The sequence below is a fragment of the Hyphomonas sp. UBA4494 genome (assembly GCF_002388935.1).
GTDB lineage: Bacteria > Pseudomonadota > Alphaproteobacteria > Caulobacterales > Hyphomonadaceae > Hyphomonas.
The window spans coordinates 57,672-115,342 of the sequence record NZ_DGNK01000012.1 but is presented as its reverse complement, the minus strand read 5'-3'; the positions used below and the strand labels follow the sequence as shown (position 1 = coordinate 115,342).

48 protein-coding genes and 1 pseudogene (2 of these 49 cut by a window edge) are annotated in these 57,671 nt (G+C 56.3%); 22 read left to right on the top strand and 27 right to left on the bottom strand.

Annotation, left to right across the window (positions count from 1 at the left end; genetic code table 11):
- Positions 1-218: the 5' portion of a hypothetical protein gene (locus B2P82_RS04685; protein WP_290495489.1), read on the bottom strand. The gene continues 169 nt to the left of window position 1, outside the view; 218 of the gene's 387 nt are visible here — the first part of the coding sequence; it begins with the start codon at positions 216-218; the stop codon falls past the left edge of the window.
- A gap of 229 nt (positions 219-447) precedes the next feature.
- Here B2P82_RS04685 and B2P82_RS04680 point away from each other — a divergent pair, with 229 nt between their 5' ends.
- From B2P82_RS04680 to B2P82_RS04665, 4 genes are all read left to right on the top strand, one after another.
- Positions 448-999 carry a heme NO-binding domain-containing protein gene (locus B2P82_RS04680; RefSeq protein WP_290495488.1) on the top strand — a complete coding sequence of 184 codons (552 nt, stop codon included), beginning with the start codon at positions 448-450 and terminating at the stop codon, positions 997-999.
- A gap of 2 nt (positions 1,000-1,001) precedes the next feature.
- Positions 1,002-2,693, top strand: coding sequence for a hybrid sensor histidine kinase/response regulator (locus B2P82_RS04675; protein ID WP_290495486.1), 1,692 nt, complete (start codon positions 1,002-1,004; stop codon positions 2,691-2,693).
- Positions 2,694-2,707: 14 nt separating this feature from the next.
- Positions 2,708-3,313 carry a response regulator transcription factor gene (locus tag B2P82_RS04670; RefSeq protein ID WP_290495484.1) on the top strand — a complete coding sequence of 202 codons (606 nt, stop codon included), beginning with the start codon at positions 2,708-2,710 and terminating at the stop codon, positions 3,311-3,313.
- Between the two features lie 151 nt (positions 3,314-3,464).
- Entirely contained in the window at positions 3,465-4,139 is a 675-nt protein-coding gene (locus B2P82_RS04665) for a Crp/Fnr family transcriptional regulator (protein ID WP_290495482.1), read from the top strand.
- Between the two features lie 161 nt (positions 4,140-4,300).
- Here B2P82_RS04665 and B2P82_RS04660 read toward each other — a convergent pair whose 3' ends face one another.
- Positions 4,301-4,660: a hypothetical protein gene (locus B2P82_RS04660; RefSeq protein WP_290495480.1), complete on the bottom strand. Its 360-nt coding sequence runs from the start codon at positions 4,658-4,660 to the stop codon at positions 4,301-4,303.
- Positions 4,661-4,883: 223 nt separating this feature from the next.
- Between B2P82_RS04660 and B2P82_RS04655 the strand changes: the two genes are divergently transcribed.
- Together B2P82_RS04655 and B2P82_RS04650 are read left to right on the top strand one after the other, a co-directional pair.
- Entirely contained in the window at positions 4,884-5,819 is a 936-nt protein-coding gene (locus tag B2P82_RS04655) for a bifunctional enoyl-CoA hydratase/phosphate acetyltransferase (protein WP_290495479.1), read from the top strand.
- On the top strand, positions 5,816-6,991 hold the full coding sequence (locus tag B2P82_RS04650; RefSeq protein WP_290495477.1) for an acetate/propionate family kinase: 1,176 nt from the start codon (positions 5,816-5,818) through the stop codon (positions 6,989-6,991). Before B2P82_RS04655 ends, B2P82_RS04650 begins: the two co-directional genes overlap by 4 nt.
- On the opposite strand, the gene B2P82_RS04645 is transcribed toward B2P82_RS04650, so the two are convergent.
- The 4 genes from B2P82_RS04645 to B2P82_RS04630 are packed head-to-tail and all read right to left on the bottom strand — an operon-like array spanning position 6,988 to position 12,286.
- Positions 6,988-8,280 carry an efflux RND transporter periplasmic adaptor subunit gene (locus B2P82_RS04645; RefSeq protein ID WP_290495475.1) on the bottom strand — a complete coding sequence of 431 codons (1,293 nt, stop codon included), beginning with the start codon at positions 8,278-8,280 and terminating at the stop codon, positions 6,988-6,990. The two genes, B2P82_RS04650 and B2P82_RS04645, sit on opposite strands and share 4 nt — an antisense overlap.
- Before the next feature lie 4 nt (positions 8,281-8,284).
- Positions 8,285-10,648, bottom strand: coding sequence for an ABC transporter permease (locus B2P82_RS04640; RefSeq protein WP_290495474.1), 2,364 nt, complete (start codon positions 10,646-10,648; stop codon positions 8,285-8,287).
- Positions 10,649-10,653: 5 nt separating this feature from the next.
- Positions 10,654-11,394, bottom strand: coding sequence for an ABC transporter ATP-binding protein (locus tag B2P82_RS04635; RefSeq protein WP_349679728.1), 741 nt, complete (start codon positions 11,392-11,394; stop codon positions 10,654-10,656).
- A gap of 19 nt (positions 11,395-11,413) precedes the next feature.
- Positions 11,414-12,286 (bottom strand): universal stress protein, encoded by an 873-nt coding sequence (locus tag B2P82_RS04630; RefSeq protein WP_290495470.1) that lies wholly within the window; start codon positions 12,284-12,286, stop codon positions 11,414-11,416.
- Between the two features lie 193 nt (positions 12,287-12,479).
- Between B2P82_RS04630 and B2P82_RS04625 the strand changes: the two genes are divergently transcribed.
- The 3 genes from B2P82_RS04625 (at position 12,480) to B2P82_RS04615 (ending at position 16,340) form a co-directional block, all read left to right on the top strand.
- The gene (locus tag B2P82_RS04625) at positions 12,480-15,152 is read left to right on the top strand and encodes a cation-translocating P-type ATPase (RefSeq protein WP_290495468.1); all 2,673 of its coding nucleotides are present in this window, start codon (positions 12,480-12,482) and stop codon (positions 15,150-15,152) included.
- Positions 15,153-15,250: 98 nt separating this feature from the next.
- A complete protein-coding gene (locus B2P82_RS04620; protein ID WP_290495467.1) occupies positions 15,251-15,766 on the top strand; it encodes a CC0125/CC1285 family lipoprotein in 516 nt (171 codons plus the stop codon).
- Between the two features lie 136 nt (positions 15,767-15,902).
- Positions 15,903-16,340 (top strand): baeRF12 domain-containing protein, encoded by a 438-nt coding sequence (locus B2P82_RS04615; RefSeq protein ID WP_290495465.1) that lies wholly within the window; start codon positions 15,903-15,905, stop codon positions 16,338-16,340.
- A gap of 4 nt (positions 16,341-16,344) precedes the next feature.
- Here B2P82_RS04615 and B2P82_RS04610 read toward each other — a convergent pair whose 3' ends face one another.
- Together B2P82_RS04610 and B2P82_RS04605 are read right to left on the bottom strand one after the other, a co-directional pair.
- Complete coding sequence (locus B2P82_RS04610) at positions 16,345-18,618, bottom strand: putative bifunctional diguanylate cyclase/phosphodiesterase (RefSeq protein ID WP_290495463.1); 2,274 nt, start codon at positions 18,616-18,618, stop codon at positions 16,345-16,347.
- Positions 18,619-18,655: 37 nt separating this feature from the next.
- The gene (locus tag B2P82_RS04605; RefSeq protein ID WP_290495461.1) at positions 18,656-19,312 is read right to left on the bottom strand and encodes an AraC family transcriptional regulator; all 657 of its coding nucleotides are present in this window, start codon (positions 19,310-19,312) and stop codon (positions 18,656-18,658) included.
- A 33-nt stretch (positions 19,313-19,345) separates the two neighbouring features.
- Between B2P82_RS04605 and B2P82_RS04600 the strand changes: the two genes are divergently transcribed.
- The 5 genes from B2P82_RS04600 (at position 19,346) to B2P82_RS04580 (ending at position 25,020) form a co-directional block, all read left to right on the top strand.
- On the top strand, positions 19,346-19,636 hold the full coding sequence (locus B2P82_RS04600; RefSeq protein WP_290495460.1) for a hypothetical protein: 291 nt from the start codon (positions 19,346-19,348) through the stop codon (positions 19,634-19,636).
- A gap of 94 nt (positions 19,637-19,730) precedes the next feature.
- Positions 19,731-20,408 (top strand): hypothetical protein, encoded by a 678-nt coding sequence (locus tag B2P82_RS04595; protein WP_290495459.1) that lies wholly within the window; start codon positions 19,731-19,733, stop codon positions 20,406-20,408.
- A 596-nt stretch (positions 20,409-21,004) separates the two neighbouring features.
- The gene (locus B2P82_RS04590; protein WP_290495457.1) at positions 21,005-22,726 is read left to right on the top strand and encodes a tetratricopeptide repeat protein; all 1,722 of its coding nucleotides are present in this window, start codon (positions 21,005-21,007) and stop codon (positions 22,724-22,726) included.
- Between the two features lie 104 nt (positions 22,727-22,830).
- A complete protein-coding gene (locus tag B2P82_RS04585; protein WP_290495455.1) occupies positions 22,831-23,283 on the top strand; it encodes a hypothetical protein in 453 nt (150 codons plus the stop codon).
- Between the two features lie 384 nt (positions 23,284-23,667).
- A complete protein-coding gene (locus B2P82_RS04580; RefSeq protein ID WP_290495453.1) occupies positions 23,668-25,020 on the top strand; it encodes an MFS transporter in 1,353 nt (450 codons plus the stop codon).
- A gap of 85 nt (positions 25,021-25,105) precedes the next feature.
- On the opposite strand, the pseudogene B2P82_RS16950 reads toward B2P82_RS04580, so the two are convergent.
- The 6 genes and pseudogenes from B2P82_RS16950 to B2P82_RS04555 all read right to left on the bottom strand — a co-directional run bounded on the left by B2P82_RS16950 (position 25,106) and on the right by B2P82_RS04555 (position 28,724).
- Positions 25,106-25,814: pseudogene (locus tag B2P82_RS16950) on the bottom strand (IS6 family transposase).
- Between the two features lie 73 nt (positions 25,815-25,887).
- On the bottom strand, positions 25,888-26,151 hold the full coding sequence (locus B2P82_RS17025) for a MoaD/ThiS family protein (RefSeq protein ID WP_290944795.1): 264 nt from the start codon (positions 26,149-26,151) through the stop codon (positions 25,888-25,890).
- A gap of 2 nt (positions 26,152-26,153) precedes the next feature.
- Entirely contained in the window at positions 26,154-27,197 is a 1,044-nt protein-coding gene (gene moaA / locus B2P82_RS04570; RefSeq protein WP_349679727.1) for a GTP 3',8-cyclase MoaA, read from the bottom strand.
- A gap of 11 nt (positions 27,198-27,208) precedes the next feature.
- Complete coding sequence (gene moaC, locus B2P82_RS04565) at positions 27,209-27,703, bottom strand: cyclic pyranopterin monophosphate synthase MoaC (RefSeq protein ID WP_290495450.1); 495 nt, start codon at positions 27,701-27,703, stop codon at positions 27,209-27,211.
- 4 nt (positions 27,704-27,707) lie between these two features.
- The gene (gene moaB, locus B2P82_RS04560; protein WP_349679723.1) at positions 27,708-28,268 is read right to left on the bottom strand and encodes a molybdenum cofactor biosynthesis protein B; all 561 of its coding nucleotides are present in this window, start codon (positions 28,266-28,268) and stop codon (positions 27,708-27,710) included.
- Between the two features lie 6 nt (positions 28,269-28,274).
- Positions 28,275-28,724 (bottom strand): molybdenum cofactor biosynthesis protein MoaE, encoded by a 450-nt coding sequence (locus tag B2P82_RS04555; RefSeq protein ID WP_290480749.1) that lies wholly within the window; start codon positions 28,722-28,724, stop codon positions 28,275-28,277.
- 94 nt (positions 28,725-28,818) lie between these two features.
- Between B2P82_RS04555 and B2P82_RS04550 the strand changes: the two genes are divergently transcribed.
- Positions 28,819-29,574, top strand: coding sequence for a sulfite exporter TauE/SafE family protein (locus B2P82_RS04550; protein WP_290495449.1), 756 nt, complete (start codon positions 28,819-28,821; stop codon positions 29,572-29,574).
- Between the two features lie 9 nt (positions 29,575-29,583).
- On the top strand, positions 29,584-30,774 hold the full coding sequence (locus tag B2P82_RS04545; RefSeq protein ID WP_290495447.1) for a molybdopterin molybdotransferase MoeA: 1,191 nt from the start codon (positions 29,584-29,586) through the stop codon (positions 30,772-30,774).
- 30 nt (positions 30,775-30,804) lie between these two features.
- Here B2P82_RS04545 and mobA read toward each other — a convergent pair whose 3' ends face one another.
- The gene (gene mobA / locus B2P82_RS04540; protein WP_290495445.1) at positions 30,805-31,419 is read right to left on the bottom strand and encodes a molybdenum cofactor guanylyltransferase; all 615 of its coding nucleotides are present in this window, start codon (positions 31,417-31,419) and stop codon (positions 30,805-30,807) included.
- A gap of 330 nt (positions 31,420-31,749) precedes the next feature.
- Between mobA and B2P82_RS04535 the strand changes: the two genes are divergently transcribed.
- The 3 genes from B2P82_RS04535 to B2P82_RS04525 are packed head-to-tail and all read left to right on the top strand — an operon-like array spanning position 31,750 to position 34,914.
- The gene (locus tag B2P82_RS04535) at positions 31,750-32,982 is read left to right on the top strand and encodes an alginate export family protein (RefSeq protein ID WP_290495443.1); all 1,233 of its coding nucleotides are present in this window, start codon (positions 31,750-31,752) and stop codon (positions 32,980-32,982) included.
- Positions 32,966-33,634, top strand: a complete 669-nt coding sequence (locus B2P82_RS04530; RefSeq protein WP_290480744.1) for an ANTAR domain-containing response regulator — start codon at positions 32,966-32,968, stop codon at positions 33,632-33,634. Before B2P82_RS04535 ends, B2P82_RS04530 begins: the two co-directional genes overlap by 17 nt.
- Positions 33,634-34,914 (top strand): CmpA/NrtA family ABC transporter substrate-binding protein, encoded by a 1,281-nt coding sequence (locus B2P82_RS04525; protein WP_290483046.1) that lies wholly within the window; start codon positions 33,634-33,636, stop codon positions 34,912-34,914. Before B2P82_RS04530 ends, B2P82_RS04525 begins: the two co-directional genes overlap by 1 nt.
- On the opposite strand, the gene cobA is transcribed toward B2P82_RS04525, so the two are convergent.
- The 11 genes from cobA to B2P82_RS04470 all read right to left on the bottom strand — a co-directional run bounded on the left by cobA (position 34,907) and on the right by B2P82_RS04470 (position 52,719).
- Complete coding sequence (gene cobA / locus B2P82_RS04520) at positions 34,907-35,665, bottom strand: uroporphyrinogen-III C-methyltransferase (protein WP_290495441.1); 759 nt, start codon at positions 35,663-35,665, stop codon at positions 34,907-34,909. The genes B2P82_RS04525 and cobA overlap by 8 nt on opposite strands.
- A 4-nt stretch (positions 35,666-35,669) precedes the next feature.
- The gene (locus B2P82_RS04515) at positions 35,670-38,366 is read right to left on the bottom strand and encodes a nitrate reductase (RefSeq protein ID WP_290495440.1); all 2,697 of its coding nucleotides are present in this window, start codon (positions 38,364-38,366) and stop codon (positions 35,670-35,672) included.
- A gap of 7 nt (positions 38,367-38,373) precedes the next feature.
- Entirely contained in the window at positions 38,374-38,691 is a 318-nt protein-coding gene (nirD, locus tag B2P82_RS04510; RefSeq protein WP_349678450.1) for a nitrite reductase small subunit NirD, read from the bottom strand.
- A gap of 26 nt (positions 38,692-38,717) precedes the next feature.
- Positions 38,718-41,156, bottom strand: coding sequence for a nitrite reductase large subunit NirB (nirB, locus tag B2P82_RS04505; protein WP_290495438.1), 2,439 nt, complete (start codon positions 41,154-41,156; stop codon positions 38,718-38,720).
- A 50-nt stretch (positions 41,157-41,206) separates the two neighbouring features.
- Entirely contained in the window at positions 41,207-42,919 is a 1,713-nt protein-coding gene (locus tag B2P82_RS04500; protein ID WP_290495436.1) for an ABC transporter ATP-binding protein, read from the bottom strand.
- A gap of 12 nt (positions 42,920-42,931) precedes the next feature.
- The gene (locus B2P82_RS04495) at positions 42,932-44,080 is read right to left on the bottom strand and encodes an ABC transporter permease (RefSeq protein WP_290485107.1); all 1,149 of its coding nucleotides are present in this window, start codon (positions 44,078-44,080) and stop codon (positions 42,932-42,934) included.
- A 72-nt stretch (positions 44,081-44,152) separates the two neighbouring features.
- Positions 44,153-45,451, bottom strand: a complete 1,299-nt coding sequence (locus B2P82_RS04490; protein ID WP_349679726.1) for a CmpA/NrtA family ABC transporter substrate-binding protein — start codon at positions 45,449-45,451, stop codon at positions 44,153-44,155.
- 667 nt (positions 45,452-46,118) lie between these two features.
- Positions 46,119-47,096, bottom strand: a complete 978-nt coding sequence (locus B2P82_RS04485; protein WP_206993107.1) for an NAD(P)H-dependent flavin oxidoreductase — start codon at positions 47,094-47,096, stop codon at positions 46,119-46,121.
- A gap of 20 nt (positions 47,097-47,116) precedes the next feature.
- The gene (locus B2P82_RS04480) at positions 47,117-48,715 is read right to left on the bottom strand and encodes a fatty acid--CoA ligase (RefSeq protein WP_290495433.1); all 1,599 of its coding nucleotides are present in this window, start codon (positions 48,713-48,715) and stop codon (positions 47,117-47,119) included.
- A 151-nt stretch (positions 48,716-48,866) separates the two neighbouring features.
- Positions 48,867-51,308: a TonB-dependent receptor gene (locus tag B2P82_RS04475; RefSeq protein WP_290495431.1), complete on the bottom strand. Its 2,442-nt coding sequence runs from the start codon at positions 51,306-51,308 to the stop codon at positions 48,867-48,869.
- Positions 51,309-51,537: 229 nt separating this feature from the next.
- A complete protein-coding gene (locus tag B2P82_RS04470; RefSeq protein WP_290495429.1) occupies positions 51,538-52,719 on the bottom strand; it encodes an acyl-CoA dehydrogenase family protein in 1,182 nt (393 codons plus the stop codon).
- A gap of 74 nt (positions 52,720-52,793) precedes the next feature.
- Between B2P82_RS04470 and B2P82_RS04465 the strand changes: the two genes are divergently transcribed.
- The 3 genes from B2P82_RS04465 to B2P82_RS04455 all read left to right on the top strand — a co-directional run bounded on the left by B2P82_RS04465 (position 52,794) and on the right by B2P82_RS04455 (position 56,636).
- Positions 52,794-53,558, top strand: a complete 765-nt coding sequence (locus B2P82_RS04465; protein WP_290495427.1) for a helix-turn-helix transcriptional regulator — start codon at positions 52,794-52,796, stop codon at positions 53,556-53,558.
- Between the two features lie 181 nt (positions 53,559-53,739).
- Complete coding sequence (locus B2P82_RS04460; RefSeq protein ID WP_206993102.1) at positions 53,740-55,083, top strand: spinster family MFS transporter; 1,344 nt, start codon at positions 53,740-53,742, stop codon at positions 55,081-55,083.
- Positions 55,083-56,636 carry an FG-GAP repeat domain-containing protein gene (locus B2P82_RS04455; protein ID WP_290495425.1) on the top strand — a complete coding sequence of 518 codons (1,554 nt, stop codon included), beginning with the start codon at positions 55,083-55,085 and terminating at the stop codon, positions 56,634-56,636. Before B2P82_RS04460 ends, B2P82_RS04455 begins: the two co-directional genes overlap by 1 nt.
- Before the next feature lie 12 nt (positions 56,637-56,648).
- Here the strand turns inward: B2P82_RS04455 and B2P82_RS04450 are convergent, their stop codons facing one another.
- On the bottom strand, positions 56,649-57,671 hold the 3' portion of the coding sequence (locus B2P82_RS04450) for a carboxylesterase/lipase family protein (RefSeq protein ID WP_290495423.1). It continues 645 nt past the right edge of the window; the window shows 1,023 of its 1,668 coding nt (coding positions 646-1,668); its start codon lies off the right edge, out of view; its stop codon occupies positions 56,649-56,651.

Genomic DNA, 57,671 nt, shown 5'->3' with positions numbered 1-57,671 from the left:
ATCATCGCACGCGTGCTCCCGAATGAGCCGGTGGCGGCTGAGGATCCTGATCCCCCTCCGGCGATGATGATCCGATTGGCCTGGGTATCGCGGCTGAAGCCAAGCGGCGCATCTGACCATCCCCCGGCTTCCATGCTTATCTGGGCCGAAGCCGGGATAGCAGAGACCAGCGATGCAGAGATCACAATTGATTGCAGTGTTAGTTTCAAGTTCGTCATTTCGTATCCCCGAATGAGTACTAAGCTCGAGGGCACAATCGGCCTTTATTGTAGTGCGGTATATTCTCCGGAAGGACGGTCTTGCAGCGCAAAGGGCGGGGCCGACCTGACCTTTTGGTCAGGTAGTTCGCTCAATCGATCACTGGTATTTAATCAAAAGGCATAAAAGCCTTGGCGCGATCGGGCCGAGGTCTGCTGCTTCGCTGTATTTGGGATGAACTGGAGCCAAATGATGAAGGGAGTTGTGTTCAGACAGTTTCTGGAATTCGCAGAAAAGGAGTTCGGCGAAGCCAAAATCGACGAATTGCTGCGCACGACCGACTTGGAATCGGCTGGAGTATATACGAATGTCGGATATTACGACCATGTCGAAATGCTGACATTGGTTACCGCGCTCTCAAATCGAACAGGCCGGTCAGCACGACAACTCCTGGTTGGCTTTGGACGCAGTCTCTTCCCCACACTTATTGCGGGTCACCCTCAAGACGGCATCAGCCATGCCTTTGACTTGATCGAACGCATACATGGCGTCATTCACCGTGATGTTCGTAAACTGTATCCCGATGCTGAAGTGCCGGATATCCAGCCCAGATCTCGTGATGGAGACCGCGAAATGCGCATCACATACGCCTCGGGACGACCCATGGCCGATTTATGTGAAGGCATGATCATGGCGGCTCTTGATCACTATAATAAACTCGAAGATTTTGAGATTGTGCGAACCGATAGTAAACATCGGTACCTCTATAATGCGGAATTTCATGTATTCCGCAGGGATTGAACTTGAGCGAAAGTGATGAAAATCTCGCACGGCTAAAACGGAAGCTCGAGAGAGAGTCTGCTGCACGCACGGCTGCGGAAAACCTGTTGGAAGTTCGATCCGCTGAACTTTATGAAATCACCGAGCAGCTCCGCGAAGAAGCCCTTCAGGTCAAACACTTGTCAACCGCGATTGATGTGTCTGCTGACGGTGTTGCCATCACCAACAAGGATGGCGTCTTCACCTACATGAATCCGACCCATGCCAGTATGTTCGGGTATGCCTACGCCAGTGAGTGTATCGGACGATCCTGGACGATTTTGTACGCCAAGGACACGTTGCGCCGATTTGAACGCGACATTTTTCCTCTCTTCCAGCAAAATGGGTATTGGCGCGGCGAAGTCGCTGGCATTGCCAATGATGGTTCAAAAGTACATCAGGATCTGTCGCTGACGGCGATCGCGGATGGAGGCATCCTCTGCTCCACACGCGATGTGGGCATCATTCGACGCCGTGAAGCCCAACGAGAACAATTGCACGAAATGCTGCTCGACGCTGAACGGCGCGATGCTCTCGGCCGTATGGCAAAATCAGTTGGGCACGACTTTGCAAACATACTGGCCATCATAAATGCCTCCGCACAATTGCTGACAGATGAAGGACAGGCTGACATTTCCGAATTGTTGATAGAGCGCATTCTCCAATCCTGTAATCAGGCCAATGATCTGGTCGAAGACCTGATGCATTTCGATACCGAACCAGAGCAAAAAGTCTGCTCCCTGAACGACCTCGTGCGGGATGTCAGCGAACTCAACAGCAACCAGTTTCTGGCAACGCAGGGCTTCGAAACCCTGGTGACCGCAAGCAAGCTCATCTGCGAAACCGACCCAACCCTGTTTTCCCGAATGGTCTTCAATCTGGTCAAGAATGCGCGCGAGGCCATCAACGAGAATGGTAGTGTCTACCTCTCCCTGGAGCAGATTGATGAAGACACTTCAGTGGAACCTGACTTTCACCCATCCGCAATTTGCAACCGTGGAGACTGCCAGTCATTCCCGGCGGCGCGCCTGATCGTGCGCGACGATGGAGTCGGCATGTCTCAAAAAGCTCTTGATACAGCTTTTTTGCCATTTCAGTCGACCAAAGGTACCGGTCGCGGGCTTGGACTGGTTACGGTTGATGCCCTGTTACAGGGTCAGATGGGCCGAATGCGCGCTTTCAGCCGCCCCGGCGAAGGGACGATGGTCGCGATCGACTTGCCCTTGCTGGATGCACGCGCCCCCAGAACGTTTCCCAATTCCATCAACGACCCCGATAAGCCAAGTACGGGCGCTCAAGGCGCACTGGTCATAGACGATGATCAATTTCAAGTGGACCTTGTCGTCACCCTGTTGAGAGAATTCGGTTGGGATGCTGTGGGTTTTACAAATCCGGTCGCCGCACTTGGCGTCTTCAAAGTTGCACCCTGGGCCTTCGAGTTGATTGTAACAGACCGTCGCATGCCACAAATGAGCGGTGATGAGCTGGTTCTCGAATTGCTGGATGTCCGGTCAGACATCCCCGTCGTAATGAGTTCCGGCGCTCTCGCATCCCCTCTGCCAGCCGGTCTGGCCGCGACCATTGCCAAACCACTGTCTCGTGAGAAATTATGGGCAACCCTGCACAAGATTGGCAAAACTGCGCCGGCACATCCACCATTGTCAGCGAACGAGTGAATCGGATTTACAGTATGCGCCTTCTAATTGCCGATGATCATGATCTCGTGCTGGACGCCGTCCGGTCACTGCTGGAGCACGAATTGCCCGATGCGAAGATTACCATCATGCGCGATGGCGATGTCGTCAGGACCGCTCTTCAGAATGGCGATCGCTATGATCTCGCTTTGCTGGACCTGCGGATGCCGGGCATCACGGGTGTTCAGGACGTCAAAGAGCTTATTGCCATGTTTTCCGATCAACCGATTGCGATCCTGTCAGGTGTTGCAGGGCAGATGGAGGTAACTGCTCTATTGGAAAGTGGCGCCCGGGGCTTTATCCCCAAGACCATGCCGGGCGACGGCTTGGTCGCCGCGGTCCGTCTTATTCTGGCAGGACAGGTTTTCAGTCCCACCCAGACCGACAAGAGTCAGGGAGCAGACGGCTCAAGTCTCACCCCACGTGAACGCGAAGTGCTGTTCTGCCTGCAGCGAGGGGAATCCAACAAACAGATCGCCCGGTTGCTCGACATTCAGGAAACAACAGTAAAGCTACACTTGCGGTCGTTGGCCTTGAAACTGGAAGCACGCAATCGCACCGAAGTGGTCGTCAAGGCGATCCAGTCCGGTCTAATCGCATAGATAACCGTCTCATGAGCACGTCATTCAAGAAGCGGCGCACGCCGGCTTGTTTTCTCGTGCCCCACTTATTCCAATATGCGTATTCTTCCGGAGTGTCCGCGCCACCGCTTTGCACCACTCTTCGTTGATGGATCAAAGTTAGGAGAATGGCATGGCACGGTTTGCAGCAGTTCCTGAAGCACATGCGAGCTTAGCTAGCGCACGACAAGTGTACGCCCCCGGGACTCATCTTTTCCATCAAGGCGATATTGAGCGAGGCATCCACAAGATTGTATCGGGTACCGTGACCGTTTACCGAGTCACGGCGGATGGACATCGCCAGATCGAAGCATTTTCCGGCCCAGGTGAATATGTCTCTCTGTGTTTGTGCGCCACCAGTCCGACAAGTGCAGAAGCGCTAAGCCGCGTGGAAACAAACTATGTGAGCCGTGAAGCTTTTGAGCGATGCCTTCTGCAAGACGCGCAATTTCGACAGACGGTGTTTCGCGAGATAGACAAGGCGTCCGCAGACGCGCGCCGTCAGGCCACATTGCTAGCCTGTCGCTGTGCGAAGGAGCGGGTAGCAGATTTCGTGCTTTTCCTTGATTCACGCTTTGCACCCAAAGCCGATGGCTACACACCTATTCGAATGAGCCGGTGTGACATCGCCGATCATCTGGGCCTGACAATTGAAACCGTCAGCCGCATGCTCAACCAGTTCAAGCAAAATGGCGTCATCGACATGCCTCGGGCTGATCGGTTTCGCCTAAGAAACCGTCAATATCTCAACCGCCTGGCCGGCCAAAATGATGAAGCTGATAGCAGACCACACGGACTGGCCCTGTAAGTCAGTCCTCTTTACAATCCGTTGATCCCCGTACGGCGTATGGTGCGGTGACTTTCCAAGCAGGAAATTTCGGCGAGTGATCTTGTACTCGCGGAACACTAATACGTCCGGAGGCAAATTTTTCACCTCCGACTACAGGCTAAGCTATGCGCGCCTTAATGCTATTCAGAGGATGAACTATCCAGTGTAATTGCGACGAAGCGGTCGAACTGGTCGACATAGTCATGCGCTGCTTCGCTGGCTGCGCGAAACCAAACTGCGACACCCTGTTGTGGGGATCTACAAGTGCCAAGTTCGCTCATGAAAGAAATGTCCTTCCGCAGGCGCCTGTTGTAGAATTTCGCCATGTCCTGACTTGCCTCCATGAAGTGCTTCATGCTGTCGGCACCAAATTGCATCGTGTCGGCTACCGGGTTCGGTATCGCGCTATTGGGAATGAAACCTGTTCCGTTTGTGCCGACTTGCGGACTTGGTTTCGGGCTCGCTGTCGCTTTCGGAGTCTGGGATTTTGTCTGGGCCATGGCATTTCTCCTGCAAGGGTTGATGTATGCGAGTTTGAGCTCTGTCTTTTGCCATTCAACCAATGTCTATCTCGCCTTGAAATACGCATTACCCCTGAATTCACGTACTTCTACGGGCTTGCCGAAATGTCTCCATCAGGATTGAGTGTACAAAACAATCTTCTGGAGAAAGTGATCGCATGATCCGCACAATTCGATATCCCGCAAAAAGCCGACCCAAGTCGTGACCAGCGATATGGACGGCAAGTTCGATTGGCTCGTTGCGAAAGCTGCATCTCAATCGGGCCCCACATTGCGCGTTGCGGTTATGCATCCTGTAGACGCCTCCAGCCTGAAGGGTGCTTTGGACGCGGCGGAGGCAGGTATCATGTTGCCCATCCTGGTGGGACCGATTGCAAAAATGTCGGCCGCAGCGGAATCGGCGGGCCTGGACATCTCTGGCCTTGTGCAAATTGAAGCACCCTACAGCCACGCAGCCGCAGCACGATCCGTAGAGCTGATCCATGAAGGCGAGGCAGATGCCCTCATGAAGGGCGCACTCCACACAAATGAAATGATGGCTGAAGTCGTCAAACGCGACGGCGGCTTGCGCACTGACCGGCGCATGAGCCATGTGTTCCTGCTCTCCACCGCCGGTTATCATAAACCGTTGCTGATCAGTGATGGCGCCCTCAACATTGCGCCTGACCTCACCTCGAAACGCTGGATAACGCAAAACGCAATTGACGCGGCCCGTGCCATCAACATCGATCCGCCAAAAGTCGCCATCCTGTCTGCAACCGAAGAGGTGGACCCGATCATACCGTCCACCCTGGATGCAGCCGCCCTGTGCAAGATGGCGGACCGAGGTCAGATCAAAGGCGGCATCGTGGACGGTCCGCTTGCGTTTGACCTAGCTGTCTCACCTGAATCGGTCGCAACCAAAGGCCTGAAGTCTCCGGTTGCCGGGGATGCAGATATTCTGATCGTTCCCGCCATCGAGGCTGGAAACATGTTGGCCAAACAACTGGACTATCTAGCCAGCGCATCAGCGGCTGGAATTGTTCTGGGTGCCAGTGTTCCGATTATTCTGACCAGCCGCGCCGACAGCGCCGAGGAGCGACTGGCTTCATGCGCCTTTGCGTCAGCCGTGGCGCGCTGGCAGCGAGACCAACCATGACGCGCCGCGCTGTCGCAACATTCAATGTGGGTTCTTCCAGCCTCAAATTCTCGATGTTCGAAATCGACGCTGTCGGCGAGCTGGGAGAATGCCTCTTTCGCGGCGCTTTGCGCGATCTTTCCGGCGCGCGACGCGTGGACGTATCAGACTCGGAAAAAGTGAAGCCGCTTCAGAGCGTCATAGCCAGCATATCTGATCCAAAGCATTTGATCACTGCGCTTGCGACCTGGCTAACCGGGCCGGAGGTCGGCGTGACCCTTTCCGGTATAGGACACAGGATCGTGCATGGCGGCACCCTGTTTGAGGGCCCGGTCGCCGTTAGCGACAGGGCTATTGAGCGCTTACAGGCCCTCGCAGTCTTCGCGCCAGCGCACCAACCGCATAATCTCGCGGGCGTGCAAGCCGTTGCAAATGCCCTGCCCGATATCCGTCAAACCTTGTCATTCGACACGGCGTTCCACAGGACCATGCCGCACATTGCCGAACTCTACGCCCTGCCCCGTGCGCTAAGCGAGCAGGGCATATTGCGCTTCGGATTTCATGGATTGTCATATGTGCACATCGCAGAAACTCTTGGTGAGGTTCTGGGCGCGCGTCCAAACCGTGTGCTTGCCTTGCATCTGGGCAGCGGCGCAAGCGCCTGCGCCATGATTGACGGGAAAAGCATCGCCACATCCATGGGCCTGACCGCACTTGATGGCTTGCCCATGGCGACTCGCTGCGGGGATCTGGATCCGGGCGTGGTCCTGCACCTGATCAAGGATCGTGCTATGCCAGTCGAAGAGGTTTCCGACCTGCTTTATACGAAGTCTGGCCTACTTGGCGTCTCGGGCATATCGGGAGATACCAAAACGCTTCTGGAAAGCCCTGCCCAAGAGGCGAAAGAAGCTATCGATCTATATTGCTACAGGATCGCCAGCCAATGCGGCTCACTTGCCGTAGATATGAAAGGGTTTGACGCAATTGTATTCTCGGGCGGAGTCGGCGAGAACGCACCAGCAATCCGCTCACGAATTATTCAACACCTCGATTGGCTAGGTCCAACTCTTGACGACGCCGCGAACGAAGCGAATGCAGAAGTTCTGTCTCCCAAGGGGGCGTCGGTGCCGGTGGTGCGCGTTGTCGCGGATGAAGAGCGCATCATTGCGCGCGAATGTGCCTCTCTTCTCTAGCGGATCAGAAAATCGCAGCCACCTACAGTATTGTCCCAAGTGGCCGATAGCTGCACTGCTGCTGACTCTGAACCGTCCTGCGCCTCGGAAGTCGGCTGTGGAGCTTCACGTGCGCGCACCAACACCTTGTCGACAATCCGGCTCGAAGGGTGCTCTACTAGCAAATCTCCCTCTTCAAGACCCAACAGTATCTCTGCCTCCTGGCCATTCAAATGCCCGATCGTTACTTGACGCAAGCGGGCGCGACCGTTTTCGATGCGATAGACGGACCAGTTGCGATCCTGCTTGAACAATGCGGTTATTGGAATAGTGAGAACATTGTCCTGCGACCAGATCTGGACAGCTACGTCCACCCTGTATCCATGACCCAGCCGGTCCGCAGGCTGGCCTTGCAGCAAGTCCACGACAACATTCACGCGCTGCTCCTCAATCCCGAGTGCGGATATTTTTGTGAAGGCAAAAGGCTCAATTTGCCGAACCTTACCTTGCAGGACGGGACCACCCCAATCCGAGATGATCACAGGATCTCCGGGTGAAATGCGCACCGCATCCTCAGACAACAGATCCGCCACGATCTCGATCTCCTCAGGATCCCCAACTTCCACAAGAGGTGCGCCCTGTGCCACCGGCCCCTCGCTCTGGCGAAGGCGCCGCAGCAAAACCCCATCGATAGGTGCGATGACATCGATCAGTTCTCCGCCCTCATCCTCACTGCTCGGGCGAAGCGCAGCGCGGGCGGCTGCCAGTTCCTGCCGGCGCATGGCAAGTGCAGCTTCCGCAGCCCGAGCAGCCGCCTGCAGCGTCGTCTCTTCCGCTTCGGCCCGCTCCAGCATCTGGCGCGATATTGCTCCACCTGGCGCCAGCAGCCGATAGCGATTGGCATCCGTGGTGGCATGGTTCAGTTCGGACCGAACCCGGTCGAGTTCCGCCTTGGACGCCGTCACAGCAGCAGCGGCAGCATCGGCAACCGCCGACAGTTGCTTTTGGGATCGACTGTCCAGCACAGGCGCAGCCACGGGACGGATGCCTGCGACGATTGTCTCCCCTTGATATACGCAGTCGCCTGCTTCGAGGCTGATCCGCTCCAATTGCCCTGAGACGGGCGCGGAGATTTCAAAGACATCATGAATGCGCGTCTTGCCTTCCTCATTTACGGAAACGGTCATCGACCCCCTGCTTGCATTCACTATATCTACGTCGATGGCGCGGGGTGAGAATGCCCAGACCGCCAGCGCCAGCACAATTATGGCGATGACAGCCCAAAACAGAAGACGATTGCGAAGGGCCATGAGGTCACTCCCGGGTTTTCAAAACGGCGATAAGGTCGAGCGATTTCACGCGCTGGCGCACGAATAGAGCAGCGGCGATCGATGACACGATCACAATGGAGGCGGCCAGCCCGTGCGTGGAGGGGGCGACTGTAATCGGCACTCGGAATAATTCAGTCGCCATTGATGTCGCCACCAGATAGGCGAGCCCCATTCCCATAGCCCCACCCAGCGGCAGAGCCAGAAAAACCAGCAAGGCCAATTCTCCAATCAAGATGTACGATACCTCGCCTTCCGAAAATCCGAGCACACGCAGGCTGGCCAACTCGCGACCTCGCTCAGTCAGGCCGATACGCGCAGCATTGTAAACGACCGCCGCGGCAATCGCACCGCCAATCAAAGCGTAGATTGTCATCATGATATTGATGTTCTCTTCCATTGAGTCATTGAAATTCTCAATCGAAGCGCGCTGGAGAGAGACGCTGGCAATCCCGGGGCGCTCCAGAACCGCAGCGCTGAAGACTGCCTCCCTGTCAGGATCAATCATGGCATAAACACCGCTGACGACATTGCTTTCACCCAAGGCGCGCTCTAGCGAATCCACATCCATGAAGGCTGGCCATCCCATGGCTTCATTCACAATGGCCGTAACGGACACATCCAGCGTAGGCCTTTCCCCTTCAAGCACTTCCAGACTGACCCGATCACCGCGCCCGACATTGATCATTCCTGCCAGCTGCGAAGACACAGCCAATCCTCGATCCGGAACACCCAGGAATTTATCCTGATCATCCAGCAGCCGCCGCAGCCGGCCGTCAGGCTCCACACCCACCAACCTCACCCGTTCGTCCAACTGGCCATACCTCACGCGGGTAGAGATGTCCCGGTTAGGCTGCACCGAAAGCACACCCGGCATTCGCTCTATTTCTCGCACAGCGCCAATGTTTGTCGGTTCGACAAAGTTAATTGCGACGTCATATGCATCCGTGCGGTGAAAGTGCTGCTCCATCATTTCGTCAATTGAATCGAACGCAAACAAAGTCCCCACCAGCAAGGCTTGCGCCGCCGCAACGCCTATGACGGTCACGCCTGCACGCACGGGCCACCGCGTGACATGCCTCAGGATCATGCGGGTTGGCTCATCAAAGTGTATGTGTGCGAACGCACGCTGAACCGGTCCTTTTCCATAAACGGTTGGCGGCGCAGCAGACATTGCCTCGGCTGGCACTAGCTTCGCTGCAGATCGCGCGGACCCGACTGCGCCAAATATCGCGGCAAGGGTTGCAGCCCCCCCACCGATCACAAATGCCGACGGATCCAGCCGGAAAATCATATCGGGAAACCGGAAGCTATCCGTATAGAGATTGGTCATCAAGCGCGCCAGTGCTGCGCCAAGGACAAAACCAACGAGGATACCGCCGGTCACCATGCCCAACGCCATCTTCACATAGTGCCAGGCGATTTCCCACTCATCGAAACCGAAAGCTTTCAGCAAACCAATCTGCTGGCGCTCCGTCGCGATCAGTCGCGCCAGAATCGCATTTATCAGCATGGCTGACACAATCAGGAATATTGGCGGTATGATCGCAGCGATCGATGCCAGTTGCTGCATCTCGCTTTCAATGAACGCATTGGACAATTGATCTTCCGCGCCATAAGCCCCGCCAGTGCCGTATGGCTCCAACAATTTGTCCAGCGAGTCGATCACCCCTTGTGGGTTGGCTCCGGGACTGAGAGAGACGCTCACACTGTTGAACGCTCCATCCAGATCAAAGGCCGCTTCAAGTGCCCTACGGCTTAGCCAGAAGATAGCGAAACGTTTTTCATCAGGTAGCAGACCGCTCGGGCCCAGCATGTAGACATGCTCTGGGGAATCCCCCACCCCGACAATCTCTAGGTCACGCGCACGTCCATTGATGATGGCGCGTACATGGCTGCCCAGCGTAAACCCGTGCGCATCTACGAACGCCTTGGAAACCACTGCCTCGTCCGGGCGGCTGGGATCGGGGAAGCGTCCGGAATACAGCAGGACGCCGTTCAGTCTTGGTTTTCCGTTCTCAGGCACCGACACCAATTGAGCGTTCGCTGGCTCGCGCATGCCTTCAATGTCCAGTGTTACAAGGCGAGAAATGCGTGTTTCGATGGTTCGGACGCCATCAATCTCCGCGATTTCATTTGCGAGTCGCTCGGGCGCGCGCTTCGCATTCGAGAAGACGTAAGCAAATCGAAACCGGTCGTAATAAGTATCGCGGCTCAACTCGAGAGACGATATCGCACCTAGCGCCATCACCATGATCGCTACGCCGCACGCCACAATCGCGCCCACCGCCAGCCCCTGACCGCGCATATGCAACAGATCCCGCAACAATTTGCGGTCCAGCGCTGACATCCATCCTACCATGACAAATCAGCCGGTTTTTTTGCCCTGCCGACTTCTTCAACATCCACAATGCGCCCATCAGACAGCCGAATTGTGCGGTCCGACATTTCGGAGATACCGATATTGTGCGTGATGACGACCGTTGTCGCGCCGAGTTCTCTGTTTACATGGTCAAGCGCTTCCAGAACCTGGATTCCGGTCTTGCTGTCGAGGGCACCGGTTGGCTCATCGCAAAAGAGCAATGCGGGTCGCTTTGCGATTGCTCGTGCAACGGCCACGCGCTGTTGTTCGCCCCCGGACAGTTCAGCTGGGAAGTGATCTAGGCGCGCACTCAGCCCAACCATGGCAAGGGCGTCTTCAGGGGGTATGGGATCGCGTGCAATTTCTGTCACCAGCGCCACATTCTCACGCGCTGTCAGGCTGGGTACGAGATTGTAGAATTGGAAGATAAAGCCAACATGGTGCCGGCGGTACCGGGTCAATCCGGCGTCCGACCTCCGGGTAAGTGACTTGCCTTCGAACTGGACATCCCCCTCGGTCGGGCGATCAAGTCCTCCGAGAATGTTGAGCAAGGTGGACTTTCCGCTGCCGGACGCTCCCAGCATGACCAACAATTCGCCGCGCCGAACGTCCAGATCAACCCCGCGCAACGCCTGAACTTTGACCTCACCCGTGTTATAGACCTTGGTCAGCCCCCGGGCAGACAGAAGCACGCCCGTATCGGTATCTGCATACGATGCCGGTGCAGGCGTCAACACGTTCATCCACGCCCCCCTAATGAACCATCAAGATTGGCAAGTCTGCATGCTGGATCATGTGCAAGGTCACGCCGCCTATGATGGATTCACGCAACCGGGAATGAGAGTAACCGCCCATCAAGACAACATCGCTGTTGCTCGCTTCGCATTGATTGAGAATTCGTTCCGCAATTGGCCGCTCCGGCCACTCCACGTGACGGCTCGTGACCAGAACCCCTGCCCGCTCGAGCCACAGCTTTGCCTGCTCAAGGCTCGGCGTGGCTGCGTCCGTTTCCCCAATCGTCAGCAGTGTCGTCTCGTCACTTTGCAATAGTAGGGGAAGAGCCGCACGGACGACTCTTGATGCCTGCAGGCTGCCATCCCATGCGACCAGCGGTCGGCGCGGTACGGCGCTCAGGCCAGAACGCGGCGTAAGGAAAACTGGCGCACCCGATTGCATCAACACGGCTTCAAACAACTCACGCTCCGGATGCGCCCCCTTGGCATCGGGAATTGCCACGACGACAAGGTCTGCCGCACGTGCCGAAAGACCGTAATTGAGCGGGAATTGTCCAACTTCTTCTGTCCACGAAGCGGTCACACCGTTTTGTTTCAACGCCTCCGGTACCGGCACGACATGGGCGTCCGAAGCAGCGCAGAGATCTTCGAACTTCGTTCGCAACGCGCGGGCATAGCGGCCCGCGGCTTCATCATGCCCCTCCATTGCCATCACGGTGGCTGAGGCAGATGCTGGATAGAACTCCATGGGCGGGTAGCCTGTAAAGCGCGGACGCACATGTTGAGCCATCACATGGCCCTTGAACGCACCCGCGAGCAACAAGGCTGTCTCTGACACCAGTCTTGCTGTTTCTTCAAAAGCGAGCGGAGCGAAGATTGTCTTGAACGTCATGGGAGTAAACCTCTCAAGTCGACCGCGAGATCGAATACCTCATGATCGCATGACACTATACTCACCCGCACCACCCCGTCTCCATCCGTACTTCTACGGAGACGCGAACCACACGCAATCATGTATCTGTTCCGCATCCCGACACAGGATCCGGACCACGCCCATGCATGATCATCGGCCACCCCCCAACCATATGTCAGTACCTGTTCATGCAGAACCGACTGAAGCGGCTTTGGAACGCCTCTCGTCCTCCCGGCTTGGACTGACACAGGCTGAAGCGGCAGCCCGTTTGAGTGAATACGGATTAAACAGGACGCCCCGCGGACGCAGAACGCCACTTCTGCTACGGTTCCTGCGCCACTTCCACAATGCCCTGATCTATGTGCTCATCGCCTCAGCCGCCGTCACATGGTGGCTCGGTCATCCCGTCGATACGGCCGTGATCCTGTTCGTAGTGATGGCCAATGGTGTCATCGGCTTCATTCAGGAAGGCCGCGCTGAATCCGCCATGGAAGCGATCGCTACCCTACTCTCACCTCACGCTGCCGTGCTGCGAGATGGAGACAGGGTGACGGTCGACGCCGAAACCCTGGTTCCGGGGGATATCGTGCTCGTTGAGGCTGGAGATCGAATTCCGGCAGACCTTCGACTGATAGAATCCAGCGGCCTGAAAATTCAGGAAGCAATCCTGACTGGAGAATCTGTACCTGTCGAAAAATCCGTGGAACCGTCGCGCACCGATGCGGTCCTGGGCGACCGTTCGAGTTCTGCATTCAGTGGCACTATTGTCACTGCTGGGCAGGCCGAGGGATTGGTCACCGCAACAGGCGTCAATACGGAGATCGGCCGGATCAGCAGCATGCTGTCGTCTGTGGACGAGCTGCAGACGCCATTGCTGCGCCAGATGAATGCCTTCGCCAAATGGCTGACCATTCTGATCCTGCTGATTGGCTCAGCCTTGCTCTCATATGGCGTGTTCATCAGACATGCCGACTTTTCCGAAACCTTCATGTCCGTGGTTGGCGTGTCGGTTGCGGCCATTCCGGAAGGCCTGCCAGCAGTCCTGACCATCACCATGGCGATAGGTGTTCGGGCTATGGCTGGACAGAATGCAATCATTCGACGTCTGCCTGCTATCGAAACCCTGGGCGCTGTCTCCGTCATCTGCACGGACAAGACCGGCACATTAACTCACAATGAAATGACAGTCTCAGCACTCATCATCGCATCACAGGCATTCGATGTGACAGGAGATGGATACACGCCAAGCGGGGATATTACGCCATCGCCGTCGGAGACCATCCGTCCTGTATTTGAGCTACTCGCGGAAACGGCGGCGCGCTGCAACGATTCCAGTCTGGCAAAGGAGGGAGACGTCTGGATCGTCAGTGGAGACCCCATGGAGGGTGCACTTCTTGCCTTCGCCGGAAAGGTCCTGGGAAATGCCGAGGATGTGCGACGCGACACTCCCCGTCAGGCTGTCCTGCCCTTCGATTCTCGCCACCGCTTCATGGCTACCAAGAATTCGGGGCCGGCTGGCGTACGAATCCACGCAAAAGGTGCTCCAGAGGATATCTCGGCGCTTTGCACGCACATGATCGGTGCAGATGGAACACCGGTTCCCATCGACCGTGAAGAAATCACGGCGATTACCGCTGAATTGGCTGCGCAGGGACAGCGAGTACTTGCATTGGCCTCAGCAGAGGCCAAGCCGGACCAGGCATTGACCCCGGAAGCGCTGAAAGGCGCTTTGGTTTTTCTGGGTGTCGTGGGTCTGAAAGACCCCCCTCGCGCCGAGGCTGTGGATGCTATCGCTGAGTGTCATGCTGCTGGAATCCAGGTGAAAATGATCACTGGCGACCATGCCGGCACCGCGGCTGCCATCGCAAAGGAAATCGGACTTCCTCACCCGGGTCACGTCCTGGAAGGTCGTGATCTGGACGCGATGGATGATGTCGACCTTGTCCACGCGGCGCTGGAGACCAATGTCTTCGCGCGCACGAGCCCTGAACACAAACTGCGCCTGGTGCAGGCCCTGCAGAGCCAAAACATGATCGTGGCGATGACCGGAGACGGCGTGAATGACGCGCCTGCCCTGAAACGTGCCGATGTTGGCGTAGCAATGGGCGTCAAGGGTAGCGAAGCCGCGAAGGAGGCTGCCGCAGTCGTCCTCGCAGACGACAATTTTGCCTCGATCGCTGCCGCCGTCACTGAGGGGCGCCGGATCTACGACAATATTCGAAAACTGATCCGCTGGACTCTCCCCACCGGTGGCGGGGAATCCAGTGTCGTGATTCTGGCACTTCTGTTCGGCACGACGCTTCCAGTGACAGCAATCCAGATATTGTGGATCAATCTGATCACGGAAATGACCCTTGGTTTCGCACTCGCCCTGGAACCTCTTGAGCCCAGAAGTATGCAACAGCCCCCTCGCAAGCGCGATGCGACTTTGCTAGACGGTGGATTGCTCGCAGACATCGTCGTTGCAACTATCCTTTTCGCGGCTGCCGTCTTCGCAGTCTTCACCTATACGCTAGATCAGTCCGCCTCCATTGAGCTGGCCCGGACGGTTGCGTTCAACACGCTTGTTGTTCTCCAGATCGCCTACCTGTTTTTCGTTCGCTATCTACATGGAGCGTCCAGCACACTGGACGGGCTGAAGGGCACACCCTCTGTATGGGTGGCACTCTCGATTGTCATGGTCGGTCAACTGATGGCGACCTACCTTCCAGCTGCGCAGAGTATATTTGGCACCGTCTCGCTTTCTCCCTTTTACGCTTCCATCGTAGTCGGTACCGGGATTGCGGTGTTTGGTTTGCTCGAAGTGGAAAAGCAGATGCGGCTTGCCATGCGGCGTATCCGATAAGGACGAAGTTGTTTCAACAGTTGATAAGCATCAATAAAGGGCGCTGGCGTTTGGTTAAGGTCCATCATCTTGTCCGTATCAGTGGAGGCAATCGAATTATGGCCAATCTCAATCCCTCGCCCGTCGCATCCATCGCGTTGCTCGCCATAGCCCTGCTAACAGGTTGCGCATCGGCGCCGACTCCTTACCAGCCTGCAACTGAACTCCACGGCTATACGAGTGAAAACGTTGGCGATGGGCTGATCCGCGTAGGCTTCAGGGGGAATTCAGAGACAAGCCGAGACGAGGTAGAAGCGAGCCTGTTTCACCGTATGGTCGAGATCGCTGAAGAGGAATCCGCTGGAAGCTTCACGATTGTCGGTCGGGAGACCGCCTGCACAACAACGCTCAGAACAGCCCCCGACACGACTTGCACCTATCATCAATCTGCGGATGCCCTGTTCCCTTACTATTTCGGTGTCTATGAACTCGACAGCCCGTGGCACTCCAAGCCCAAGCGAGAATATGAAGCTGTCGCGACGATCCGACTGTCACCAGAGCCCGTTTGCGGGGATTATGCAGATTGCTTTATCACAACAGATGCGCGGGCCGCGATCAGCAAAAACCCGGAATGACTCTGGACACTGTTGCCGCCTCGATCCGCCTTGGACATCAATAGTCCTGTCTCCATGAAAGAGGTCAGGTTGATAGTTGTCAAACTGCGAAACGAATAAATCTGCACTCTGTATGCGTCATATGGGAGACTCGATTATGCATTTGCCAACCGGAGCGTTCGTCCTTGTGTGCGATGGCTCAAAAGCCCTGCTTTTGGAAAACAAGGGCGATGCCGATTTGCTGGATTTGAGAATTGCCGAGGCTCTAACGGACGACAATCCGCCGAATCGAGATCAGTCAAGTGATCGGGCCGGGCGCTTCAAGACGCCTTCAGGCGCACATGCCGCAACAGAACAGACTGACTGGCACGACATTGCAGAAGAACGCTTTCTGTCGACCGTCGCCGAGATGGCCCTGAAAGAAATAGGCCAGTCAACTCCTGCAAGCCTTGTCGTCGCAGCAGATCCTCGCTCACTCGGGAAGTTGCGTCCGATGCTGACAGATTCAGGATCGGTTTCAATCCTGGCGGAACTTAACCGCGATCTGGCGCATCACACGCTTCCAAAAATCGAAGAAGCGATCAGCAACGCGTGAGCACTCAGGCCAATTGCCCCATGCGGTCGCTTGACTTGATACCCAGTCCCAGTTGTGAAATAGGCGCAGGTCGACCGAACAGATAGCCTTGTACTTCACCAAAGCCTGCCAGGTTCACAAATCGGAACTGTTCTTCTGTCTCCACACCTTCAGCAATCACCTTGATATCCAGAACCCGACTCATGCCTGACAGAATGCCGAGGATTTGCCGGGCGCGATCACTTTCTTCCGCACGAACGAAGAATGAGCGGTCGATCTTAACCCGGTCCACCGGCAAATGCTCCAGACGGCTGAGCGAAGAATTTCCGGTCCCGAAATCATCCAAAGCGATCGTGACACCCATTTCCCGGATAACCTCAATCACCTTACACGAAGTTTCGATATTGCGCAGCACGCCCCGCTCCGTGATTTCGAGCTCCAGCAGGTGTGGGGGAAACCCCGTCTCTTGAAGTATTTCAGCGACCGATTCAGAAAAACCATCGGACAATAATTCATTGGGAGATACATTGACGCTCAACCGAATGCTGTCACCGCTCTTCGACATCCACCCGAGAACGTCTTCGCATGCCTGACGCAACACATACTGGCCGAATGCAATGATATGCCGACTTGCCTCAGCGATCTCGATGAATTCCGACGGATTGATCGATCCGTACTTGGGGTGGGTCCACCGCGCCAACGCTTCGACACCAACCAACTGGCAATCTGAGACCCGCACAATCGGCTGGTAGTACAACCCGATCTTGCCTTCATCTATTGCAGGCATGAGGTCCCGGTGAATGGACAGGCGACGCTCCAGGCGTTGACGTACTTTCGCATCGGGAACAACGCAGGAATCGCCGCCTTGTGACTTCGCTTCGTATACTGCCGCATCAGCCTGTTCCAACACGTCCGCAATGGATTCTCCCTGCAAGCCGATGGCCGCGCCAATGGACGCTGTTACATCAATCAAGCGACCATCATATGCGATTGGCTTTGATACCAAGGATCTGATCCGGTCTGCCAAGACCGAGATATCATCAAGATTCACCGCCCTGCCGACAACACAACAGAACTCATCGCCCCCAATCCGGAACACGCGAATGCTATCGTCTTTGTCGGCGAGATGTTTCAAACGACCCCCGAGTGCGATCAACGCCGCATCCCCGCCAGCATGACCATGCCGGTCATTCAATTCCTTGAACTTGTCCAAATCGATGTAGAGGACGCTCATCAAGGCAGGGCGATCATCTCTCTTGCAAGATTCGATCAGAGAATTGAATGCGTGGCGGTTCTCCAAGCCTGTTAGAAGATCCGTCGTAGCCTGCTGCTTCAGCTTCTGCTCAAATTCCTCACGTACACTGATGTCATGCGCCACGCCCAGATACCCGGTAAATTCCCCATTCTCGGAGAACCGCGGACGCCCGCTAACCTCAACGCTGCAATTGACGCCATCGGCGCGCAGAACACCCTTTATCCTCGAAAACGGCTCACGACGCTGAATAGCTCCTGTGAACACCGCCTCATCGTTTTCCCATCCAATCAGCACATCGCGCCAACGACGTCCGAGAGCGTCGCCCTTGCCGAAATAATGGACAATCTTGCCAGTCGAATCGACTTCAATATGCCAGTCCGAAGACATCTCGGCATACGAAGTAGACCGCCCCCGATATCTATTCTCCCGCTGCAGAACCTCTTTCAGCGTAGTGTAGACATTTTGTCCGAATTGTTTCGGCAGCACGGCCGCAACACAACACGCAATAGCAATCAAGCTCAGCCCGATAGCTGTAAGTGCCGAATTGTCTACTCCGCCTACAATTACGTCCAACCGGTCGGCTGGTCCCATATACCAGTTGATGAACCCGATAATGAAAGCAGTGTAGGCAAAGCTCAGCTTCATCGTGGTGAAGAGCCCCCAGATGATCGGCGTAATGCTGAGTAATAGCATTCCCACAAATATGCCTTCATGGTCCAATACAAGCATGGCGAACAAATTTGCCGGAACACTGACACAAAGCAGCAATCCCTGGAGCAACATGAATTTGCGTCTGGCTGCGAAGTAAGCAGATGCAATCAACGCTGCCGCCGTAAGAGCGTCTATGAAGGTTCCGATATTCAGTTCGTATTGACCAACCACAAGCAGGCTCGTGATCGTGATCATCATGATGATGAGGGCTGTCAGAGCACTGTAGAGGATGATCGATTGCTGCAGACGATCCGGGCTCAGAATGGATTCTGCCAGCTCATCAATCGGGCCATCCCAGGAAGACGTTTTGGATTTACTGATATATTGCTGCATGGGGATCCTCGGCCTGTAGGGTTAACCCTACCCACGCTCAGTTAGCCCTCTGCAAAAGCCGGACTGGAATATCCGCCCAATGACTTAGGATTTGATTAGGATTTCCACGGGGGCCGATGCCACTGAAGCCAAGTTGTCCTGATTCCGAATAAGAAGAATTACCCGCTCCACGAAGAGAGACTGCATAGTAAACTTCCCGGAGACGGGTTTTCCCGAATATCGCAATGTCTGATGGACTGCCGACCAACTGAATGAGGCGTAACATCGCTTCGGTAAAATCAGGGCTCCAGCCCGCAAGCGCAAGACCTCGAACCACAGCTCCTCCGGCCGACATGGCGTCGATACCGCCAATACTTTCTATTTCCATGGTGCGCTCAGTCATTACGCGCGGATCGAGCGCGATATAGACGCCGAGGAGCGGATCGTTCGGCGACGCCTTGGGCGCCCCGGCTTCGACGGGAAGGTTTAGGGAGCAGCACATGTACTGACGACTGTCATAGACATGGCGGTCTCCATCGAGGATGGCCTCTTTGGCGCCATTCAGGATTGCCATGATAAAAGGTTCATAAATGACTGGGGCGCAACCCACCGGCTCAGTTATGCGAAACAGCTGAACACCCGGTATCCCTGTTTCGAACATTCCTGCACCCGTCAACCGGGCTGCGATGAAACGCTTCAGTTCTGACTTGCTCATTGACGAAACCTATCCGGCGAGAAGGTCAGCGGCATGCTCTCCATCCTTGGCGCAGACAGCGTCACGCGCCTTGCTGAAACTGATACCGAACGCGCCGCAACGGTCTGGCTCGCTATTGGCATTGTGCAGAATGTTTTGGGCGGGGGCACCGAGTTTGTCGGCGGCGTCTGGATCACGCTGGTCAGCCTGGCCGGACTGCGGCGTCGCGGTTTGCCAAGAGCGTTGAACCTGTTCGGCGTTTTCATCGGGCTTGCCGGAATCGTGACGATCTATCCAGATTTCGAACCCCTCAACGCCGTTTCAGGGCTCAGCCAGATCGTCTGATTTGTTTGTGTGGGTGTCGTGATGCTGGCCCGCAGGTCACCTGAGCTGATGCCCTCAGCGACCTGAGTGCCCGATATTATCAGGATGAAACAACATGTCTCAACTTCCACTCATGGGGTTGGCACATCTGTTGATGGGCACACTGGCCGTCATCTCTGGTGCGGGAGCATTGCCGGTCGCAAAGGGGCTCCGTCTGCACAGGGTGGCCGGAAACCTGTTCTTTGGCGCAATGCTCCTCCTGATCGCAAGTGGCCTCTATTTCAGCGTCACGCGATCCATTCTCTTCACTATTTTCCTGAGCGTGATGGCCTTCTATTTGCTCTTGAGTGGCTGGGCGACCGTGATACGCCGCGAAGGTAAAACGGAGCGGTTTGAGCTAGCGAATTGTCTTTTCATTCTCCTTGCAGGCGCGTTCGCACTCGGAATGGGCCTGACCGAAACAATCCGCGGGGCTCCGTTACAGGACGATGTTCCCTCCGCCGCCTTTTTCATCCTGGCCGCGCTCGCGGGGCTGTTTGGGGCGTATGATGTTGCTGTGATCCGGCGCGGTGGCTGTACTGGTAAGCATCGGATTGCGCGCCATCTCTGGCGGATGTGTCTGTCTCTGTTCATCGCCGTGACGATCTTCTTTCTCGGTAACAATGACGTACTGCCGGAAGTCCTGCGCACACCATTCTTTCTCACCGCCCCAATTGTCGCCGTTCTGGCACTGATGGTGTTTTGGCTGGTGCGCGTGATTTTCACTAATTGGTACAGAACTCCTTCCCAATAGATACGCCGTTCGGAGGCCTGTCCGTACCTGTCTCAGCTGGGCGCGTTGATGTTACGGGGCGAATGACGCTGGAAGACGTCATTGGGTTTATATTGCCGGCCAACAACAAAGGGCCAATGACACTTGTGTTCCGATGTCCTCTTTCGCATCCTCAGCGGTCGTTGAATGATTGGAAACGACATTTTGGTTGCTGGGAGAAGGCCCGGTCGGTAAGCTCTACATAACCGAAAATATTGGGAGAACGGGGTTTGCCGCTAATTGAAGACCTCGAGTTCCAACTCCACGTTTCGCTATTTGGTTCATTTCAAGTCGCAACACCATCCGAAACACCAATCGACATTTCCAACCGGCGCGCGCGTACCATTCTCGCTATGCTGAGTATAAATCCAGGGCAAAGCTTAAGCCGGGACTTGGTCAGCAAGCTAATATGGGCGGGCCGCTTCAAGCCTCAGGCGCGCGCCAGTCTGCGACAATGCCTGCACGATCTCAAACGCGAATTTCAAGGCTCGGGTTGGGAAATTCTGGAGATCTCTAACACTCAGCTCGCGGTCAAATCACATTTGATCCACACCGACCTTCAATCGCTGGAAACAGCCTTGAAAGAGAGAGATGATGTCCTTGCAACACAGCTTCTGCTTGAGCTATCCGGAAAGCCTCTGCTCGCGAATTTCGATTTGGGAGACGACCTGACTCAATGGCTCGCAATCCAGCGTGGTCAGATCGAAAACCGACTTCGGATTTCTACACAGCGCCTGTTGTCGGCGCTGAGAGCGAGCGGGCTAGACGAGCGTCATGAAGCTCTAGAACAAGCCTGGCACGGTTGGAGTGGCATATCTCGACTACGTCAGCGTAGAGGACTTGCAATCCTGCCCTTCAAGCAGATTGACGAAGTAGGTGGCGATCTGTTTCTCGCAGATGCGGCGGTTGAGGAACTCTCGTCACGTCTTGGCGGATTGAACGGACTGGCGCTTGCCGGACAAACATCTGTGGAGGCGGTGGCTGGATCATCACTAACGCTTCCAGAGATGGCCGAGAAGCTTGGCGTGACACACTTCATTGAAGGCGCGGTCCATCGATCCACAGGTTCAGTCAAGCTCTCCATACGACTGATAGAGGGGGCTTCCGGCAAACAGATATGGTTCGATCAGATCGTTGAGTCCGAAACATACTTTTTCGACCAGCGTAAGTTAATCGGCGAAAATGCCATTGCGGGCTTAAGCCATGCCATGGGTCTTGAGCGAAATTCGCGGCCGGTACGGACGATGACGCGCAGCCGTGAGGCTTATGCGCTGTATCTGCAGGGGCGAACATTGACCCAGCGGGTAACACTGGAAGGGGGATTGCTAAAAGCTGTCGAGCTGCTTGAGCAAGCCTTGGAGATTGACTCGGAGTTTGCTGAATGCTGGACGGCCCTCGGCGAAGCGTTCATTCATGTCGCTGTCTATACGCCCTGTCTCGAGCGCGTTGCGCTATCAGAAAAAGCGGCATCTTGCGCGCGGCGCGCTTTGGATCTCGATCCCAATCAAGGCTACGCCTACGCGATACTCAGTATCCATGAATGGACGTGCTTTAATCCCGCTGGGGCGCTGGAATACGCATTGGAAGCCTATAGGCTGGAACCCCACAATGCCGATGTGACCCTGAGACTGGGATCCAGCCTATTGTATCTCGGACGCACAAGAGAGGCCTTGCCCTATATCGAAGCAGCGATTGAACAGGATCCCGTCTATGGCCGGAACTATGTCATGCTTTGTGTCGCACACTTAAATGTTGGAAATCTTGAGGCGGCCATGCGTGCAGGACAACGGATGGCAGATCTCGGGATTCCAGGTTTCTATCTCGGGGTCGCTCAAGCTGCTGCCGGCAATCACGAAACCGCTGTCAAAACTTATTTTGAGACACGGCGTTATGTCGGAACACTCATTATGTCGCCACCTGGCGCGGCCGAAATCTCAGACGAAGCGCGCGATTTCTATTTGAAAACCGCCGCGAAAGGCATTTGCAGCGGCAATGAAGAGGCCCGCCAGACCTATTGCAAACTGATTGACATGCTGCACCAAACCTTGCTCGACCCCTACGATCAAACCGTCGCTTGGCCAGCGGTCTGGATGGGGCATTCTGACTTGGTGATGAAGGTATATCGTGAACAGATTCACCCTGCCAATATGCCGGGGCTGATGAGCCTCTGGACCGACATCGACCCCATCGGCCGTACGCTTCAGCACCCGGATTTCATGGCGTTTGCTGAAGACATTGGCATGGTTGAGGCGTGGGAAAAATATGGTTGGCCGGATCTTATCCCCTCAGACCCGCGCTAAGTCCCAGGCGAATTAACGCTTTTTTGACGCCACCTCGAATTGACCGTGTTGGCACAAGAGCACCATCCTCCGCGTACCCAAAAAGGGAATTACGGAGAGAAACCATGAAACGAATTTTCAGCTTGCTACTGATCGCATTTTCAATCGGACTCACACCTGCGCAGGCCCAACTAGAGCCATTCACTGATTATGAGATCAGCGACGCGGTCTGGGAAATCGGAACTATCAAGGTGAAGACCAATGCGGGCGATCACTATCTCGAGGGTCTGAAGGCGACCTGGGTTCGGGGCGCGGAAATCAGTAAAGAGCTCGGCTATATTGAGGACTATTCCATCTATTCGAGCATTACGCCTGAGAGCGGTGATTTTAATCTGCTGCTTGTCACAAAGTATGCCAGTCTTGCCGATATGACTCCATCGAAAGAGAAGTATGAGGCAATCATGGACGCGCTCGGCCAGGAGCAAGCTGATGCGGATTCAAAGCGGGCGCTTGAGACCTATCCAGAATTGCGCGAAATCACCGGCAGCTACATCGTGCATGAGATCGACCTTAAATAAAGCCGGCATTTAACAGTGCGGAATTCTTTCACGGCACCCCGTTTCCTGGTCAAACCTCGATATGTGGGGTGTCGTATTTACTTCTCAGTATGGTCCGCACCCGTCATGGTCACATAATCTATCGACCGATTTGACACTATTTTGACGCTTGCATTGCTTGACGGTGGTCGCCGTGACCCTGCACAGTTTACTCGGATTACATTAATAAAAACAGTGTGCTGCATGGCTTATCGGACCTCCGACCGAGAGGCTTGGCGTAGCTGTGTCGACCGGAGACTTCTGGATGCCCCCCTAATTTTACTGGCAACAGAGGTCTCCGGCAAAGGCGATAAGCAGGCTTGGCTCCCGGTTATCCACAACCCTGTTTGAGTGAGGCACTTTGATATGACGGATAACGCGAATATCGCTCTAAAAGCCGGAACCTCTAAGCTGCCAGCTTATACCGAAAACGCACGTTTGCGCTTTGCGACCGGTACTTTACTTTATCTGGCGCAAGGCTTGGCCCAGGGGTTATTCTTCGTCGCAATTCCGAGTTGGCTTGCCGTGAACGGACAGCCCGTTGGGGCGATCGGGTCGTTTATCGCAGCAATCTCATTACCCTGGAGTCTCAAGTTTTTTATTGGCGCCGTTGTCGACCGGTATGCCTTTCTGCCGATGGGCCGTCGGCGCGCATGGCTCGTTGGCGCGCAGGCCTGCTTGATCATTTCGCTCATCGCCTTCGCCATTCGGAGCCCTTTACCGAGTGAGCTGGCGACGATCATCATTTTTGGCGCGGTCTTGTCGGCCATGACGGCCGTTCAGGACGTGGCGCTGGACGCGATGATCATCGACCTGACTCCCAAGAATGAACTCGGAAAGATCAATGCTTTCATGCTGGGCGGAAAGTCTGTGGGCATGGCTGGCGGCGCGGCATTGGTTGGGTATTTCCTTGAGTATCAGAGCTTTCCGATTGCGATGATCGCAACCGCCTGCCTGTTCTCGATCCCCGCATTCGCCGCCATCCTGATCCGGGAACGCCCGGGTGAAAAACTCTTTCCATGGAATGAGGGCCAGACGTCGGTCCAGAGCCGCGATGCCAAACCAGACGCCTGGTGGCCTGTGTTGCGCGAAACGTTCCGCGTCTTGCTTCGGCGTGACCCGCTCTTGATCATTGGTCTCTGCGTTTTCTACGGCGTGCATCAAGGCATAATCGAAGCGACGCTGCCGGCATTCGCAGCCCAGGAAATGCAGTGGGGAGAGACGCGATATTCGTCCTTGGCGGGGATTGGATATCTGATCTCCAGTGCCGGTTTATTGTTGGTTGGGGGCTGGGTAACCGACAAAATCGGGCCAGCCACACTCGGATATTGGACATCGGGTATCGTGGCCGGTGTCATCGCCATATTCATCTTTGTGGCACTCGCTTCGACAACCGACTTGTTTTTTTCAAGCTGGTACCTGTTTTACACCCTGATCGTTTTCGGGTTTTACCTCTGCATGGTGACACTGGGCATGCGCGTGTGTGAAGAGCACGTGGCGGCCACCTCATATGCTTTAATGATGGGATCAATGGCGCTCGGCATGATGCTCGGTGCGGGCAGCGCCGGTCTTCTAGACCAGATCGGTGGTTATGCAGCCCTGCTGACGGCGGCAATCGTTACAATACTTTTGTCAGCCGCCATGGGTTTGGGGCTTAGCCCGGCTACCGGCGGGCCCGTCCGAGCCCCAGGCTTAGTCTCGGAACCGCCGCCAAGATGAGAATCGGCCGCATCGCTCAGCATGTTCGCGCGGATGCTGTCAGTCTAATGCGAACCAGTCTCCACAATTCGCGGACGAGCAGGTGCTAGGCAACAAGGAGGTCGCGCCACTCGCGAAGCGCGGTGTCTCGTTTCTGTTTGAACAGGGTTCTGGTGTTGTCGTGCCTTTCAAAGTTGAAGTGATTGTGCACTGACGAAGAAACTGAGACGAACTTCTGCAGACTTCGCATCCGCCTGAGCCGGGACATCGCCCGCTCTCGCCTGCGGAAGGATAGGTGTGAAATTTATGCGCGTTTATTCAGATGGCGACCAGTTTCTTGGCGCGCCTCACTTCTGATGACCTTCATCGCGGCCCGATTAGACGGCCATCTACGAGTCACAATAATTCGTGGATTCCCATGTCGCTTCATTGCTTTTTTGAGGAAACCTCAACGCAGCAGCCTTATGGCGCTTCTTCGCGACAAACGATTCCAAGACTTCGCTTTCATGATCCACGGCTCGCCAGAGGTAGTGGTGTAAGCCGCGAATCTCGACGAAGACGTCGTCCAGGTGCCACCGCCATTGGAGGCTTCTTCGCATCGACTCTGAGCGCCGCCTCCAGATCTTGTGTGCGAGCAATGTGCCGAACCGATCAACCCAGAGCCTCAGGCTTTCGTAGCTGACATCTATCCCTCCCTCGCTTGTGGACAAGGTCCTCGACATTTTGGAGCGACAGCGGAAATCAGACGTACATCAACACGCAAGCTGGATGATCTCAGGCGAGGCTTTAAAGTAGCGACACGGGTTCTTGGCCATTTCCTCAGGGTAAACACCAGGATTGGTCGCCTCCAGATGTTTGCCCTGACAACACCTTCTTGAGGCCATGCAGTCATCCCCCACTCATTGGAGGGATGAAGGCGACCTCATCCTCACTTGAAATTCGGAGCGTTGCCGCTGCGGGATGAATCTCATGATTCACACAGATTCGATTTTGCTGTTCGGAGAGCACCGCGGCAAGGTCAGGACGCGTTTGACATATGTGCGCAATAAACCTGGTTGCAGGCAAGTCTCCATCGAATTCGGGCATTGGCCATTCGTTGGCGCCCGCCAGATCCGACAGCTTTCCGAAAAACAGGATTTTTCCTTTCGCCACGCCTAGCCTCCCGTAACAGACATAGTGCGTTGTGTGGCGGGCTGGTCTATGCGCTCTGCATCGAAATTATGGCGCTCAGGCTTTTGGCGCAATGCCTGATCCAATACGTCGTGGAACACTGATCCATCCGGCTCTGCACGCAGGGCACCGCGCAGATCTACCCCGGCCTCGTATCCAAGACAGGTATACAACATACCCGTGCAGGTAACGCGCACACGATTGCACGTCCCGCAGAAATTGTGGCTGAGCGGTGAAATGAATCCCAATCGGCCGCCTGTTTCGGCAATTCGTACGTACCGCGAAGGTCCACCAGTCGAATAGACCAACGGCTCCAGGCTCCAGCGCTTAGCCAACGTCTCACGTACTGTAAGAAGCGAAAGGTAGTGGTCTTCACGAGCGGCCACACCTTCGCCCAATGGCATGGTCTCAATCAGGGAGACATCAAAGGCCTGACGATGAGCCCATTCGACTATTTCGGGGATCTCGTCTTCGTTGATGTTTCGCAAGGCCACAGTGTTGATCTTGATCTTCAATCCGACATCACGGGCCTTCGCGATCCCCCGCATGACCGTCTCGAACTGGTCTTTCCTCGTGACCCTTTGAAACATCTTCGGCGACAGCGTGTCCAGAGACACATTGATGCGCTCAATACCCAGACGTTTCAAATCCGCTGCATAGTGTTCGAGGCGCGTCCCGTTCGTGGTCAAGGAAATCTCTTTCAGACCGGTCGTGCCGAGTCTGCGCGAAAGATGTTCCAGCAATTGCATGACATCTCGGCGCACAAGGGGCTCTCCACCCGTGATCCTCAGTTTCGTGATGCCTCGCGCGATAAACCCATCAACCAGCCTGGCCAATTCCTCAAAACTGAGAATGTCCGTCTTCGGCAGAAACCGCATACGCTCCGGCATGCAATAGGTGCATCGTAAGTCACACCGGTCCGTGACCGAGAGCCGAAGATAGCTGACCCGCCGCCCTGCCCCATCGATGAGCGCGGAACGCGGTGGTGCTTGGCCTGATGCGTCAACCTCCGCCTCACCGGGCCCGATAAGACGAACCTTCAAGCCGAATCCTCAGCCGGCGACGCGGAGTAGTCACCCGAACTGCCCCCGGTTTTACTCAGTAGTCGGATGGAACAAACCTCCATGTCCTTCTGCACAGCCTTCAGCATGTCGTAGAGCGTGAGACAAGCGACACTCACCGCCGTCAGTGCTTCCATTTCCACGCCCGTCCGGCCAGAAGTGCGCACCTCTGCCACCACTCGAAGGCCATTTTCATTGGGCGTAATGTCGACATTCACCCGTGACAAGGGAAGCGGGTGACAGAGCGGGATCAATTCGGCGGTCCGTTTCGCGGCCATGATCCCCGCCAGAATGCCGGTCGTGATCGCATCCCCCTTTTTCGACGTTCCACCCAATGCGAGATCCCGCGTTGCGGCGGACATGCGAACTACGCCTTCAGCCATCGCGACCCGCGCGCTGACATCCTTCGCGGATACGTCGACCATCTGTGGTCGTCCCTGGGAATCGAGATGTGTCAGTCCCTCTCCGCTCATGACGTCATCTCTCTTTCAAGCGGGGCATCAGCTCGACCATGTTGCAAGGGGCGTGGCGACTGTCCAATTGCCACCGGATCACCTTGTCCCAGCCGTCCCGGCAAGCGCCATTCGACCCGGGCAGGCAGAAGATGAATGTGCCATTCGACACGCCAGCACAGGCGCGAGACTGTAATGTGGACAGGCCGACGCTCTGATAGCTCACCATGTGCCAGACGACGGCAAATCCTTCGATCTGCTTCTCGAACAACGGCATCAGAGCTTCCGGCGTGACGTCCCGGCCCGTCAACCCGGTTCCTCCCGTCGAGATCACGACGTCGATGTCCGACGCGTCGATCCACGTCCGGACTGTCGCGGAAATGATTTCCTTGTCGTCCGTGACCAGCGTCCGGGCTGCCAGTATATGACCTGCCTCTTCTACGCGCGCTGAGAGAATAGCACCTGACGTATCAGACGATTCATCGCGCGAATCCGAAACGGTCAGCAGGGCGATACGAACGGGCTTGAAGGCGGGCTCCATCACTATTTTGCCCCCGGGCGCTGGCAGTTCCGGCTTATCGGTCATACGGGATCAACTTTCTTTGTTCCACGCAGCTGCGGCCGCATGATCGCTCGATCTGGGCTCGATCCAGGTCTCTCCGTCGGGACCGATCTGCTTTTTCCAAAAGGGAGCACTTGTCTTCAGATAATCCATAAGAAAGTCGACAGCTTCGAAGGCAGGTTTCCTGTGTTTTGCCAGAACCGCTACCAGTACAATCGCTTCTGAAGGCAATATTCGACCAACACGATGAATTATCAGGCAGTCTAGCACATCGAACCGAGCCCGGGCCATTCGTTCGAACCGGGCGATCTCCGCTTCGGTCACGGCAGGATAATGCTGAAGTTCGAGCGCCGTGACGTTCCCATGCTCGCTTCGAACATACCCTTCGAAACTGGCCAGCGCCCCATAATCCGGAGAGCTCAGGCGATATGCCTGAAGTTCGGACTCTATGTCCAACGGAGCGCTTTGAATACGGATCACGCTGGAATTCCTCGAACAATCCTGACAACCCGGACAACCTAGCGCGGGATAGCCGCATGTTTACATCCCTTTTTTCAGGAGGCACCAAGATACGATGATCTGGCTTACGCTCGGCTTCGCGCTTGTGGCACTTCTCTATTCGAGCGTTGGGTTCGGCGGCGGCTCGACGTATACGGCCCTGCTGGTGATCTCGGGCGTGCCCGTAATGCAGGTGCCGATTGTCTCCCTCTGCTGCAACATCCTCGTGTCCAGCCTGGGGGCGGCGAAATGCTGGAAGGCTGGCCTGTATCCAAACTCTCGCGTCCTCCCGATCCTGGCCATGTCTGTGCCGGCGGCCTTCCTGGGCGGACTGACACCTATCCCCGAACGCGCACTCGTCCTGCTACTGGGCGGCGCCCTGCTTGCTGCGGGCATCCAACTGGCATGGACAAGCTTCATGCGCACGTCCCCTGAGACATTGAGCACGTCGCGCCTGCCAAAACTCGCGGCCCCTTTAATAGGCGCAGGGATTGGCTATGTGTCAGGCCTTGTCGGGATTGGCGGCGGCATCTTTCTGGCACCGATCCTCCATCTCGTCAGATGGGCCCCTCCACGAACCATAGCTGCCTTGTCCAGTGCCTATATCGCGGCCAACTCTGTTGCGGCACTGGTCGGAAAGTCACTGTCATTGCAGACTGGCAGAATGACGATCGATCTCTGGGATTTCTGGCCCCTCCTCATCGCTGTCGCCTTCGGCAGCTGGCTGGGACACAAACTCCTTCTCGGCATGTTCCCCGAGCGTTGGGTGAAAGCAATCACTGCACTGCTCGTGTTGATCGTGGCCTTCCGCCTTCTGACCAGTCATGTATAGACCGATCCCATGATTACCAGACAGGAAGCCTTGGCGCATATCGGCAGTGTGCCAGCCATCCAGGAAACGGAAACGCTTCCATTGGAGGAGTGTGTCGGTCGAATATTGGCGGAAGGTGTGGCGGCGAGACTGACCCATCCGCCCGCAGCCATGTCTGCCATGGATGGCTACGCCGTGCGATTCGCAGAAGCGCTCAGCGATAGGCCTCTGGCATTGATTGGAGACGCCGCCGCAGGCACGCCCTTTGATGGCATTGTCGCTCCCGGCCAATGTGTGCGGGTCTTCACCGGCTCGGTTATCCCACGCGGATGTGACCATGTCATCATTCAGGAAGATGTCCGACGGCAGGACACCACAGTCTGGATCAATGTGCCCCAGGCATCGCCGCGCAACATCCGGCAAGCGGGGATCGATTTTCACGCAGGGCAAGTGCTTCTTGAAGCAGGAACCCGGATCAGGCCAGCTCACCTCTCTATTTGTGCGGCCGCCAATCATGCATCCATGATTGTGTATCGTCGCCCACGTGCGGCATTACTTACCAATGGCGACGAATTGAAACCTCCCGGCTCCGACCTGCAACCCGGCCAGATCATATCCTCCAACGAATATGCACTGATGGCGTTGATCCGCGACTGGGGAGCAGAGGCCATCAATCTCGGTACAGCAAGGGATGACCCATCCGATATCAGACGCCGCGTAGAAGACGCGGGTAACCCGGATGTGTTTGTCCCAATCGGCGGCGCGTCCGTGGGCGATTATGACCACATGAAGGATGTTTTCGGGCATCTCGGCTTTGACCCCATCTTCACCAAGATCGCCATAAAGCCCGGAAAGCCGACCTGGCATTCCAGACGAGATCATCAATACGTTCTGGGACTACCGGGAAACCCGGCCTCGGCTCTTGTTTGCGCCCATCTCTTTCTGAGGCCCCTGATGAATGCCCTTCAAGGCCAACCAGCCGACGCCCAATGGATGCAGGCGCCTCTCGTAGCGTCCTTACCGGCAAACGGAGCGCGAGAGGCCTTCCTGAGAGGGACGCTGGCCCGCACCAAGAATGAGGCGCCCAGTATCACGCCCGCCAGCAACCAGGACAGCTCTCTGCTCACGCCCTTTATCGAGACGAACTTCCTGATTCACCGCCCCTCTGACGCGCCGGCCCTGGCGGCTGGAGATATGGTGGAAGGTGTCTGGCTGGCCTGATCGATTGATCAAACCCGTCAGAGAGGCAGGCTAAGACCGTTCCAACAAGGCCGCTACAGCTTCAGCGCGCTGAATATCCTCCGGCGTATTTATATTCAGGAACGCCTCATCTTCGGCCTGAAACCGGACTTTGACTGCCCCAACATGATCGGCGATTGCGTGGAGCGCCAATTTGCCCTGCTTGACACAAGAGCGGACATCTGGCGCGAGCGCACATGACCAAAGGCCAAATGTCGGCTGTAGACGAAACTCCGTTTCGACCAGGGCGGCGCGTGCGTTACCGCGGCCAGTGGACAATTGTGCGAATAGGTCCACCGGGAAGAACGGGGCATCAATCGGAACGGTCAGCAGTAAGCTCTCTGGTCCTTTCTCTCGCAGACAATGCTCCAATGCTGCGAGAAGCCCCCCCGCCGGGCCGATAGGCTCACCGTTCGGCTGGAAATCTTGCACGAAAACCAGCCCCGGAACAGCCTCCGACCACTCCGGCGCGGTAGGACCCGTGACCACCACCTGGTCGACCATGGGGGTGACCCGGTGGGTGGCGCGCTTCCAGAGGGGACTTCCGGAAAATTCGATCAACGCTTTTTCAACGCCGCCGAGCCTGCGTCCTGCGCCTCCCGCGAACAGGCACCCCATGACCGTCATTCAAAGATCCTTTCCCCGTGACAGCAGCGCAAATCGCTACATCTTCCCGACCTGCCCAGAATGACTGAATTTCTGGCAGACCTCAATCATCCCGCCCAGAGACTGATCTGAATTGGCGGAAGTTTTTTGTCACTCCTTGATCCCGTTGCACAGTTCGGTGGCCCGGGGCAAAAACTAGCCAGCTTTGAATGGTCAAAGTCTTCGCGCCCGAAGCTGGGCGCAAATCTTCGGTGAAGAAGTTGAACCGTCCGGACGCTGGTTTCCGGGCTATTTTTCTTTCTGCTGGTCTACGCCTTTCAGGGCGATGCCAGTTCAGACCGAGGACTGATCATGTCTGCAAAACCCAATTTCCGCGCGCTCATCGCGCCTGTCGTGTTGCTCTCCGTTGCACTCCCGTGTGCATCCGAAGCCGACCAGACCACTTCCCGCTGGGAAACCGCACTGGCTGACACAAAGCCGATCTTCAATGCGCGGCTTCGCTATGAGGGCGTCGAACAGGAAGGCCTGCCGGAGGATGCAAGCGCCCTCACCTATCGCTTCCGAGCCGGCTTCGAGACAGGCAAAATCTTCGACACCGCTCTCTTGGTCGAGTTCGATCACATCGACGACCTCATCGACGATTTCAATTCGACCATCAATGGAAAGACCGGCTATCCGGTCGTCGCGGATCCGAATGCAACGGAATTGAACCGATTTCAACTAACCAATACCTCATTGCCGGATACGATAATCACGCTGGGTCGCCAAAGGATCGGCCTGGATGACGCGCGTTTTGTGGGCAATGTCGGATGGCGCCAGAATGAGCAGACCTTCGATGGCGCAAGGGTTCAGAATTCCTCGTTGGGCGAGCTGAAGGTCGATTTCACCTATATCGCCCAGATCAACCGCATCTTTGGAGATGATTCCGCCGTGGGACGCTGGGATGGCGATTCCTATCTGCTGAACCTCAGTCACCCCACTCCGATCGGTACGCTGACTGGCTTTGCCTATCAGATTGACGTTGACAATGCTGGCGGCGTTTTCTCGTCCCAGACAGTCGGCGCCAGATTGGCGGGAAAGCAGGCCATCGGGACCGGAAAGCTCGGATACACAGTTTCCTACGCTACCCAGTCCGACTATGGCTCCAGTTCCCTGGATTACTCGGCCGATTACTATCTCGTTGAAGGCACATATTCTGTTGAAGCAGTTACGCTCGGCGCCGGCATTGAAGTGCTCGGCGGCGACGATGCACGCGGATTTCAAACACCGCTGGCGACGCTTCACAAATTCCAGGGCTGGGCCGACAAGTTTTTGACCACTCCCACGACCGGTGTGGAAGATATTTATGCAAAGGCAGCGTATCAAGTTGGCGATATCGGCCCGTTCAGTGGTGTGGCCTTGACTGCAGTCTATCATGATTTCAGCGCAGATGTCGGAGGGGCCGATTATGGCAGCGAACTCGATCTCGCGGCTTCTGCAAAATGGGACAAGATCGGTATCACCCTCAAATATGCGGATTACAGCGCAGATGACTTCGCCACAAACACCAGCAAGTTCTGGATCCAGTTTGACTTCGCCCTCTAAGGGTCAGGAAGTTGAAGCTGTTCCAGCTCAAGGCGCAGTCACTTCGGCTGCGCCTTTGAGCGTGCTGTTGATTGATGAAGATCCGGAACGGGCCCGGCAGGTTGAAGAGGGACTGATCGCCAATGCCGTGGTGCACACAGCCACGCAAACCCATGGACGGGTTCTCCTCGACCTGATCGCCCGGATCAGTCCGGATGTTATCATCATGGATTGCAATTCGCCGGATAGAGACACGATTGAAAGCCTGCGCCTGGTCGCCCAATCCAACCCCAAACCCATTGTGATGTTCGTGGAGGAAGAAGGTGGCGGCGGTATGCAGGAGGCAATTGAAGCCGGCGTCAGCGCCTATGTGATTGATGGCTTAACCCCCAAACGGGTCCAGCCCCTCATCGACACGGCCATTGCCCGCTTCCGTCACATGGATGGCCTGCGCAACGAACTGAAAAAAACCAAGGACGATCTCGCCGCTCGCAAAGTGATAGAGCGCGCGAAAGGCATGCTGATGCAACATCATGGCATGACGGAGGACCAAGCCTTCTCCTCAATACGCACCATGTCCCAACAACAGGGCAAGCCCATCAAAGAGGTGGCTGAAAACATTTTGACCATTGTCGGCATGCTTGCCGGCAAGCATGCACCGGACAACATCTGATGGCACATTCTCTCACACTCGGATTTGCACAGCTCACAGATTGCGCCCCATTGGCGGTAGCCAAGGAGCGTGGTGCCTTCGCAGCGCATGGACTGGATGTGACCCTTAAACGGTTTGTTTCCTGGGCAGCCATGCGCGACGCGCTCGGCACCGGCGCGATTGATGGCGCCCACATGCTGTCACCCATGGTCGTTGCCTCGGCAGCCGGCATCGGTCCCTTCCCAGGTGAGTTCACGACAGCCTTCACGCTCAACCTCAATGGCAATGCGATCACCGTTTCAACCACCTTGTTCGAAGCCATGGCGCAGATGGCACCGGAGACCATTTCTCGTCGTCCGCTCTCCGCCTACGCCCTCAAACGCGTGATAGACCAGCGCAAGGAAGATGGCAAAGCCGCGCTGACCTTTGCGCATGTGTATCCTCATTCGATGCATGCACTTGAATTGCGCTACTGGCTGGCCGCCGCCGGCATTGATCCGATGCGCGATCTCAACCTCGTCGTCGTGCCGCCATCCCTGATGGTTGACGCGCTCGCGGCCGGACAGATCGATGGCTATTGCGTCGGCGAGCCGTGGAACAATGCCGCTGTGGTTGCGGGTATTGGACGCACACTGATCACATCCGGAGAGATCTGGTCGAATGGCCCTGAAAAAGTTCTTGGAGTGCGTCAGGACTGGACCGAGCAGAACAAGGAATGGCATCTAAAGCTCATCGCCGCTTTGTCGGAGACTTGCGCCTGGCTGGATGACATGGACAACCGGTTAACTGCAGCCCAGATCATTTCGACCCCCGACTATGTGAATGCGCCCTTCGACGAAGTTGTAGGCTCACTGACGGGAAAGAACCGACAGACGGGTGGTGAACTCCGCATAGATATGCCCGATTTCAACGTCTTCCACCGCTACGCGGCTAACTTCCCCTGGCGGTCACACGCCAAGTGGATCCTGTCCCAGATGATCCGGTGGGGAGAAGCTCCAGACGATGTGGATGCGAGTGCTATCGCCAGGCTGGCTTTCCGACCTGACATCTACTGCGAGGCTGTCGAGCGACTGGGCATAGCTTGCCCCAGCGCCGATGAAAAAATGGAAGGTGCGCATCAACATGCCTGGCTACTGAGTGATGCAACAGAGCCCGTCGCCATGGGGGCAGACCAGTTCATGGATCGGCGCATATTCGATCCGACCAATATTGATGGCTACATTTCAGGCTTCACCATCAGAGACCAGAGAAGTCGGCTCGGCGCCCTCGACACGAGCCAAATCACCCATTTGGCTAAATAGTCATGCCGTCAGCTGGAGCGGGAATAACTTCCACATTCGTCGCACTGAGCGGGTAACGAATGAAAAGTATGGCAGGGTTCCGGACTCTGTGTTGCCGCGCATCCAAAGCAAGACGGTCCAAGCGAGTTTCTACCCTGCGACAGTCCGGTTTTCCGACATTCTCCACCCATTCCGCCTGGAGTGACCCCGGCACACCTCGCGCCATCAAGGCGGTCTGAATGCGCCATGCCTGCGCTACGCTCATATAGAAAGCCACGCATATTCCGGGTTTCAATAAATTGGCCCAATCGGGTTCCTTGTCCTTGTTCGCAGAGCGACCTGTCGTCACGACAAAGCTCTTCAACTCGGCTCGCTCGGTCACTGGGATCGAGCATTCCGCCGCCGCCGCCAACGCCGCGGTCACACCCGGAACGATTTCAATTTCGGCGCCAAGCTCAACAGCCACCGCAATTTCCTCAGCGGCTCGGCCGAATATCATGGGATCGCCAGACTTCAGACGTGCAACATGGCGTCCTGCCAGCAAGGCGCCACGCAACATGCTGTTGATGTCAGTCTGTTGACGCCCACCATCCGTACATTTTTTTCCAACATATTGCAGGGTGGCCGCGGGGCTTGCGAATTCCAGCACATCAGCCTCGACCAATCGGTCATGAAAAACAATATCTGCCTCACCGATCCGGCGCGCGGCACGTATTGTCAGGAGATCCGATGCGCCCGGACCACAGCCGATCAAAGTCAATTTTCCAAGCATGTGCCTACTCCGCAGCCATCGTGTGTGGGGATGTTTCTTCCGACTTCAACTTTTCCAGAAAGGCACGAATTTCAGGTTTGCATGACCCGCAATTGGTACCCGCGCCCGTAGCGGCCCCGACCCCCTCAACACTCCTGCTCCCGGCCTGGATCGCTTCGCCAATTGCCACGCTGCCAACACCCAGACAGGAACAGATAAGCCGGCCGGACGATTTCCCGCTTGGAGGACGTCCCGCCAACAGACCCAGCCTCGTTGTCTCGTCCATGTCGACGGCAAGCAAGCCAGCGAGCCAGCCACGATCCGCGCTCACAGGTCCGGACGTTGACGCAATCAAGCATATGTCGAGGGAGTCATCTTGAAAGGACGCGCGAGCGATTTGACCGTTTGCGCGGATCATCTGGACCGCCAAGATGTCCGGACATAATTGTTCTGCCCATTCTTGCAGTTTTCCGCACCCAGCCAATTCATAACGCCATCCCCCACCCGCGCGCGCAGAGGCCCAATAGTCCAGCTTTCCCAGAACCTGGCCCGGCAGCTCCGTTCTGGAAACCACGAACGCAAACCAATTCGGCCGTAGAGGCGCAATGGACACTACGGAATGCTTCGACTCAGGTTGTCCCGACACGGGGTCTACATGTGGCGCAACCAGGCAGTCCACGCGGCCGCCTGAACTGTACCGATCCGTCCAGTGCATCGGGGCGAATACAGTTCCGGGCTGAACCCGGTCCGTCACCAGAACCCGCAAGGCTGCACGGCCATACTCGTTCTTTACCTCCGCAAGCCCCGCTAGGTGCAAACCCAGTCTGTCAGCATCTTCAGGGCAAACTTCAAGGAATGGCTCAGCGATATGGGCGGAAAGGCGCGGTGACTTTCCCGTACGTGTCAGCGTGTGCCAATGATCCCGCACACGGCCCGTGTTCAATACATAAGGACGTTTCTTGCTCTGTTGCGACATGGCTGGCAGGAACGGCGTCGCAACAAATCTGGCGCGGCGATCGTCCGTGAAAAACTGGCCGTCGGAAAAGAAGCGATGATTGAGGGCCGCCAAATTGCCAGAGCGAGGGGTATCTTCCGCCAGCGGCCACTGGAACGGCACAAGTTCATCATATGCCTTCTCGTCAATATTGGCATGGGCCCCGATATTGAAATCACGTGTTCCATCATTCTCGAACGCAGATAGCGCAGCATACTCCTGATAGATTTCGGCGGCTGACGTAAAGTCAAACCCGTTGAACCCCATGCGGCGCGCCACTTCGCAAATCGCCCACCAATCATGTCGCGTTTCGCCGGGAGCTCTCAGAAAGCTCCGTTGACGGGAGATCCGGCGTTCGGAATTGGTGACCGTACCTGACTTCTCCCCCCAGCCCGTGGCCGGGAGCACAATGTCAGCCAGCTTGGCTGTATCAGACCGCCCGGTGACGTCCGACACAATAACCAGGGGGCACGCCTTAATGGCAGCTCGAACGCGATCAGCATTCGGCAGCGAGACGACGGGATTGGTTGCCATGATCCAGAGTGCTTTGATCTTTCCCTCATGCACAGCCTCGAACAGGTCGACCGCTTTCAGACCAGGTTGTGTGGCCATATTCGGCGCCTGCCAGAAACGCTGCACCCGGTCGACATCCTTTGGTGCAAAATCCATGTGCGCGACCAATTGGTTCGCGAGACCGCCAACTTCGCGCCCCCCCATGGCATTGGGCTGGCCCGTCACGGAAAATGGCCCGCATCCGGGCTTCCCGATACGTCCCGTGACCAAGTGGCAATTAATTATCGCATTGACCTTGTCTGAACCTGCCGAGGATTGATTCACACCCTGAGAATAGATGGTTACCGTCGCGGGCGTCTGCTCCACCCACTGAAAGAAGGTCCGCAAGTCAGATTTTGGCAGCGCTGTGGCTATGGAAAGTTCGGCCAGTCCGAGGGGCCCTGAGGCATCCAGCGCTGCGTCCAGCCCCTTGGTGTGCGCACTAACGAACGACGTATCATGAGCGTCGCTCGCAGCAAGGTGAGCAAAGAGCGCATTGAACAACAGAACATCTGCTCCCGGACGGATCGGAAGATGAAGGTCCGCTGCATCGGTGGTGGCCGTCTTGCGGGGATCGATAATGACGAGGCGCGTGCCACGCTTTTCCCTTGCCGCCAAGATCCGATTGTGAAGCACGGGGTGGCACCAGGCCAGGTTACTGCCCACCATCACAACAAGGTCAGCCCGTTCCAGGTCCTCATAACAGCCGGGAACCGTATCCGAACCGAACGCGCGCTTGTGACCGGCCACGGAAGACGCCATGCAAAGTCGCGAATTCGTGTCGATATTCGCCGACCCTACAAAGCCTTTCATGAGCTTGTTGGCGACATAATAGTCTTCTGTCAGAATCTGTCCCGAGACATAGAGCGCGACACTATCGGGCCCATGGGTAGCAATCGCCTCTGAAAATCCGTTGCCGATTTTGTCCAGAGCAGAATCCCAACTCGCCCTCTGTCCAGAAATGGTTGGAAACAGCTGGCGTTCGTCCAGATCCAGCGTCTCCCCCAACGCAGATCCTTTCGAGCAAAGTCGGCCAAAATTCGCCGGATGATCGGGATTCCCGCGCACTGTGGCGGCTTCCCCACCTTCGTCAGGTTTGACCAGAACGCCACAGCCCACACCGCAGTAAGGGCATGTTGTGGAGACTTCTTCTGCTGTCGGGCGCATACGGTCCATTGGGGGGTCAGCCGGATTGAAGACCGATGTAAACTCGGCCACCTTCCCGAATTTCGATTGGGTAGGTGCGCACGCAACCGGTGTCGGCGCCGCGCGCCCTGCCCGTCTCCAGATCAATCACCATCGCGTGCAGGGGACATGAGACCGCAGTATCATGTACGATCCCTTCGCTGAGTGGCCCCCCCTTATGCGGGCAGACATTCTGGATCGCGAACACGGTGTTCGCTGCGGTCCGAAACACGGCCACTTCTTCAGCATCGAGCGTTACCCGCCGAGACCCCCGGAGGGGAATATCGTCAACCCCACACAACTCGGCCCATGACATAATGGCGGTCTGAGTACTCATTCGATCTATCCCACCGGTTCGAGTTTTTTGAATTCGTGCGCATCAACCCCGCCTGTAGCCCTCTCTGCCCAGGGATCGACTTGAGCGAAACGCTGGGAGTATGCGAAGCGCTCGACCAGATTTGCCCGGTTTTCAGCGTCTTCGACAATTTGCGCCTGAACCCGGTCGATGCCGACCCGCGCGGCCCATTTGTAGATGCGCTCAAGATAGAAGCCCTGCTCGCGATAAAGCTGGAGCACGGCCATACACATTTCGATCGCCTCTGCTTCGTCGGTGACCTTTGTCAGCAACTCGGTAGCCTTGACCTCCATACCGGCCGCGCCGGCAAAGTGAATTTCGTATCCACTGTCAACGCAAACCACACCAATATCCTTGCAAGTGGCTTCCGCACAGTTTCGAGGGCATCCGGAAACAGCCAGCTTCACCTTGTGGGGGGTCCACGATCCCCACATGAGCTTTTCAAGCTTGATCCCAAGGCCGGTCGAATCCTGCGTTCCGACCCGGCACCAGTCGGTTCCGACGCATGTTTTCACCGTGCGCAGGGATTTTCCGTATGCATGGCCGGAGACCATACCCGCCGCATTCAGATCTGCCCATACAGCTGGGAGGTCTTCTTTCTTCACGCCCAACATGTCGATGCGCTGCCCGCCTGTATATTTCACCGTAGGAATATCGAACTTGTCCACAACGTCTGCGATCGCTCGCAACTCACTTGCTGTGGTCACGCCGCCCCAAGTGCGAGGTACGACAGAATAAGTCCCGTCTTTCTGAATATTGGCGTGGACGCGCTCATTGATGAAGCGAGACTGATTATCGTCGACATACTCGCCTGGCCATGCTGCCAAAAGATAGAAATTGAGCGCTGGTCGGCACTTGGCGCACCCACAAGATGTTTTCCAGCCCAGCTCCTGCATGATGGCAGGAATGGATCTCAAGTCCTGAGAGGCAAGCAAACGCCGCACATCATCATGGCCTAGATCCGTGCACTGGCAAACCGTGCGCTTAGCGGAAGCCGTGAACGCATCTCCCAACTTGAAGGCTAGCAGACTTTCCACCAGACCCGTGCACGTTCCGCATGATGACGACGCCTTGGTACAAGCTCTTACGCCATCCAGGTCGGCAAGCCCGTTCTCGTCGATAGCCGAAAGGATCTGTCCCTTGGAAACGCCGTTACAACCACAGATCTCTGCCTCATCCGGCAAGGCTGCAACGGCCGCCATAGGGTCCAGGGGAGTCCCTCCGGCATAGGATTGGCCAAATATGAGCGTGTCGCGTTCATCCTCCTCTATGAATTCCGCCTTTTTTATCTTGTCGAAAAACCATGCTCCATCGGATGTTTCTCCATATAGAACAGCCCCGATCAGTCGCCCTTCTTCGAGGATCAGGCGCTTGTAGATACCGCGCCCAGGATCTCGGTACACAATTTCGTCGCGATTATCTCCTTCAGCAAAATCTCCTGCGGAATACAAATCTACCCCAGTGACCTTCAGCTTTGTTGCGGTCTCAGAATGGGAGAATTCCGTTTTCCCCTGTCCCGTCATTACTTTTGCGCAAATCTGCGCCTGTTCGAACAAGGGGGCGACAAGCCCATAGCAATTTCCATCGAACTCGACACATTCTCCAACGGAATAGATGTTCGGGTCGGACGTTTGCATCACGCCATTGACCTTGATGCCCCGGCCGACTTCCAGACCGGCTAGCTTGCCAACCTCGATATTTGGCCGAATTCCAACCGCCATGACGACGAGGCTGGCAGGAATCTCCGTTCCGTCTGCCAGTCGTACTCCGTCAACCTTGCCGTCCCCATAGATCTCCTTGGTATTCGCCCCTGTCAGGATCGTAATGCCCCTATTGGCGAGCTCCTTTTCCAGGAGATACCCTGCGGACGGATCCAGTTGGCGTTCCATCAATGTCGGCGCGAGGTGAATAACCGTGACGTCCATTCCTCTCAGACGCAGACCGGCGGCAGCCTCCAGCCCAAGGAGGCCGCCGCCGATCACCACCGCCCTTGAAGCCGGTTGGCAAGCCTCAATCATCGTGTGGGTGTCGTCCAGGTCGCGGTACGCGATAACACCAGGTAGGTCGTGACCGGGTAATGGAATGATAAACGGATTTGATCCAGTCGCGATGACAAGTCGATCATACGGGACATCGCCTTTTTCACCAATGACGACTTTCCGTTTCCGATCCACTTCCAGAACCTTTTCGCCGAACCGGCAATTAACTCTATGCCCAGCATACCAGTCATCGTCATGAGTGACGATTTCCTGATAGGTCTTTTCGCCCGAGAGGACGGGAGACAGCATGATCCGGTTATAGGTTCCGCGTGGCTCCGCATTGAACAACGTAACGCTAAAGCGGTCCGGTGCGGCCTGTACGAGGTTTTCCAGCAACCGTCCGGCTGCCATCCCCGCACCAATAATCACAAGTTTTTCCTGGGGCATGTTTTATTCCCCCTCAGTCACTATTTGTTTGAAGACGGACGATCTGAACATTACGCCGCCTCCGTCTCTGACTCAGGCTTTGATTCCGAATCTGATTTGGAGCTGTGAGCGCCCTTCTCATACTCTTCGAGGAAACTCAGAACCTGTTCGCGGTAGTGGTAATAGTCCGGATGTTCGAGCAAAGCCTTGCGCGTGCGGGGGCGCGGGATATCAACTTCCATGACCTTCCCGATCCGCGCATTCGGTCCATTGGTCATCATGATGACCCGGTCCGCAAGCAGGATGGCTTCATCCACATCATGCGTCACACACGCGGCTGTAACCTTTGTGCGCTGCCACACTTCCATGAGCACTTCCTGAAGCTCCCAGCGCGTCAGGCTATCAAGCATCCCGAAAGGTTCATCCAGTAACAACAATTTGGGCGAAAGAGCGAAAGCGCGAGCAATGCCAACACGCTGTCTCATCCCGTTCGAGAGATCCGCCCCCAGCTTGTCCATGGCTTCGCCCAGGCCAACCTTGTGCAGGTAGTATTCCACCACCTGCTCGCGCTCTTCGCGAGTTGCATCTGGGTAAACACGGTCCACGCCTACGGCGACGTTCTGCTTTGCTGTCAGCCAGGGAAACAGAGAGGGAGCCTGAAAAACCACGGCCCGATCCGGGCCGGCCGCCGCAACTTCCCGATTGTCCAGAATGATCCCGCCACGGCTGACCTCGTTCAGACCGGCCGTCATCGTCAGGACAGTGGACTTGCCACACCCCGAATGACCAATAATCGAAACAAACTCACCCTTCCTCACCTTGATATCGAACCCGTCGACCACGGTGAGTGGCCCCTTGGGTGTAGGATAAACTTTGCTCACCTGGGAATATTCAAGAAAGCGATCATCGTTGAAGCCTGAGGTTTCAGATGCCTCACGGTATGCTTTTGGCTTGCCCAATGTGATTGGGGTCACCTCCGGCAAGGGTGGCTCGACTTGGGCCCGCTTCTTCGCAATTCCGACATCCATCAAATAGGCGGTAACGTCGCGGCGAAGCGTCTTGAACGTCTCGTCATGATTCATGGCGGTGCGATCTCGCGGGCGCGGCAAATCTACTTTGAATGATGGTCCGAAGGTCGCGTTCGGTCCCGGGTTCAGAGGTATGATACGATCCGCCAGAAGCAGGGCTTCATCCACATCATTTGTGATGAGGACGACCGTCTTCCGGTCCTGTTCCCAGATGGAGGTGATCTCATCCTGAAGGTTAGCCCGTGTAAGTGCATCAAGGGCCGACAGAGGCTCGTCCAGCAGCAGGACTTCCGGATCCATGGCGAGCGACCGGGCGACCGCCACTCTCTGGCGCATACCGCCTGAAAGCTCTGCCGGGCGCCGGTCGACGGCATGGCTGAGGCTGACCATGTCGATGTACTTTTGCGCCCGTGCATTGCGCTCTGCTTTGCTTTCCTTTCCGAACACCGCATCAACAGCCAGGAGAATGTTCTCCTTCACAGTCATCCACGGCATCAGCGAATAGCTCTGGAAGCAGACGGCCCGGTCCGGTGCAGGTCCTTCAACAGTTTCTCCCCGAAAAGTTACTTCACCCCTGTTCGGAAATTCGAGACCAGCCATGAGACTGATAAGGGTTGATTTTCCAGACCCGGAGAACCCGACAATCGCGACGAACTCCCCTTCTTCTACAGCCAGATCAATGTCATGGAGGACATCTACGCGATCAGAATCGTCACCAAACCATTTCGACACATTCTTCAGCTCAAGGATCGACATATTCTCTTTCCTCTATCGCGTGCTGGTATGAGTGAACATGGTCTGCAAGGCGTACATGACCCGGTCGAGCAAGAAGCCGATAATCCCGATCGTCAGAACTGCGACAATGATCTTGGCCAGTGATTGCGAAGACCCATTCTGGAATTCATCCCACACAAATTTTCCTAATCCCGGATTCTGCGCAAGCATCTCCGCTGCAATCAAAACCATCCAGCCAACACCCAGGGACAGGCGCATACCTGTAAAGATAAGCGGCAACGCAGATGGCAGGATGAGCTTTGTGATTTGGGTGTGTGGCTTCAGTTTCAAAACCTTGCCCACATTGACGAGATCCTTGTCTACAGATGCCACGCCAAGCGCCGTGTTGATCAATGTGGGCCACAGGGAACACAGGGTCACCGTGATTGCCGACGTCAGAAAAGACTTCGAAATCCCGGAATCTGTCGCAACGGTCGCAGAGACAATCATGGTGACAATGGGGAGCCAGGCCAGCGGCGACACCGGTTTGAATATCTGGATCAGAGGATTGAACGCCGCATTCATGGTCGACGACATGCCCATCACGATGCCAAGGGGAGCCGCGATCACCACGGCCAGAAAAAAGCCGAAAAAGACCGTCTGAAGGCTTGTCCATATCTGCTGGTAAAAAGTCTGTTTGCCCGTATAGGAAACGCGGGACACATCGCCTTCACGCCCGGCCGCGATCAGGGCGTCATTGCGTGCAGCCTGACGCTCATAGAATTGTCCGGCTTTCTGCTTTTCCTGCAGATGATCCTTGTGAAGCACCACCGCCTGCTCCCAAACTTGAGCTGGCCCGGGGATCGCACCAAGCGATGTCTTGACCTGGGGCGCCAGAACAGCCCACGCCGCCAGAAAGGTCAGAATAGCAACGATCGGCACGACAAGCCGCTGGCCCAATAATGGCAGGTTTCGCTTCGGACTGTCACCTGCGGCCATCATGAGCAGCGGCGTCACCCAGGACAATGCAAACACATCAAGAAACTTCGAAGCCTTGTTAATGCCCGAGAATACTTTTTCCTGACGTTCGCTCTTTGAGTCTGCGCCCTCCTTTTCGGAGACTTCGCGGGTGATCTCGGAAGGGCTCCCAACGACCTGCTCATCGACAGATGCGTCAACCTTGTTGAAAACAATACTTCCCATCTTATTGACTCCGATGGTTGGAAAATTTGAGAACATGGGCCGGCAATCTGGTGGCCCGCTCTAGCCCGCTGGTCATTCGATGACTTCGCCCGCAGCAACGGTCTGGCTGGACTTCAGCCCTATCGTCAGGCTTTCAAGGTACGCATTCGGCTGGCGTCCGTCATAAGAGACGCCATCAATGAAGTCTGATGTGACTGGCTTGTAACCATCTGTTTCCCAGGGGAAATCAGCAGCGTCCGCCAAGCCATCATCAACCAGGGACTGGGCGGCCTCGAGATATATGTCCGGCCTGTAAACTTCGCGCGCCGTCGCGTCGTACCACGCATCATCTTTGCTGTCGGAGATCTGACCCCACCGCCGCATCTGGCTAAGATACCAGACCGCATCCGAATAGTATGGGTACGTTGCATTATAGCGGAAGAAGACATTGAAGTCTGGCACCTCACGCTTGTCGCCACGCTCATATTCGAACGTGCCCGTCATCGAATTGGCGATCACATCCGCGTCCGCGCCGACATATTCGGAACGCGCCAGAATTTCCACCGCTTCAGCCCGGTTCGCGTTGTCATTTTCGTCCAGCCACATAGCTGCCCGGATAAGGGCGCGTGTAACTGCCTTCGTCGTCACTGGATTTTCTTCCGCGAATTCAGCGGTAATGCCGAAGACTTTTTCCGGATTGTCTTTCCAGATTTCGTAATCCGTGATGACCGGCACGCCGATCCCCTTGAAGACTGCTTGCTGGTTCCATGGTTCACCCACGCAGTATCCGTAAATCGTGCCGGCTTCGAGCGTTGCGGGCATTTGAGGTGGGGGTGTGACAGACAAGAGGGCGTCGGCCTGAATCTGGCCCGACACATCATCGGGCGAATAAAAGCCCGGGTGGATGCCCCCCGAAGCCAGCCAGTAGCGCAGCTCGTAATTGTGCGTAGAGACTGGGAACACCATGCCCATGTTGAACGGCTTGCCATCAGCGGCATATTCCTCGACCACAGGTTTCAGAGCGCTGGCGCTGATGGGATGCACCGGGCGCCCGTCTTCCATGCTCGGAATATTAGGACGCATCTTTTCCCAGACTTCGTTTGAGACAGTAATACCGTTGCCGTTCAGATCCATGGAGAACGGCGTGACGATATGGGCTTTTGTGCCGTAGCCGATGGTCGCCGCCAGTGGCTGGCCCGCCAGCATGTGCGCGCCCGACAACTCGCCGTCGATGACCCTATCCAGCAGGACCTTCCAGTTTGCTTGCGGCTCAAGTGTTACATACAGCCCCTCATCTTCAAAAAAGCCCTTCTCATAGGCAATCGCCAACGGGGCCATGTCGGTAAGCTTGATGAAGCCGAAGGTAAGCTCGGTTTTCTCAAGCCCTTCCATCGGGATAACCAAGGCTGTCGACTCGGATGAACTGGGGGAACTTGACGGAGCATCTGTACTCGGACCACCACAGGCAGCGAGCAAACAGGCAAGGAGCGCGGCGGATCCGGCGAATACGCCGCGCTGGGGAGAGGAAAGAGTAGTGTCTGAATATGAGATCATGATGAAGGTCCGCGATGGTTTGCCCAGCCCAAACGGCTCGGGCTTGATAACTTTGAGGAACAGAACCGGCGCAGCTTGGCCGGTCGCTCTACACTCGAAAGTCCATCGGCGGACGTCGAAATGACCTATGACGGCATCGTCATGCCTATTACCGATCAGAGACAAAGATGGAAGACAAGCGGATAGTGCAAAACAATAGAGAACTAATGCTTGGCGCCCTTCGCTTGCACAACAATCAGTCACACCGATCCAATTTACAGGCGAGAATGTGCCCGCGTTGCACCCAGTCCCCGACTGTCCATTTGTATTCGCCTCATTGCGTTTGCTTCTCTTTTTTTATCGATTGCGTCGAGAAGACATTCAATAAGCCACCTCCCTATCTAACCAGGGAGGCTTTCAACCGGTGACGAGTAAACTGGATCTTTCGCTCCACACCTCGCTTATGACGAGCGTGATCCAACAATATAGCCTCAGAGCCCAAGGGGCCCCCACACAGTCGTGCTAATCAGACTGTCATCCTGTCCAGGCGTCCATGAATGATCGCCTCTGCGTCAGAAATGATACCGTCGATAAGTTCCTTCACGGTTGGAATATCGTTGATCAGCCCCTGCACCATGCCGGCCGACCAGATTCCCCCATCCGTGTCTCCATCTGCCATGGCCTTTCGCCCGCGAACTCCCGCAACCAGGTGCTGGACGTCTTCGAACTTTGCGCCGCCCTTGCGCTCGATTTCCACGACCTCATCGCTCACGGCATTTTTCATGACCCGGGCCGTATTGTGTAGCGTCCGGAAGATCAGATTGGTCATGCGCTCATCATTCTCAACCATTTGTCGCTTGAACGCCTCGTCAATCGGAGCCTCCTGCGTGACACAAAACCGGGTCCCCATATTGACGCCATCGGCGCCGAGCGCCAAGGCTGCGACGAGCCCCGCGCCATCTGCAAATCCACCAGACGCCAGCATTGGGACACTGACCTTGCGTGCCGCCGCCGGGATCAGGATCAAGCCGGGAATGTCATCCTCCCCTGGATGACCCGCACACTCAAACCCATCAATCGAGATCGCATCGGCGCCCATCCGCTCGGCTGACAGCGCATGACGCACGGCCGTGCATTTGTGGATCACCTTGATGCCATGCTGTTTGAAATGGTCGATATGTTCCTGCGGCTTGTAGCCCGCTGTCTCGACGATCTTGATCCCTCCCTCGATGATCGCCTGCCTGTATTCGGCATAGGGGGGTGGCTTGATTGCGGGCAGGATGGTGAGGTTCACACCGAAAGGCTTGTCCGTCATCTCCTTCGTGCGCGCGATCTCTTTGGCAAGGTCTTCCGGGGTGGGTTGGGTCAGCGCCGTCAGGAACCCAAGTCCTCCAGCATTTGCGACGGGTGCCACCATTTCTGCGTATCCGACCCATTGCATGCCACCTTGGACGATAGGGTGCTCGATGCCGAATTCTTTCGTAAAGCGGGTTTGAATGGCCATGGTTTTCTCCCAAAGTGTTTTTAGTTCACGGCCCTGTCTTTACCGCCCCAAAAGGGTTCGCGCAGTTGCCGTTTCAATATCTTCCCTGACGCATTGCGGGGAAGACCCTCGACAAAGTCAACGCTTTTAGGAGCCTTGAACGCCGCGATTCTCGTACGCGCGAATGCGAGGATTGATTCCGGATCTGACGCCGCGCCGGGCTTCAGCGCCACAACCGCCTTCACCGCCTCTCCCCATTTTTCATCTGGCACGCCGATAACTGCCACTTCGGCAACGTCCGGATGGCCGTAAACAGCATTCTCGACTTCAGCTGGATAGATATTCTCCCCGCCTGAAATGATCATGTCGTTCACGCGATCGTGGATGTAGAGATAGCCGTCCTCATCAAGGTAGCCTGCGTCTCCTGTATGAAGCCATCCGTCCGATGTGATCGTTTTTTGCGTCGCCTCATCCAGATTCCAGTAGCCTTTCATATTCGCACGAGACCGAGTCACAACCTCGCCTACCTGATGAGGCGCAAGCACATTCCCCTCATTGTCTTCAATACGGATTTCCACCCCCGGCATCGGGATACCGGCCGCCCGCATCCGCTGGTTTCCGTTCGGGTCATGATCCTCAGGCGGCAAGTAGATGATCGTTCCGCACGTCTCGGTCATGCCGTACTGCTGGCAAAAGCCGCAGCCGAAGACTTCCATGCACTCGCGCAGCAGGTCGAGAGGGATCGGCGACGCACCATACAAAATGTATTTCAGGCGGGAGTAGTCCACGCTCCTGGCATTTGGCTGCCTCACAACGATCTGCAACGCGGCAGGTACCATGAACATTTTTGAGATGCCGTCCTGCTCAATATAATCGAGCACACGGAACGGGTCGAACTCTCGGGCGATGATGCCCTTCGCTCCATTGAACAAGCCCACAATCCCCCAGCCGGTTCCGCCAATATGGCCTACGGGCATAGCTACGAGGCTGACATCGTCTGGCCCCCACTCATTCCAGGGCAGGTGTGCCTCCACAGATTCCCGGCGACCGCCGAGGAGATTGTCATGGCTGAGCATGGCGCCCTTTGGCCTGCCTGTGGTCCCCGATGTATACAATTGGAGTGCAACGTCGTCCGATGCTATCGGGACACTTGGATCTGAGTCACTTTCGCTATCCCTCCAAATGACAAAGCCCTCGGGCCCGGCGTCTTCCATGAATATGATTTTTGGGGGATGCTTCAATTCGGCGAGCGCTTCTCTGGCCTGATCAGCAACTTCAGGACCAACAAAGACGAGTGATCCTTCACCGTCTCCGATAATATAGGCCATCTCCGTCGGCGCGAGCCGCCATCCAATCGGCAACGTCACACCGCCCATCTTGGCGGCCCCGAACAGAAGTTCGAAATAGTGGTCGCTGTTCTTGCCAATGTAAGCAATGCGCTCACCCCGCTTCACGCCGGATGCTATCAAGGCATTTGCAACTTTGTTCGTAAGACGATCAAACGCACGAAAGGTGGTATCCCGCCCCTCAAAGCTCAGCGCAATGGCATCCGGCCTTTCACGCGCATGGAAGCGCGCGATGTCACCCAAAGTTGGCATCTGGTCAAAATCCGCGCTCGTAAGGGCGCCCTCGTTACTCATTTGAATTCTCCCGATAGTCCCGATTGTTTAATTTGGTTTTCCCGACCCCAAAGGTTTCTCAGGGTACCTCTCAGCGGCACGCTTGAATTCACTCAAAAAAGAAAGGCTGCGCCTCCACAGATATGGAGGCGCAGCCAGTTTTCAGAGGAAATCAGAAGCGATAGCTGAGCGATGCACCAAACGTGCGCGGACGCCCGGCAAACCGAAGAACAACGTTGGCGTTGGATGCGATCTGCTGCCAGTAATACTCGTCGGTCAGGTTCTTGCCCCAGACGGAAACTTCCCAATTGTCGTTAAGTGAGTAGATCCCGACGCTGCCATTGAGCACACCGTAGGAGTCTATGTCATACTGAGGGTCATCTGGATCACCCGCGGTAGACTCGCTTTGCCAACGTCCGCTCAACGCACTTCTGAAACCCAGTGTGTCCGAAACGGGTCGGTCATACATCAATGTCAGGCTCGCGGTCGTTTCCGGGCTGTACATGAACGGATCACCTTGACGATTTGTCGGCAGGCCGAAGGCATCAGACGTCTCAAATGTTCCGAATTCCGTTTGCAACAGCGTCAGGCCGCCAATGGCCGTCAGGTGTTCTGCCACCAACCATGTCAGCTCCGCATCCAGACCGTAAGCCTCTCCTTCCGGGGCGTTCTGAAGGCGTGACAGGGCACGATAAATTGGGTCCGGGAAGAAGGACGAGACCTGTTTGTCAGTATAGTCGTAGTAGAACAGCGACGCATTCGCTTGCATGCGCTGGTCGAACAGCCCAGCTTTGACACCAACTTCATATGCCAGCAGGCTTTCCTGCGTTGCCGGGGCATTCTGTTCCGACTTGGAGGCTGCGTTAACCGGAGTTGAGGCGGACTTGTAGCCCTTGGAAACCGATGCGAAGAAAAGCGCGTTCTCCAATGAAGCTGGCGTCCAATTGCCAACCACTCGCCACGAAACATTGTCTTCCTTAACGTCCGATGTCACCGCAGTGAACGAGTTGGTCTCAAGGTCGTAGGTATTGCATCCGTTTTCGAGCAATGGCGCTGGTGGCGTAGCCAGACCGTAAATCGCTGTGAAGAAAACGCGGTTGAATACATTGACGTTTGGCTGCATCGAACCATTCACGTCTCCCGAACAACCAACATATTCCTGCTTGTCATCCGTATAACGAAGACCGGTCGTCAAGGAAAATTCCGGGGTCAATTCCCAATCAGCATTTGCGAAGATGCTGGTAGTCGTCGATTCAAAGTCCCCGGTATCGTAATAGGTCTGGAAGGAAGAGAGCAATTCGGCAGCCGAATAGGGCTGACCTGTTTCAGGGTCGACGTTTACCAAGGAGACGAGACCAGCCATTTGCGGCGGGAAACCAAGAGCGGTCGGGTCAACCGTCAACAGGTAGGCCGCCGTACTTACAAAGTTGGAATTGGCGTTGTCCCGCAGCATTGTGCGGTTGCCGTCTGTGGTCTCGTCCTTGCCATAATAGGCCCCCACCAACCAGTCGACCTTGTCGGTTGAACCTTCAAGGCGAAGCTCCTGGCTGAAAGATTTGATCTCGCCTTCGATGTCCTGAAGCAGGATCTGAAACGGCACGCCAGACCAATCGAGCACGGCTTCTCGATCCAGCTTATTATAGCCCGTCAGTGACACCAACCGCATCTCATTGTCGAACTCATAGCTTACGCCAAGCTTGATGGCATCGAAGCTCGAATTCTCTTCATGCGGACCGTCAATGCCCTCGCCTGCACCGATATCGGCTGACCGCAGGTATGAAGGTGCCCAGTCGGCCTGTTCAGCATTGGTCGGAAAGTTGCTGTTGATAAAGTCAACAAGGCCCGGTTGGTTGAAGCCTGATGCCGTCGACGGGCCGTTGGTTCCCGGCACGATGAATGTCGGGTCGGTATTGGGCGTCAGGCCACTTGCCTGCCCAGCGATCGTGTCGGATTTGTTGATCCAGCCATTGTAGGACAGATCAATTTCGAGCTTGTCTGTTGGCTGAATCGCGAGCGCCGCACGGAAGCCGAGCTTATCGACCGTTCCCCGGTCTTCTCCGCGGGAAATCGACTCCTGCCAACCTTCGTCGCTGTTCTCACTGCGGATCGCGAAACGCGCCTGAACGTTTTCCGCAAGCGGCACATTCACCATGCCTTCGAGATTCCAGGTGTCGTAGTTGCCGATGTCGGCGGAGACACTTGCCTGAAACTCATCGACCGGCTTGTTCGTCACGACGTTGATCAGACCCGCCGTCGTATTGCGGCCAAACAAAGTTCCCTGCGGCCCCTTCAAAACCTCGATACGCTCGATATCGAACATCGGCCCCGAATTCATGAAGGGATAGGGATAGGCAACTTCATCTACATAGGTGCCGACGGTCGAAGTTGCAGAGACGTTGATGGTATTGAAGCCGATACCGCGGAGGGTGTAGGTCGGCACGCCCTGATAGCTTTGCGAGACTGAGAAGCTTGGCACGAGCGCTTGCAGGTCATCGACCTCATTGACCCTGAGCGTGTCGAGTTGGTCCCCGCCAAATGCCTGGATCGACATCGGGACATCATTGGCGGATTCTTCCCGCCTCTGGGCCGTGACCGTGATGGACTCCAGCTTCATGGAGCTTTGCGAATCTTCGCTGCTCTCGGCGGAGGGGGTGTCTGCCTCTTGTGCGATGGCGGGCGAGCTTGCCCAGAGTGCTATGAGTGAGACTCCCAAGCATAGCGATTTCAAGTACTTAGACCGGTTTTCCAAATTTTCCTCCCTATGCTCCTATGTTTGGAGCTGTAGGGAGAGGTTCCTCGGAAACGGTCACTCCCGGCAAGCTATCAAGGTTGATAGGGCCGTCTCACAATCCAAGCACCGCCTTGGCCATGATGTTGCGCTGGACCTCGTTCGATCCGCCATAAATCGAACCGGCGCGATTATTGAGGTATTTCGCCATGGCGACGCTGAGCGCATCTGGTCCGACCGGGTCCAGATTCGATTCCGGATGCCAGGTCGCCGGTTCATGAACAGCCGCATATGGGCCTGCAGCCTCGATCGCGATCTCGTCGATCTTCTGCATCATCTCCGTTCTTTGTACCTTGAGCATCGAAGCGGCGGGGCCCGGCGGCCGGCCCGCGCTGAGCGACGCCACGATGCGCTGTTCGGTCACTCGGATGGCGTCGAGTAGAATGGCGGTTGTCTCGAGCCGGGCACGTAATCCCGGCTCATCGAGACCGCTTTCCAAAACATGGGCGCGAAGTCGATTCAGCGCCGCCTCGAGACCGGCCGACGACCCGCCGCTGCGTTCGAATTCCAGCAGGTACTTCGCGACGGTCCAGCCGTCATTTTCCTCGCCAAGCCTGCCCGACACCGGAACGCGAACATCATCGAAGAACACCTGGTTCAATTCATGTTCGCCCGCCAATGTGATGATCGGATCGACGGTGATACCGGGTGCCGACATCTCGAGAAGGAGGAAGGTGATGCCTTGCTGGGGCTTGCCCGTGTGGTCGGTTCGCACGAGACAGAACATGCGGTTTGCATGGTGGGCATGCGTCGTCCAGATCTTCGATCCATTGAGGATGTAATGGTCGTCATCTCGTTCCGCCTTGAGAGACAGAGACGCCAGATCGGACCCTGATTGCGGTTCAGAATACCCTTGGCACCAATAGTCGTCCCCCGCCAACAGACGCGGCAGGAAGAATGCCTTTTGTTCAGGCGTCCCGTATCCGATGATGCAGGGTCCCACCATGTTAAGACCCATGGGTGCCAACGGAGGTGCCCCGGCGATGGCGCATTCCGATGCAAATATGTAGCGCTGCATTTCCGTCCAGCCGGGCCCACCATACGCTTCAGGCCAACTCGGCGCCGCCCAACCTTTCGCGTGCAATTTCTTTTGCCAGGCGAGTGTGTATTCAGGCTCCACGAAAACACTAGTGGCCTTTTTGCCAGCAGCGGCCAGTTCGGGCGTGAGATTGTCGCGAAGGAAGGCTCGCACTTCCTCGCGGAACGCGATATCTTTATCAGATAGGCCCAGATTCATCGAATATCTCCCATGATCGCCATGAACACTAGCGACTTCGACCGTCACGGCTCAAGCTACCAGAACCAATAGGTATGAAACCCTCTATCCCATCGGTAACCGGTCCGAAAACCTCAGAGCATGACGTGCACGCTTTGGCGATGGAAGTTGTCAAGCTTGGCAACCGCGCAGGTCTTCCCTACATCGCCGCATCAGCGGATGTCAGCGACCCAAACCCCATGCTTGACAAGGATGGCTCGCCTTATGCGGAGAGCCTGTTCAAATGGTTCGATCCGGATTTCCACTATTGGGATGATCGCACTTTCGCCCTCCGCTCAGGATTTGTCCAAGCGGCGCGAATCTGTGCCGAACCCTTCTATTTTGACGGCAAGGCATTGAAGAGCTGGCGAGCGAACCGAGCGCTGGACGTCTTCAACGAGAATGCTGAATATGATGCGTACGGGGTTGCCAGTGCAATTATTTGCCCATGTTACATGCCTTATGGCGTGCTGGGCGCGATCGTCTGGGCTGGCGACAAAGCGGTTGCGGACATTGCGAAAACATTCATAGCGCACGCTGCAAGCATGCATCAACTGACGCTCAAATTTCTTTCCGCCTACCGGGAAAATGACTCACATATTGCCCTCCCAGAACTGGTCGATCTGACGCGCAGAGAGATCCAGTGCCTGAAATGGGCTGCCATTGGCAAAACGGACAGCGAGATCGCAACGATTATGGGAATTTCTGTGCCTACGATTCGCTTTCATCTAACAAATGCAGGGCAAAAGCTGTCGGTTTCCGGTCGCGCTCAAGCCGTCCGTGTAGCAACCAGCTTGGGCTATATCGGACGGAGCGCCTAGTTCCGAAGCGCAAGCCCGCGCGATCAAAGCCGCTACTAAACCCAAGGATTGCTGGCTCAAATGAATAGGGATATTGACTTCACTCTCGATTGAGTGAGTATCTTTCCCAGATACAAGTTTGTTCCGGAGATCCCTCTAGAACGAAGCAAATGACGGGACGTTGAAGCCCGCGGGAGGACATATGACTATCCATGCGCCACGTGCGGAAACTGCCCACGAAAAATCACCAGACGACGACGCTGACACGACCAATACCCCTTATACCCAGCCATTCTATCGCTATTATGTGCTGGCGGTCCTGACTGTCGTTTATGTCTTCAACTTTGTGGATCGCCAGCTACTCGTCATCCTGCAGGAGCCGATCAAGGCGGAACTGAACCTTTCGGACACACAGCTCGGCCTGCTGACAGGCTTTGCCTTCGCGCTATTCTACGTCATCTGCGGTATTCCAATCGCCCGCTGGGCTGACAAGGGAAACCGGCGAACCATCATCGCCCTCGCGCTGACGATCTGGAGCGTGATGACCGCCATGTGCGGGCTTGCGGCAAACTACACCCATCTTCTGCTCGCGCGTGTCGGTGTCGGTGTCGGCGAGGCGGGTGGCAGCCCGCCGGCGCACTCTATGATTTCGGATATCTTCAAGCCAAAGAATCGGGCGCTTGCCCTGTCGGTCTATTCCATCGGTATCTATATCGGCATCCTGATTGGCTTTGCAGCAGGCGGTTTCCTGGCCGACGCGTTCAGTTGGCGCCTTGCCTTCTTCGTGGTCGGTATTCCGGGGGTCGCACTCGCCCTGCTCGTTCTCCTGACGGTTCGTGAACCGATCCGCGGCTGGTCCGAAGGCGACACGAAAGCGGTCGAGCCTGCCCCACCGATTGGGGATGTGGCCCGACTACTCTGGTCGCGCATTTCTTTCCGACACATTGCGCTGGCCGCCAGTATGCAAGCCTTCATCATCTACGGCATCGGCAATTGGCTGCCCTCCTACTTTCTGCGAACCTACGAGCTCGACATCGGCACGATCGGCGCCTGGATGGCACTCACCACCGGATTTGGCGGCGGGCTTGGCTCCTTCTGCGGCGGCTGGATGGCTGACAAGTTCGGGGCAAAGGATGTGCGCTGGTATCTCTGGGTGCCCGCCATCCTGACTTCACTTCTTGTTCCGGTGCAGCTCGCAATATTGCTCTCCGGCGAGGTCTATTTCGCCCTGATCATGACAGCGCCCTTCCACTTCCTTTCCGCCGCCTATCTCGGCGCGGTCCTGGCCGTCTCGCACAATCTCGTCAACGGACGGATGCGAGCAATGACATCGGCGGTGCTATTCTTCGTGCTGAACCTGATCGGGCTCGGTCTTGGCCCTGTCATCGTCGGCTTCCTCAGCGATGTTTTCACCCGGAATGGCATGGTGGCGCCGCTTGGCACGGCCATGCTGATCTGTGGTACGGTCGCGGCGATATGGTCGGTCACCCACTACATTCTGGCGGCGAACAAGGTCCGCGAAGATATCGCCAGGCGGCAAGTCTGATGCGGATCGCGAGCGCCTCCACGCTAGTGTTGGCGCTCGCCGCCTGCGCGCAGATGCCAGCTTCAGTGATGAGCGTCGCCGACACGCCGACACGGGCGAAAACGCCGAACGGGCAGTTCATCTCCTGGATCGAGCATCGGGTCGATGATGAAGACATGAATGGCGGCATCCCGATCCGCGGCGGCGACGGGTTCCAAATGGCTGACATGGACGGCGACGGTCGGACCGACATCGTTTCGGTCCATGAGGATTCCAACCATCTGCGTATCGCCTTCGCGACAGATGGTCCGGATGTCTGGGTCAATGTAACGATTGGCGAGGGCGCGGAGGTCGCGGCAATCGAAGACGTGGCCGTGGGCGATCTAAATGGTGATGGCTGGCCGGATCTCGTCGCAGCCTGCGAAGAGGCCCATCTCATCTATTTCCAAAACCCGGGCGAGACCGCGCGGTCTGAGTCCTGGCAGAACCTCATTCCGCCGGTCACACAGGATCGTGGCTCCTGGCTGCGTGCCTTCATCGCCGATGTCGATGGCGATGGGAAGATGGATGTGCTCGGTGCAAACAAGGGCGCGTCAGACATTATTGATCCATCGCTTCCCTCTGCATCACGACCGACTTCGCTTTTCCTGATTGAGGGCGACCCGCTGGAGCCTTCAAGCTGGCGAGAGCAGATTCTCTCGCGCGAAGTCGTGCCTAACACGGCCATGCCAGTCGATGTGGACGGCGATGGCGACATGGATGTGCTCGCTGCCGCCCGCCTCCGCCAGACAATGACAATGCTGGAGAATACGGGTCCGCGCGAGGGAGGCGGCATAGAAGTATTGCCGCACACGATCGAAATTATACCCGGCCTCATAGCGCCCGAAGGTTGGCAACGTACGTCCAGCGCCTTTCAGAGCGACTTTGAGGACATTGATGGCGACGGCAGGCTCGACCTCGCTGTTGCGGTTTATGAGACACCGTTCCCCGTGAATGGCTCGCCGCTCATGGCCTCGCTTGGCTGGCTAAAACAACCCGAAAGCCTCGACGAGCCATGGGTCCACTATCGCATCGGCGACATCTTGCCGGACGTCATCATCGGGATCGAACTTGCAGACATTGATGGCGATGGTGACCTCGACGCAATCACAGGCGGCTATTCAGGGCTCAATATCCTGGAAGGCGGCTATTCCGGCGCGTCGCGCGACTATGACGAGCCCAAAGTGACAGCGTCTTCTTCGGTAGGCCGGATCGTGTGGTTCGAAAATACCGGAGATCCGACGACGGAGTGGACACGCCATGACATTTCGCGGCGCGTACGTGGAATGTATGACGCGTTCACTGCGACCGACATGGACGATGATGGCGATCTCGATCTCGTCACAACCCGCGGAAACAGCGGCAAATATGACGGAGTCATCTGGCTCGAACAGGTGCGCTCGGCAGACCCCCGCCCGGCCTTCACGCCGGCGCGCGAGCGCGAGAGCCGCGCCCTGCCCCTGCCGCCGCAAAACTGGTCCGACAATTACGAGACAGAGATGACCCTGATTGCGCCGAACAAGGCCGGCCATTGAGGCTGTCCGCGCCTACTCGATCAGCTCTGCATTCAGCCCGACGCGCATGAACCAGCCTTCGCCGGCCGCACGCCGCTTCTGGTAAAGCGCCTCATGGAATTCGAACATGCCGGAATAGGCGTCATGGCGCAGCTCCGGCTTATCCCCGATATGGAGATAGGCCTCGTCGTCACTATAGGGCGCCCAGTCAGGCCCATTGGCGCTTTCAGGCCGGCCTGTCGAAGCAAAAGAAGCCCAGTAGTCGACCAGAACTGAGGCCAGCGCTTCAGCCTCGTCCACCTCCGGCTGCGGCCATCGCGGCGGATAGGATTCCGGGTTGCCGACCGTGCCGAACACGAAGGGCACTTCGCTCGCATGGAAGGCGCAGAGGTCGCGCGCTTCCATAGCCGGATAGCAATGATCGAAGACGTAGAGATAGGCGGGTTCGCCCGCTTGCGCCGCGCTGCGTACGATACGTTCGGTTGACCAGCCGAAAACATTGTCGCGGTTCACAGCCAGCATGGATTCTTCCACGTCATCGGCCGGGTAGAGCGCGAGAAAGGCCTCCGCCTCGTTGCCATAGCGCGCAAGTATCGCGTCTTCGTAGGCCTCGGGCGTCTTCGGCTTCCTGGGCAGGAGCATTCGATAGGTGCGCGCTTCGCCGCTATTGAATCCTGCGAGCACGGGCACTTTCGCGAATTCGCCATCGTCAAACGCCTCATTTAGCTGGCGCGGTACGTAAGTGCCATCAATCGTCCCGGCGGGGGCATAGCCTGCCATTGTGCTCCGATTGGTGAGCTCCTGCGGGTCTGCGGCGCGCGCGGCGTCCAGCGTTTTCAGTTCGAGTGTCTTGAACAGGTTTACGCCCTCCATCTCTGCAGCCGGCAGGTCGTAGCTTGCTTCACCGAGCTCTGCGAAATTGCGGGTATTGGTCGACTGGATGATCGCCTTGTCGAACAGGCCCTCGGCAATCGGGCTTGTGAGCAGATAGGTCACGCTGAGCGCGCCCGCGGATTCACCCATCACGGTGACGTTGGACGGGTCACCGCCAAACTG

Excerpts from the sequence above, each read along its gene's own strand:
- B2P82_RS04680 (WP_290495488.1), top strand. The coding sequence starts at position 448 with ATGATGAAGGGAGTTGTGTTCAGACAGTTTCTGGAATTCGCAGAAAAG.
- B2P82_RS04670 (WP_290495484.1), top strand. The coding sequence starts at position 2,708 with ATGCGCCTTCTAATTGCCGATGATCATGATCTCGTGCTGGACGCCGTC.
- B2P82_RS04665 (WP_290495482.1), top strand. The coding sequence starts at position 3,465 with ATGGCACGGTTTGCAGCAGTTCCTGAAGCACATGCGAGCTTAGCTAGC.
- B2P82_RS04660 (WP_290495480.1), bottom strand. The coding sequence starts at position 4,660 with ATGGCCCAGACAAAATCCCAGACTCCGAAAGCGACAGCGAGCCCGAAA.
- B2P82_RS04650 (WP_290495477.1), top strand. The coding sequence starts at position 5,816 with ATGACGCGCCGCGCTGTCGCAACATTCAATGTGGGTTCTTCCAGCCTC.
- B2P82_RS04645 (WP_290495475.1), bottom strand. The coding sequence starts at position 8,280 with ATGGCCCTTCGCAATCGTCTTCTGTTTTGGGCTGTCATCGCCATAATT.
- B2P82_RS04640 (WP_290495474.1), bottom strand. The coding sequence starts at position 10,648 with ATGTCAGCGCTGGACCGCAAATTGTTGCGGGATCTGTTGCATATGCGC.
- B2P82_RS04630 (WP_290495470.1), bottom strand. The coding sequence starts at position 12,286 with ATGACGTTCAAGACAATCTTCGCTCCGCTCGCTTTTGAAGAAACAGCA.
- B2P82_RS04625 (WP_290495468.1), top strand. The coding sequence starts at position 12,480 with ATGTCAGTACCTGTTCATGCAGAACCGACTGAAGCGGCTTTGGAACGC.
- B2P82_RS04620 (WP_290495467.1), top strand. The coding sequence starts at position 15,251 with ATGGCCAATCTCAATCCCTCGCCCGTCGCATCCATCGCGTTGCTCGCC.
- B2P82_RS04615 (WP_290495465.1), top strand. The coding sequence starts at position 15,903 with ATGCATTTGCCAACCGGAGCGTTCGTCCTTGTGTGCGATGGCTCAAAA.
- B2P82_RS04610 (WP_290495463.1), bottom strand. The coding sequence starts at position 18,618 with ATGCAGCAATATATCAGTAAATCCAAAACGTCTTCCTGGGATGGCCCG.
- B2P82_RS04605 (WP_290495461.1), bottom strand. The coding sequence starts at position 19,312 with ATGAGCAAGTCAGAACTGAAGCGTTTCATCGCAGCCCGGTTGACGGGT.
- B2P82_RS04600 (WP_290495460.1), top strand. The coding sequence starts at position 19,346 with ATGCTCTCCATCCTTGGCGCAGACAGCGTCACGCGCCTTGCTGAAACT.
- B2P82_RS04595 (WP_290495459.1), top strand. The coding sequence starts at position 19,731 with ATGTCTCAACTTCCACTCATGGGGTTGGCACATCTGTTGATGGGCACA.
- B2P82_RS04585 (WP_290495455.1), top strand. The coding sequence starts at position 22,831 with ATGAAACGAATTTTCAGCTTGCTACTGATCGCATTTTCAATCGGACTC.
- B2P82_RS04580 (WP_290495453.1), top strand. The coding sequence starts at position 23,668 with ATGACGGATAACGCGAATATCGCTCTAAAAGCCGGAACCTCTAAGCTG.
- moaC (WP_290495450.1), bottom strand. The coding sequence starts at position 27,703 with ATGAGCGGAGAGGGACTGACACATCTCGATTCCCAGGGACGACCACAG.
- moaB (WP_349679723.1), bottom strand. The coding sequence starts at position 28,268 with ATGACCGATAAGCCGGAACTGCCAGCGCCCGGGGGCAAAATAGTGATG.
- B2P82_RS04550 (WP_290495449.1), top strand. The coding sequence starts at position 28,819 with ATGATCTGGCTTACGCTCGGCTTCGCGCTTGTGGCACTTCTCTATTCG.
- B2P82_RS04545 (WP_290495447.1), top strand. The coding sequence starts at position 29,584 with ATGATTACCAGACAGGAAGCCTTGGCGCATATCGGCAGTGTGCCAGCC.
- mobA (WP_290495445.1), bottom strand. The coding sequence starts at position 31,419 with ATGACGGTCATGGGGTGCCTGTTCGCGGGAGGCGCAGGACGCAGGCTC.
- B2P82_RS04535 (WP_290495443.1), top strand. The coding sequence starts at position 31,750 with ATGTCTGCAAAACCCAATTTCCGCGCGCTCATCGCGCCTGTCGTGTTG.
- B2P82_RS04525 (WP_290483046.1), top strand. The coding sequence starts at position 33,634 with ATGGCACATTCTCTCACACTCGGATTTGCACAGCTCACAGATTGCGCC.
- cobA (WP_290495441.1), bottom strand. The coding sequence starts at position 35,665 with ATGCTTGGAAAATTGACTTTGATCGGCTGTGGTCCGGGCGCATCGGAT.
- B2P82_RS04515 (WP_290495440.1), bottom strand. The coding sequence starts at position 38,366 with ATGGACCGTATGCGCCCGACAGCAGAAGAAGTCTCCACAACATGCCCT.
- nirD (WP_349678450.1), bottom strand. The coding sequence starts at position 38,691 with ATGTCATGGGCCGAGTTGTGTGGGGTTGACGATATTCCCCTCCGGGGG.
- nirB (WP_290495438.1), bottom strand. The coding sequence starts at position 41,156 with ATGCCCCAGGAAAAACTTGTGATTATTGGTGCGGGGATGGCAGCCGGA.
- B2P82_RS04500 (WP_290495436.1), bottom strand. The coding sequence starts at position 42,919 with ATGTCGATCCTTGAGCTGAAGAATGTGTCGAAATGGTTTGGTGACGAT.
- B2P82_RS04495 (WP_290485107.1), bottom strand. The coding sequence starts at position 44,080 with ATGGGAAGTATTGTTTTCAACAAGGTTGACGCATCTGTCGATGAGCAG.
- B2P82_RS04490 (WP_349679726.1), bottom strand. The coding sequence starts at position 45,451 with ATGGAAGGGCTTGAGAAAACCGAGCTTACCTTCGGCTTCATCAAGCTT.
- B2P82_RS04485 (WP_206993107.1), bottom strand. The coding sequence starts at position 47,096 with ATGGCCATTCAAACCCGCTTTACGAAAGAATTCGGCATCGAGCACCCT.
- B2P82_RS04480 (WP_290495433.1), bottom strand. The coding sequence starts at position 48,715 with ATGAGTAACGAGGGCGCCCTTACGAGCGCGGATTTTGACCAGATGCCA.
- B2P82_RS04475 (WP_290495431.1), bottom strand. The coding sequence starts at position 51,308 with ATGAAGCTGGAGTCCATCACGGTCACGGCCCAGAGGCGGGAAGAATCC.
- B2P82_RS04470 (WP_290495429.1), bottom strand. The coding sequence starts at position 52,719 with ATGAATCTGGGCCTATCTGATAAAGATATCGCGTTCCGCGAGGAAGTG.
- B2P82_RS04465 (WP_290495427.1), top strand. The coding sequence starts at position 52,794 with ATGAAACCCTCTATCCCATCGGTAACCGGTCCGAAAACCTCAGAGCAT.
- B2P82_RS04460 (WP_206993102.1), top strand. The coding sequence starts at position 53,740 with ATGACTATCCATGCGCCACGTGCGGAAACTGCCCACGAAAAATCACCA.
- B2P82_RS04455 (WP_290495425.1), top strand. The coding sequence starts at position 55,083 with ATGCGGATCGCGAGCGCCTCCACGCTAGTGTTGGCGCTCGCCGCCTGC.